Source organism: Cellulosimicrobium sp. PMB13 (assembly GCF_051294865.1).
Lineage (GTDB): Bacteria > Actinomycetota > Actinomycetes > Actinomycetales > Cellulomonadaceae > Cellulosimicrobium.
The window spans coordinates 2,982,492-3,040,029 of record NZ_CP145910.1 but is presented as its reverse complement, the minus strand read 5'-3'; the positions used below and the strand labels follow the sequence as shown (position 1 = coordinate 3,040,029).

General features: G+C 74.1%; 52 protein-coding genes and 1 riboswitch (2 of these 53 only partly in view). Of the genes, 16 read left to right on the top strand and 36 right to left on the bottom strand.

The genetic code is table 11. The annotated features are described in order from the left end of the window. Positions 1-466: the 3' portion of a prepilin peptidase gene (locus V5D56_RS13670; RefSeq protein ID WP_435735848.1), read on the top strand. It extends 242 nt beyond the left edge of the window; 466 of the gene's 708 nt are visible here — the last part of the coding sequence; its start codon lies beyond the left edge, outside the window; it ends in the stop codon at positions 464-466. 50 nt (positions 467-516) lie between these two features. On the opposite strand, the gene V5D56_RS13665 is transcribed toward V5D56_RS13670, so the two are convergent. The 8 genes from V5D56_RS13665 to V5D56_RS13630 form a co-directional block, all read right to left on the bottom strand. After that, complete coding sequence (locus V5D56_RS13665) at positions 517-1,392, bottom strand: shikimate dehydrogenase (RefSeq protein ID WP_435735847.1); 876 nt, start codon at positions 1,390-1,392, stop codon at positions 517-519. After that, positions 1,389-2,543: an endolytic transglycosylase MltG gene (gene mltG / locus V5D56_RS13660; RefSeq protein WP_435735846.1), complete on the bottom strand. Its 1,155-nt coding sequence runs from the start codon at positions 2,541-2,543 to the stop codon at positions 1,389-1,391. Before mltG ends, V5D56_RS13665 begins: the two co-directional genes overlap by 4 nt. Continuing rightward, positions 2,540-3,067, bottom strand: coding sequence for a Holliday junction resolvase RuvX (ruvX, locus tag V5D56_RS13655; protein WP_435735845.1), 528 nt, complete (start codon positions 3,065-3,067; stop codon positions 2,540-2,542). Before ruvX ends, mltG begins: the two co-directional genes overlap by 4 nt. 2 nt (positions 3,068-3,069) lie before the next feature. After that, the gene (gene alaS, locus V5D56_RS13650) at positions 3,070-5,757 is read right to left on the bottom strand and encodes an alanine--tRNA ligase (protein ID WP_435735844.1); all 2,688 of its coding nucleotides are present in this window, start codon (positions 5,755-5,757) and stop codon (positions 3,070-3,072) included. Positions 5,758-5,824: 67 nt separating this feature from the next. After that, positions 5,825-6,172, bottom strand: coding sequence for a hypothetical protein (locus V5D56_RS13645; protein WP_435735843.1), 348 nt, complete (start codon positions 6,170-6,172; stop codon positions 5,825-5,827). Then, a complete protein-coding gene (locus V5D56_RS13640) occupies positions 6,172-6,567 on the bottom strand; it encodes a DUF948 domain-containing protein (protein ID WP_435735842.1) in 396 nt (131 codons plus the stop codon). Before V5D56_RS13640 ends, V5D56_RS13645 begins: the two co-directional genes overlap by 1 nt. 255 nt (positions 6,568-6,822) lie before the next feature. After that, on the bottom strand, positions 6,823-7,449 hold the full coding sequence (gene rpsD, locus V5D56_RS13635; protein WP_251150918.1) for a 30S ribosomal protein S4: 627 nt from the start codon (positions 7,447-7,449) through the stop codon (positions 6,823-6,825). A 170-nt stretch (positions 7,450-7,619) separates the two neighbouring features. After that, complete coding sequence (locus tag V5D56_RS13630) at positions 7,620-9,026, bottom strand: replication-associated recombination protein A (RefSeq protein ID WP_435735841.1); 1,407 nt, start codon at positions 9,024-9,026, stop codon at positions 7,620-7,622. Between the two features lie 107 nt (positions 9,027-9,133). Between V5D56_RS13630 and V5D56_RS13625 the strand changes: the two genes are divergently transcribed. Continuing rightward, complete coding sequence (locus tag V5D56_RS13625) at positions 9,134-11,392, top strand: MMPL family transporter (RefSeq protein WP_435735840.1); 2,259 nt, start codon at positions 9,134-9,136, stop codon at positions 11,390-11,392. Positions 11,393-11,490: 98 nt separating this feature from the next. On the opposite strand, the gene V5D56_RS13620 is transcribed toward V5D56_RS13625, so the two are convergent. Further along, positions 11,491-12,195, bottom strand: a complete 705-nt coding sequence (locus tag V5D56_RS13620; RefSeq protein ID WP_435735839.1) for a GNAT family N-acetyltransferase — start codon at positions 12,193-12,195, stop codon at positions 11,491-11,493. A 95-nt stretch (positions 12,196-12,290) separates the two neighbouring features. Beyond that, positions 12,291-14,114: an aspartate--tRNA ligase gene (aspS, locus tag V5D56_RS13615; RefSeq protein WP_435735838.1), complete on the bottom strand. Its 1,824-nt coding sequence runs from the start codon at positions 14,112-14,114 to the stop codon at positions 12,291-12,293. Between the two features lie 97 nt (positions 14,115-14,211). Here aspS and V5D56_RS13610 point away from each other — a divergent pair, with 97 nt between their 5' ends. Beyond that, a complete protein-coding gene (locus V5D56_RS13610) occupies positions 14,212-14,679 on the top strand; it encodes a PPOX class F420-dependent oxidoreductase (protein ID WP_435735837.1) in 468 nt (155 codons plus the stop codon). 33 nt (positions 14,680-14,712) lie between these two features. After that, entirely contained in the window at positions 14,713-15,018 is a 306-nt protein-coding gene (locus V5D56_RS13605) for a hypothetical protein (RefSeq protein ID WP_435735836.1), read from the top strand. A 7-nt stretch (positions 15,019-15,025) separates the two neighbouring features. Here V5D56_RS13605 and V5D56_RS13600 read toward each other — a convergent pair whose 3' ends face one another. Genes V5D56_RS13600 through V5D56_RS13590 form a run of 3 tightly spaced genes read right to left on the bottom strand, consistent with a single transcriptional unit; the run spans position 15,026 to position 18,466 of the window. Further along, positions 15,026-16,699 (bottom strand): Rv2578c family radical SAM protein, encoded by a 1,674-nt coding sequence (locus V5D56_RS13600; RefSeq protein WP_435735835.1) that lies wholly within the window; start codon positions 16,697-16,699, stop codon positions 15,026-15,028. A gap of 31 nt (positions 16,700-16,730) precedes the next feature. Next, positions 16,731-18,026: a hypothetical protein gene (locus V5D56_RS13595; protein ID WP_435735834.1), complete on the bottom strand. Its 1,296-nt coding sequence runs from the start codon at positions 18,024-18,026 to the stop codon at positions 16,731-16,733. After that, complete coding sequence (locus V5D56_RS13590) at positions 18,023-18,466, bottom strand: hypothetical protein (protein WP_435735833.1); 444 nt, start codon at positions 18,464-18,466, stop codon at positions 18,023-18,025. Before V5D56_RS13590 ends, V5D56_RS13595 begins: the two co-directional genes overlap by 4 nt. 219 nt (positions 18,467-18,685) lie before the next feature. Further along, positions 18,686-18,807, top strand: a riboswitch (TPP riboswitch). A gap of 117 nt (positions 18,808-18,924) precedes the next feature. Between V5D56_RS13590 and V5D56_RS13585 the strand changes: the two genes are divergently transcribed. From V5D56_RS13585 to V5D56_RS13575, 3 genes are read left to right on the top strand one after another with little or no spacing between them, the layout of a single operon-like run. Further along, positions 18,925-19,584 (top strand): ECF transporter S component, encoded by a 660-nt coding sequence (locus tag V5D56_RS13585; protein WP_435735832.1) that lies wholly within the window; start codon positions 18,925-18,927, stop codon positions 19,582-19,584. Then, positions 19,577-21,307: an ABC transporter ATP-binding protein gene (locus tag V5D56_RS13580; RefSeq protein ID WP_435735831.1), complete on the top strand. Its 1,731-nt coding sequence runs from the start codon at positions 19,577-19,579 to the stop codon at positions 21,305-21,307. Before V5D56_RS13585 ends, V5D56_RS13580 begins: the two co-directional genes overlap by 8 nt. Then, positions 21,304-22,077 (top strand): energy-coupling factor transporter transmembrane component T family protein, encoded by a 774-nt coding sequence (locus V5D56_RS13575; protein ID WP_435735830.1) that lies wholly within the window; start codon positions 21,304-21,306, stop codon positions 22,075-22,077. Before V5D56_RS13580 ends, V5D56_RS13575 begins: the two co-directional genes overlap by 4 nt. Before the next feature lie 37 nt (positions 22,078-22,114). Here V5D56_RS13575 and hisS read toward each other — a convergent pair whose 3' ends face one another. Both hisS and V5D56_RS13565 read right to left on the bottom strand, forming a co-directional pair. Next, the gene (gene hisS / locus V5D56_RS13570; protein ID WP_435735829.1) at positions 22,115-23,512 is read right to left on the bottom strand and encodes a histidine--tRNA ligase; all 1,398 of its coding nucleotides are present in this window, start codon (positions 23,510-23,512) and stop codon (positions 22,115-22,117) included. A gap of 21 nt (positions 23,513-23,533) precedes the next feature. Continuing rightward, the gene (locus V5D56_RS13565; RefSeq protein WP_435735828.1) at positions 23,534-24,340 is read right to left on the bottom strand and encodes an MBL fold metallo-hydrolase; all 807 of its coding nucleotides are present in this window, start codon (positions 24,338-24,340) and stop codon (positions 23,534-23,536) included. A gap of 188 nt (positions 24,341-24,528) precedes the next feature. On the opposite strand from V5D56_RS13565, the gene V5D56_RS13560 reads away from it, so the two are divergent. The 4 genes from V5D56_RS13560 (at position 24,529) to ligD (ending at position 29,020) form a co-directional block, all read left to right on the top strand. Then, a complete protein-coding gene (locus V5D56_RS13560; protein WP_435735827.1) occupies positions 24,529-25,287 on the top strand; it encodes a peptidylprolyl isomerase in 759 nt (252 codons plus the stop codon). Next, positions 25,284-27,176 (top strand): DUF349 domain-containing protein, encoded by a 1,893-nt coding sequence (locus V5D56_RS13555; RefSeq protein ID WP_435735826.1) that lies wholly within the window; start codon positions 25,284-25,286, stop codon positions 27,174-27,176. The genes V5D56_RS13560 and V5D56_RS13555 overlap by 4 nt, the downstream gene beginning before the upstream one ends. 91 nt (positions 27,177-27,267) lie before the next feature. Further along, positions 27,268-27,933 (top strand): hypothetical protein, encoded by a 666-nt coding sequence (locus tag V5D56_RS13550; protein ID WP_435735825.1) that lies wholly within the window; start codon positions 27,268-27,270, stop codon positions 27,931-27,933. Positions 27,934-27,943: 10 nt separating this feature from the next. Next, positions 27,944-29,020 carry a non-homologous end-joining DNA ligase gene (gene ligD / locus V5D56_RS13545; protein WP_435735824.1) on the top strand — a complete coding sequence of 359 codons (1,077 nt, stop codon included), beginning with the start codon at positions 27,944-27,946 and terminating at the stop codon, positions 29,018-29,020. Positions 29,021-29,051: 31 nt separating this feature from the next. On the opposite strand, the gene V5D56_RS13540 is transcribed toward ligD, so the two are convergent. The 10 genes from V5D56_RS13540 to pdxT form a co-directional block, all read right to left on the bottom strand. Further along, the gene (locus V5D56_RS13540) at positions 29,052-30,158 is read right to left on the bottom strand and encodes an ATP-dependent DNA ligase (RefSeq protein ID WP_435735823.1); all 1,107 of its coding nucleotides are present in this window, start codon (positions 30,156-30,158) and stop codon (positions 29,052-29,054) included. A gap of 73 nt (positions 30,159-30,231) precedes the next feature. After that, positions 30,232-32,574 (bottom strand): RelA/SpoT family protein, encoded by a 2,343-nt coding sequence (locus tag V5D56_RS13535; protein ID WP_435735822.1) that lies wholly within the window; start codon positions 32,572-32,574, stop codon positions 30,232-30,234. A gap of 77 nt (positions 32,575-32,651) precedes the next feature. Beyond that, positions 32,652-33,257 (bottom strand): adenine phosphoribosyltransferase, encoded by a 606-nt coding sequence (locus tag V5D56_RS13530; protein ID WP_435735821.1) that lies wholly within the window; start codon positions 33,255-33,257, stop codon positions 32,652-32,654. Beyond that, complete coding sequence (secD, locus tag V5D56_RS13525; RefSeq protein WP_435735820.1) at positions 33,254-36,361, bottom strand: protein translocase subunit SecD; 3,108 nt, start codon at positions 36,359-36,361, stop codon at positions 33,254-33,256. The genes V5D56_RS13530 and secD overlap by 4 nt, the downstream gene beginning before the upstream one ends. Before the next feature lie 81 nt (positions 36,362-36,442). After that, entirely contained in the window at positions 36,443-36,898 is a 456-nt protein-coding gene (gene yajC, locus V5D56_RS13520; protein ID WP_435735819.1) for a preprotein translocase subunit YajC, read from the bottom strand. Between the two features lie 204 nt (positions 36,899-37,102). Then, positions 37,103-38,176 carry a Holliday junction branch migration DNA helicase RuvB gene (gene ruvB, locus V5D56_RS13515; RefSeq protein WP_435735818.1) on the bottom strand — a complete coding sequence of 358 codons (1,074 nt, stop codon included), beginning with the start codon at positions 38,174-38,176 and terminating at the stop codon, positions 37,103-37,105. Positions 38,177-38,178: 2 nt separating this feature from the next. After that, positions 38,179-38,811: a Holliday junction branch migration protein RuvA gene (ruvA, locus tag V5D56_RS13510; protein WP_435735817.1), complete on the bottom strand. Its 633-nt coding sequence runs from the start codon at positions 38,809-38,811 to the stop codon at positions 38,179-38,181. Between the two features lie 133 nt (positions 38,812-38,944). Continuing rightward, entirely contained in the window at positions 38,945-39,508 is a 564-nt protein-coding gene (gene ruvC / locus V5D56_RS13505; protein WP_435735816.1) for a crossover junction endodeoxyribonuclease RuvC, read from the bottom strand. Positions 39,509-39,707: 199 nt separating this feature from the next. Next, complete coding sequence (locus V5D56_RS13500; protein ID WP_435735815.1) at positions 39,708-40,469, bottom strand: YebC/PmpR family DNA-binding transcriptional regulator; 762 nt, start codon at positions 40,467-40,469, stop codon at positions 39,708-39,710. Between the two features lie 6 nt (positions 40,470-40,475). After that, positions 40,476-41,099, bottom strand: coding sequence for a pyridoxal 5'-phosphate synthase glutaminase subunit PdxT (gene pdxT / locus V5D56_RS13495; protein WP_435735814.1), 624 nt, complete (start codon positions 41,097-41,099; stop codon positions 40,476-40,478). 37 nt (positions 41,100-41,136) lie between these two features. On the opposite strand from pdxT, the gene V5D56_RS13490 reads away from it, so the two are divergent. Further along, positions 41,137-41,811 (top strand): hypothetical protein, encoded by a 675-nt coding sequence (locus tag V5D56_RS13490; RefSeq protein ID WP_435735813.1) that lies wholly within the window; start codon positions 41,137-41,139, stop codon positions 41,809-41,811. An 82-nt stretch (positions 41,812-41,893) separates the two neighbouring features. On the opposite strand, the gene V5D56_RS13485 is transcribed toward V5D56_RS13490, so the two are convergent. The 11 genes from V5D56_RS13485 to V5D56_RS13435 all read right to left on the bottom strand — a co-directional run bounded on the left by V5D56_RS13485 (position 41,894) and on the right by V5D56_RS13435 (position 53,336). After that, positions 41,894-42,460, bottom strand: a complete 567-nt coding sequence (locus tag V5D56_RS13485; protein WP_435735812.1) for an NUDIX hydrolase — start codon at positions 42,458-42,460, stop codon at positions 41,894-41,896. Between the two features lie 52 nt (positions 42,461-42,512). Continuing rightward, a complete protein-coding gene (pdxS, locus tag V5D56_RS13480) occupies positions 42,513-43,388 on the bottom strand; it encodes a pyridoxal 5'-phosphate synthase lyase subunit PdxS (protein ID WP_435739039.1) in 876 nt (291 codons plus the stop codon). A gap of 260 nt (positions 43,389-43,648) precedes the next feature. After that, the gene (locus tag V5D56_RS13475) at positions 43,649-44,299 is read right to left on the bottom strand and encodes a hypothetical protein (RefSeq protein WP_435735811.1); all 651 of its coding nucleotides are present in this window, start codon (positions 44,297-44,299) and stop codon (positions 43,649-43,651) included. After that, a complete protein-coding gene (locus V5D56_RS13470) occupies positions 44,296-45,507 on the bottom strand; it encodes a glycosyltransferase family 4 protein (protein WP_435739038.1) in 1,212 nt (403 codons plus the stop codon). Before V5D56_RS13470 ends, V5D56_RS13475 begins: the two co-directional genes overlap by 4 nt. Before the next feature lie 2 nt (positions 45,508-45,509). Continuing rightward, a complete protein-coding gene (locus tag V5D56_RS13465; RefSeq protein ID WP_435735810.1) occupies positions 45,510-46,526 on the bottom strand; it encodes a phosphatidylinositol mannoside acyltransferase in 1,017 nt (338 codons plus the stop codon). Positions 46,527-46,528: 2 nt separating this feature from the next. Continuing rightward, positions 46,529-47,200, bottom strand: a complete 672-nt coding sequence (gene pgsA, locus V5D56_RS13460; protein ID WP_435735809.1) for a phosphatidylinositol phosphate synthase — start codon at positions 47,198-47,200, stop codon at positions 46,529-46,531. Continuing rightward, positions 47,200-47,799, bottom strand: coding sequence for an HIT family protein (locus V5D56_RS13455; protein WP_435735808.1), 600 nt, complete (start codon positions 47,797-47,799; stop codon positions 47,200-47,202). Before V5D56_RS13455 ends, pgsA begins: the two co-directional genes overlap by 1 nt. A 37-nt stretch (positions 47,800-47,836) precedes the next feature. Then, positions 47,837-49,807, bottom strand: a complete 1,971-nt coding sequence (thrS, locus tag V5D56_RS13450) for a threonine--tRNA ligase (protein ID WP_435739037.1) — start codon at positions 49,805-49,807, stop codon at positions 47,837-47,839. A gap of 233 nt (positions 49,808-50,040) precedes the next feature. Continuing rightward, entirely contained in the window at positions 50,041-50,268 is a 228-nt protein-coding gene (locus V5D56_RS13445) for a hypothetical protein (RefSeq protein WP_435735807.1), read from the bottom strand. 123 nt (positions 50,269-50,391) lie between these two features. Then, complete coding sequence (locus tag V5D56_RS13440) at positions 50,392-52,038, bottom strand: CHAD domain-containing protein (RefSeq protein WP_435735806.1); 1,647 nt, start codon at positions 52,036-52,038, stop codon at positions 50,392-50,394. A gap of 125 nt (positions 52,039-52,163) precedes the next feature. Next, positions 52,164-53,336 carry an alpha-D-ribose 1-methylphosphonate 5-triphosphate diphosphatase gene (locus tag V5D56_RS13435; RefSeq protein ID WP_435735805.1) on the bottom strand — a complete coding sequence of 391 codons (1,173 nt, stop codon included), beginning with the start codon at positions 53,334-53,336 and terminating at the stop codon, positions 52,164-52,166. A 253-nt stretch (positions 53,337-53,589) separates the two neighbouring features. On the opposite strand from V5D56_RS13435, the gene V5D56_RS13430 reads away from it, so the two are divergent. The 4 genes in view from V5D56_RS13430 to V5D56_RS13415 are tightly spaced (at most 53 nt apart) and all read left to right on the top strand, a layout consistent with a single transcriptional unit that may run on beyond the window. Then, positions 53,590-54,585: a phosphate/phosphite/phosphonate ABC transporter substrate-binding protein gene (locus V5D56_RS13430; protein ID WP_435735804.1), complete on the top strand. Its 996-nt coding sequence runs from the start codon at positions 53,590-53,592 to the stop codon at positions 54,583-54,585. 53 nt (positions 54,586-54,638) lie between these two features. Beyond that, complete coding sequence (phnC, locus tag V5D56_RS13425) at positions 54,639-55,415, top strand: phosphonate ABC transporter ATP-binding protein (protein ID WP_435735803.1); 777 nt, start codon at positions 54,639-54,641, stop codon at positions 55,413-55,415. Then, a complete protein-coding gene (gene phnE / locus V5D56_RS13420) occupies positions 55,412-57,061 on the top strand; it encodes a phosphonate ABC transporter, permease protein PhnE (protein WP_435735802.1) in 1,650 nt (549 codons plus the stop codon). Before phnC ends, phnE begins: the two co-directional genes overlap by 4 nt. After that, positions 57,037-57,538, top strand: the start of a protein-coding gene (locus V5D56_RS13415) for a zinc-binding dehydrogenase (protein WP_435735801.1). It continues 554 nt past the right edge of the window; 502 of the gene's 1,056 nt are visible here — the first part of the coding sequence; its start codon is at positions 57,037-57,039; its stop codon lies beyond the right edge, outside the window. The genes phnE and V5D56_RS13415 overlap by 25 nt, the downstream gene beginning before the upstream one ends.

The following is a 57,538-nucleotide window of genomic DNA, read 5'->3' as shown; positions in this document are numbered from 1 at the left end:
GGTCCTGGTCGCCGCGGGGTGCGCGCTGCTGGCCGTCGTCGACGCACGGACCCACCGCCTGCCCGACGCCGTGCTGCTGCCGGTGTGGGCCGTGGCCACGGTCCTCCTCGCCCTGGCAGCGCTCCTGACGGGCGACGGTCCCGCGCTCGTGCGCGCGCTCTGCGGAGCGCTGTTCGGCTTCGGCGCCTTCGCCGCGCTGCGGCTCGTGCACCCACCCGGGCTCGGGTTCGGCGACGTCAAGCTCGCCGGCCTGCTCGGGACCGCGCTCGCCTGGCTCGGCTGGGCGGAGCTCGTCGTCGGTCTCGTCGCGCCGTTCGTCCTCGGGGGCGTGTGGGCGGTCGCGCTGCTCGCGCTGCGTCGCGCGACGCGCTCGACCGCCGTGCCGTTCGGGCCGTTCATGGTGCTCGGTGCCGGCCTGGCCGCAGTCGGCGGCGACGCTGTCGTCCGGGCGTACGGCCTGGCCTGAGGCCCCGCGGTGCACCTCGTCGCACCGGCGCGAGCGGTCGGCCAGTGCGGTCAGGCCGCGACGAGCGCCGACTCGAGGGCCGCGTCCATCGCCGCCAACGGGGCGGGACGACCCGTCATGAGACGGACCTGCTCGGCCGCCTGGTGCAGGAGCATGCGCTCGCCGCCGACGACGGTCCCTCCCGCCGCGGCCCACGCTACGGAGAGTGCCGTCGGCCGGGGGTCGTAGACCACGTCGAGGAGGACTCCCCCGGGCGTGCTCCCGGACGTCGCGAGCGCGTCCGCCACCGGGTCCGCGGCGCGCGACGGCAGCGTCGCGACGACGACGTCGGCCCCGGCGAGGCGATCGTGCACCGCCGCTCCCGACGGGTCGAGGACCTCGAACCGCGGCTCGACGCCCATGCGGTGCGCGGCGCGCTGGAGCCCGCCGGTGCGACCGAGCGAGCGGACCAGCACCGTCGGGGACGTGCAGCCGAGCTCGGCGAGGGAGGCGAGGGCGGATGCCGCGGTCGCGCCCGCGCCGAGCACGACGGCAGACCTCACGGAGCGTTCCGCCAGCCCTTCGCGGAGCGCGGCGACGAGGCCGTGGACGTCCGTGTTCGTCCCGACGAACGTCGGGCGCCGACCGCCCGTCGGCTGCACCACGAGCGTGTTCACCGCACCCACCACGTTCGCCAGCGGGTCGACGTGGTCGAGCAGCGGGATCACGGCGTGCTTGAGCGGCATCGTCAGGCTCAGCCCGGCCCACGACGCGTCGAGCGACGACACGAACGCGGGGAGCTGCTCCTCGGTCGTGTCGATCGCCTCGTACCGCCAGCCGTCGAGCCCGAGCGCGTCGTAGGCGGCCCGGTGCAGGACCGGGGACAGCGAGTGCGCGACCGGGTGCCCGAGGACCGCCGCCCGCCGCGGCGCGGACGACCCGCTCACCCGGCGTTCTCCTCGAGCCACTGCTTGAGCTGCTGCTCGTACACCTGGTGCTCCGCGTAGGTCTCCGTGAAGATCGTCTCGCCGGTGTCGAGGTTCACGGTGACCCAGAACATCCAGTCCCCCGGCTCGGGGTTCAGCACGGCTTCGACGGACGCCTTGCCAGGCGAGGCGATCGGCCCCGGCGGCAGCCCGGTCAGCGCGCGCAGGTTGTACGGGTTGCTCGTGTCGGCCAGGTCGTCCCGCGTGAGGTCCTCCCCGGACTTCCCAGCGCCGTACGCGACGGCCGCATCGATCCCGAGCCGCTCGCCGACCGCGAGCCGGTTCTCGATGACGCGCGCCATCTTCGGGCGGTCCTCGTCGTGCTTCGCCTCGCGCTCGATGAGGGATGCCTTGGTGAGGACGGTCTGTCGGTCGGCCGCGGGGACGCCGAGACCGTCGAGCTCGAGAACCGTCTGGCTGACCATGCGCTGGATCACTCCGAGGGCCGTCGTCTCGTCCGGTTCCAGGACGTACGTCGTCGGGTAGAGCCACCCCTCGTAGTTCCCGTTCGCCTCGGCGGGCAGGCCGGTCGCCGCGGTGTCTGCCATCGCCGCCTGGAGCTCCTCGACGGGGATACCGGTCACGGAGGACGTCTGCGCGAGCACCCGTTCGACCGTCCATCCCTCCGGGATGGTGATCTTCGTCTCGACCCGGCTGTCGTTCGCGACCAGGCGCGCGACGGCGTACTCCGCGCTCATGCCCTTGAGCAGCGTGTGCGTCCCGGGCTGGATCGTGCCGGCGCTCGGGTTGGCCTCGAACGCCTCGACGAACGCCGCGGTGCTTGCGACCACGCCCGCGTCGACGAGCGCCGCCCCCATGTCGCGTCCCGTCGAGCCCGGCTCGATCACGACGTCGACGGGGTCGGTGCCCGGACCCTCGAAGTCCTTCGCCTCGAGCGGGTTGTCGAACCCGAACAGGCTCGTGACGTTCTGCGAGATGACGTAGCCGGCTCCGCCCACGACGAGCAGCGAGACGAGCACCACGATCGCGGCGCGGCGACGACGCCGCGCCTTGCGCTTCTTCGCCGCGCGGCGCGCACGCTCCGCCGAGCGCGAGGAGCGCGCCGGCTGCTGGTCCCCCTGGACGGTGGGACGTTCGAACAGGTCGGTCACTGTCGGTGGTCTCCTGTCGGGTCTACCGGTTCTCCGGCGCGCGCCCCCGCGCCCCGCTCGGCGTCGAGAGCGGTCTGCAGGATGATAACGGCCGCCGCCTGGTCGACGACCGCGCGGTGCTTGCGGCCCGAGCGGCCTGCGGCGTGCAGCGCCTGGTGGGCGCTGACCGTCGTCATCCGCTCGTCGACGAGGTGGACCGGGACGGGTGCGACGGCGCGGGCCACCGACTCAGCGTACGCCCGGGCGTCCTGGGCAGCGGCGCCCTCGGCGCCGGAGAGGTGTCGCGGCAGGCCGACGTACACGACGGCCGCGCCCCGCTCCTCGACCTCCGCCGTGATGCGGGCGACGCACCGCGGGACGCCCTGACCTGCGGCGGCGTCCCGGGCCAGCGTCTCGACCGGCGTCGCGACGAGGCCGTCGGGATCGCTCGCGGCCAGGCCGACACGCACGCTGCCGACGTCGACGCCCAGGCGCGCCCCCCGTGGGAGGGCGCGCCCGGCGTCGGGCAGGGGAACGGCGGGCACCGTCACGCGGCCGCGGAGGCGCCGTCGCGCACGCCCTGGAGAGCGGCGGGCAGCGCCGAGACGTCGGTGCCGCCGCCCTGGGCCATGTCGTCCTTGCCGCCGCCTCCGCCGCCGAGCGTCTGGGCCGCGGTCTTCGCGAGCGCGCCCGCACGCAGCCCGGCCGCGCGCGCGGCCGCGTTCGTCACGACGACCACCTGCGGGCGGCCCTTCGCGACACCGCCGACGGCGACGACGCTCGGCTCGGACTCCCCGAGGCGACCGCCCACGTCGAGGGCGAGCGCCCGCAGGTCGTCCGCCGAGGCGACCTCCCCGGCGTCGTGCACGACGACGCGCACGTCGCCCGCGCGCTCCGCGCCTGCGGCGAGGCCGCTCGCCGCGGCGAGCAGCTGCGCCTGCCGCAGCTGGGCGAGCTCCTTCTCGGCGTCGCGCAGCCGCGACACGAGCGAGCCCACCCGGTCGGGCAGCTCGTCGCTGCGCACGTTGAGCAGGCCGGTGAGCTGGCCGACGAGCGCGTGCTCCTTGGCCTGGAAGCCGTACGCGCCGTCACCCACCAGAGCGTCGACGCGGCGCACGCCGGACCCGATCGACGACTCGCCGAGCAGCGTGACGAGACCGAGCTGGCCCGTGCGCTGCACGTGCGTGCCCGCGCACAGCTCGCGCGACCAGTCCCCGCCGATCGACACGACGCGCACGGTGTCGCCGTACTTCTCGCCGAACAGCGCCATCGCGCCCATCGCGCGCGCCTCGGCGATCGGCATGAGCTGGTCCGTCACGTCGAGGTTCTCGGCGAGCTGGGTGTTGACCCGCTCCTCGATCTCCGACAGCGCCCCGCCCGGCACCGCCGACGAGCGGCGGAAGTCGAAGCGGATGCGGCTCGGCGCGTTCTCCGACCCGGCCTGCGTCGCGTCCTTGCCGAGCGACTCCTGCAGCGCCTTGTGGATCATGTGGGTCGCCGAGTGGGCGCGGCTGATCGCCTTGCGCCGCGCCGTGTCGATCGTCGCCGTGCCCGGATCGCCCAGCGCCGCGGTGCCCTCGACGAGTCGACCGCGGTGCACCGACAAGCCCTTGATCGGGCGCTGCACGTCGTCGACCTCGATGGTCGCGCCGCCGTCGAGCACGATCGTGCCGTGGTCCGCGAGCTGGCCGCCGGCCTCCGCGTAGAACGGCGTGCGGTCGAGCACGACCTCGACGTCCGCCGGAGCGGTCGCCGCGGGAGCGGGCACGCCGTCGACGAGCAGCCCGGCCACCTTCACGGCCGCGGTCGACTCGGTGTAGCCGAGGAACTCGACGGGCGCGGACAGCTCGGTGGCGAGCGACTCGTACGCAGCGGTGTCGACGCCGCCGGAGCGCTTCGCGAGCGCGTCGGCGCGGGCGCGCGTGCGCTGCTCGGCCATGAGGGAGCGGAACGCCTTCTCGTCCACCTGGACGCCCTGCTCGGCCGCCATCTCGAGCGTGAGGTCGATCGGGAACCCGTAGGTGTCGTGCAGCGCGAACGCCTGGTCCCCGCCGAGCACGGGCGTGCCGCTCGCGCCGGCGGAGGCCTTGGCCTTCGCGACGGCCGTGTCGAGGATGGTCGTCCCCGAGGTCAGGGTGCGCCGGAACGCGTCCTCCTCGGCGTACGCGATCGAGGAGATGCGCTCGAAGTCCGTCGCGACCTCCGGGTAGGAGGCGGCCATGGCGTCGCGGCTCACGGGGAACAGCGCCGGCAGCGCCTGGTCGTCCACGCCCAGCAGCCGCATTGCACGCACCGAGCGGCGCAGCAGGCGGCGCAGGACGTAGCCGCGGCCCTCGTTCGAGGGGCGCACGCCGTCGCTGATGATCATGAGCGCGGAGCGCACGTGGTCGGCGACGACGCGCATGCGCACGTCGTCGTCACGGTTCGCCCCGTAGCGCTTGCCCGAGAGCTCCTGCGCGGCCGAGATGACGGGGAAGACCTCGTCGATCTCGTAGAGGTTGTCCTTGCCCTGGAGCAGGTATGCGACACGCTCGAGGCCCATGCCCGTGTCGATGTTCTTGCGCGCGAGCTCGGAGACGATGCGGAACTCCTCCTTGGAGCGCACGTCGTCGATCGCGTACTGCATGAACACGAGGTTCCAGATCTCGAGGTAGCGGTCCTCGTCGACGACGGGCCCGCCCTCCTTGCCGTACGCGGGACCGCGGTCGACGTAGATCTCCGAGCACGGGCCGGCCGGGCCGGGCTGGCCCGTCGTCCAGTAGTTGTCCGCCTTGCCCCGCGCCTGGATGCGCTCGTCCGGCAGCCCGGCGATGCGCTTCCACAGCTGACGCGCCTCGTCGTCGTCGTGGTAGACGGTGACCCAGATGGTCTCGGGGTCGAAGCCGTAGCCACCCTCGGCCTGCGGCCTCGTGATGAGGTCCCAGGCGTAGGTGATCGCGCCTTCCTTGAAGTAGTCCCCGAACGAGAAGTTGCCGTTCATCTGGAAGAACGTGCCGTGCCGCGTCGTCTTGCCGACCTCGTCGATGTCGAGCGTGCGCACGCACTTCTGCACGCTCGTCGCGCGGTCCCACGGCGGCGTCTGCTCACCCGTCATGTACGGGATGAACGGGACCATGCCGGCGATGGTGAACAGCGTCGACGGGTCGGGCGAGACGAGGGACGCCGAGGGGACCACGGTGTGATCGCGGTCGGCGAAGTAGTCGAGCCAGCGCTTGCGGATCTCGGCGGTGCGCATGATGTCCTTCGGTCTTCGTGGAGGGCGGGCCCGTCAGGGCCACAGGGTTCGGGCAGGCGTTCGGGCGTCAGAAGGAGTAGCCGAGGAGGTCCTCGTCGTCGTCGCCGTCTGCGCGCGCGTCCGGTCTCGTGTGCCGGCCGGCGGTGGCGCGACGCGCGCGGACCGCGTCGGGGTCCTCCTGCCCCTCGGCGAGCAGGGCCGCCAGGAGCTCGCGCTCGCGCGCGTCGCGCGCCGTGGTGAACTCCGTGCGGAAGTCGCGCACGAGGTGCACGGCCCTCTCACCGAGGCCGTTGACGCGGTCTGTGGCCTGGTCGACGAGCGACGCGGGCGCATAGCGCGCGAGGACCTGTCGGCCCTTGACGACCACGACGACGGTGATCGCGACGCCCACCCCGACCCAGAAGACGCGGCGCATCAGCGCGAGCCCTTCTCGCCGGACGAGGCTCCGCCACCGGACGACCGGCCGAACGAGCGGGCGAACGCCTGCCGCACGCCGTAGGTGAACGCCGCGACCTTGACGAGCGGCGCACCGAACGTCGCCGCGTACAGGCCGGTGAGCGCGGAGACGTTCTCGCTCACCTGGGCGGCCGACGTGGTGATGGTGTCCACCTTGACGAGCTGGCTGTTGGTGGTCGCCACCGTCGTCGCCGCCTCGTCGAGGATCGGGACGGAGTGGTCCGTGACCTCCTTGATGCTCGCGCGCGCCTCGTCGAGCACGCGGCCGAGCTTGAGGAGGGGCACCGCGAGCAGGCCCACGAGCAGCACGAAGGCGATCGCCGCGATGAGGCCGGCCACATCTCCCAGGGACATTCTTCCTCCTGTGCCTGATCCACGTTGTCTGGTCACGGTCCCGCAGGCCTGCGCCCGACGGGCCACGACGCCGCTCGCCGCCTGGTCATGCTGGTCACGCCGCACGCACGGGCTGCGCGAAACACTACCCGCCCCGCGCCGTCGACGGCCCGCAGGGGTCCCGACCCGGCCGTCGGACGTGCCGACAGAACCTGCCCGGACGCACGAACGCCTCGCTCGCCGACGAAGCGGTGAGCGAGGCGTCCGGAGCGGGACTCAGCGAGCGTAGTACTCGACGACGAGCTGGACCTCGCAGGTCACGGGGACCTCGGCACGCTTCGGGCGACGCACGAGGATCGCGCTGAGCTTCTCGAGCTGGACGTCGAGGTAGGCCGGGACGGCCGGCAGCACGTCGCGGTGCGCGCCCGCGGCCGCGACCTGGAACGGCGTGGTCGCCTGGCTCTTCGGCTTGACCTGGAGGGTCTGGCCGGGCTTCACGCGGAACGACGGGCGGTCCACGATCTTGCCGTCCACGAGGATGTGGCGGTGCGTCACGTGCTGGCGCGCCTGCAGGATCGTGCGGGCGAAGCCGGCACGCAGGACGAGCGCGTCGAGACGGGTCTCGAGGTTCTCGACGAGCGCCTCACCGGTCAGGCCCTTGTCCTTGCGGGCGTCCTCGTACGCGCGGGCGAGCTGCTTCTCGCGCAGCATGTACTGCGCGCGCAGACGCTGCTTCTCGCGCAGACGGACCGCGTAGTCCGACTCGGTACGACGGCGCGCACGGCCGTGCTCGCCCGGGGGGTACGGGCGCTTCTCGAAGTGCTTGACGGCCTTCGGGGTGAGGGCGATGCCCAGGGCGCGGCTCAGGCGGACCTGGCGGCGCGAGCGCTTGACAGACGTCACAGCGGTATCTCATTCCTGTCGTGTGGGTACTGACGTCACACCCGTCCTCATCGACGAGACGCCGAGAGCCGGGTGCGGGACCAGCCGATGGACCACGAGGCTCTCCTGGAGGAGAGACGACGGGTCGGGGCCGAGGTCCCAGGTGGTCGCCGGAAGGCAACCTGAGAAGTCTACCGCACGCGCTGGTCGAGGATCTCCCGCACGCGCGCCAGCCGCTCGGCGACCTGACGCTCGTAGCCGCGGTCGCTCGGCGTGTAGTACCGCGCGCCGTCGAGCGAGTCGGGCAGGTACTGCTGCGGGGCGACGGCGTGCGGGGCGTCGTGCGCGTACCGGTACCCCGCGCCGTGGCCCAGCTGCTTCGCGCCCGGGTAGTGCGCGTCGCGCAGGTGCGGCGGCACCGAGCCCGCCCGACCGGCGCGCACGTCGGCCAGGGCCGCGTCGATCCCGAGGTACGCCGCGTTCGACTTCGGGGCCGTCGCGAGGTGCACGACCGCCTCGGCGAGGACGATGCGCCCCTCCGGCATGCCGATGAGCTGCACGGCCTGCGCGGCGGCGACGGCGGTCTGGAGCGCCGACGGGTCCGCCATGCCGACGTCCTCGGCGGCCGCGATGACGATGCGGCGCGCGATGAACCGCGGGTCCTCCCCCGCCGCGATCATGCGCGCGAGATAGTGCAGCGACGCGTCCACGTCGGAGCCGCGCATCGACTTGATGAACGCGGACACCACGTCGTAGTGCTGGTCGCCGTCCCGGTCGTACCGCACGGCCGCGACGTCGACGGCGCGCTCGACCGTGTCGAGGTCGACGACGGCGGGAGCGCCGCCCGGCGCGTCCGAGAGCGCGGCACCGGCCGCGGCCTCAAGCACCGTGAGCGCCTTGCGGGCGTCGCCGCCGGCGAGCCGGACGAGGTGGCCCTCCGCCTCGTCCGTGAGCTCGACGAGACCGTCCAGGCCGCGCGCGTCGGCGACGGCGCGCCGCACGAGGGCGCGCACGTCGTCGTCGTCCAGCGGCTGCAGGGTGAGCAGGAGGGACCGGGAGAGCAGCGGCGAGTTCACCGAGAAGCTGGGGTTCTCCGTGGTCGCCGCGACGAGCGTGACCCAGCGGTTCTCCACGCTCGGCAGCAGCGCGTCCTGCTGGGACTTGGAGAAGCGGTGGACCTCGTCGATGAACAGGACGGTCTCCTCGCCCCCGGTCGCGAGGCGGCGACGCGCGTCCTCGACGACGGTGCGCACGTCCTTCACGCCGGCCGTCACGGCGGACAGCTCGACGAACCGGCGACCGGACGCCGTCGCGATGAGGTACGCGAGCGTCGTCTTGCCCGTGCCCGGCGGGCCCCACAGGATCACCGATCCCGGGGCCGCGCGTGACGCGCCCGGCTCCCCGGCCTCGATGAGCCGGCGCAGGGGCGACCCCGGCACGAGCAGGTGGGACTGACCGGCGACCTCGTCCAGGGTCGCCGGACGCATGCGGACGGCGAGGGGCGCGCCGGGGCCGGGACGGGGTGTCCCCTGGGTGCCGGAGGTCGCGGCACCGAACAGGTCGCCGCCGAACAGGTCGCCGGTGGGCGGGGTGGGCATGCGGACGAGCCTACGCACCGCCACCGACGCCGCAGACCGCTGGGGAGGTCGGGTGAAGGTCGTCCCCAGGGCACGGCGCGATCTGACAGGCCACCAGCACGGGTGGGATGCTGACGCTCGTGTTCTCCAGCCTCGGTCGACGTATCGCCCGTCATCCCCGCCTCACGGTCCTCGTCTGGGTCGTGCTCACGGCGGTGGGTTTCGCGCTCGCGCTGTTCGGTGTCCAGGGCGAAGGGCTGTTCGACCGTGTGACGACCGGGGCACCGTCGGTGCCCGGCTCCCCGAGCGCCCGGGCGGACGAGATCCTCGCCGAGAACGACGACAGCGGACCCGAGGTCACGCTCCTGGTCCGCGGCGTCGACCCGGCGGACACCGCGGTCGCCGACGCCATGACGGACGTCAACGCGGGTCTCGTCGCGATCGAGGGCGTCGAGACCGTCATCAACCCGTACGTCCTGCCCGGCGGCGTCGAGGACGAGGCGGCACGGCCGCTCGTCGCGGAGAACGGCGACGGCTTCCTCACGGTGGTCACCCTCCGCACCGACCTCGAACCCGAGCGGTCCGACGCCGTGACTGCCCGCGTCATCCAGGACTTCGAGGCGGTGCCCAGCGAGCTCGCCACCGCCGCCCCCGACGCGGCGGGCGACGCGACGGGGCTCGTCGCGTCGAACGGCCTCATCATCGACGCCATCACGACGCAGGTGCAGGAGGACCTGACGACGGGCGAGAAGGTCGCGCTCCCGGTCGCGCTGCTCATCATGGTGCTCGTCTTCGGGGGGTTCCTCGCCGCCGCGATGCCCATGGCCGGAGCCATCGCGTCGATCGGCAGCGGCCTCGGCGCGCTGTTCGGCCTGACATACCTCCTCGACGTCGACGCGTCGGTCGTCAACGTCGTCACCGTGCTCGGGCTCGGGCTGTCGATCGACTACGGCCTCCTCGTCGTCTCGCGGTTCCGCGAGGAGCTGCACCGGCTGATCGACGCCGGTGACGACCCGGCCTTGCGGCGACGGCGCGGCGACGGGGTCGCGCACGAGGCGCTCGTGCGGACGATGGCGACGGCCGGGCGCACGGTCGCGTTCTCGGCCCTCACGGTCGCGATCTCGATCGGCGGCCTCATGGTCTTCCGCCCCGACATCCTGCGCTCTGTGGGCGCGGGCGGGCTCGCCGTCGTGCTGATCGCCGTCGCCACCGCGCTCACGCTCGTGCCGGCGCTGCTCGCCTTCACCGGTCGACGGCTCGCCCGCCCGGGGCTCCTCGGGAGGATCCCGGGGCTCCGTCGCGTCCTCGAGCGCACCGCCGACGTGCAGTCCGACGAGGGCGTCTTCTCCCGTCTCGCCGGGCGCGTCCAGCGCCACCCGCTGTGGGTGCTGATCGGGACCGTCGTCGTGCTCGTCGTCCTGGCGCTGCCCGTGCTCGGGATCCACGTCCGCAACTCGGGGATCGAGCTGCTGCCCGCGAGCTCGCCCCAGCGCGAGTTCGTCGACGAGCTGGCCGCGCAGTACCCGTCGAGCGCGGGACCGCAGGTCCTCGCCGTGGTCGAGGGTGGCGTCGAGGACGCGCAGGCCTGGGCGGACGAGGTCGAGGGCGTCGACGGCGTCGCACGCGTGGACCCGGCGGCGGCGCTCGACGGCTACGCGGTCGTCGGCATCCACGTCGAGGGCGGCGACGCCGGGAGCCCCGAGGCCGTCTCGGTCGTGCGGGACGTGCGCGCGCTCGACGCCGGCACGGAGGTGTGGGTCACGGGACAGGCCGCCGGCCAGGTGGACTTCCTCGACGCGCTCGGAGAACGCGTGTGGTGGGCGGTGGGGATCGTCGTGGGCGCGACCATGATCCTGCTGTTCCTCATGACCGGGTCCGTCGTCATCCCCGTCAAGGCCCTGCTCACGAACGTGCTCTCGCTCGCGGCGTCGCTCGGCGTGCTCGTGTGGGTGTTCCAGGACGGACACCTCGAAGGGCTCCTCGGGTTCTCGTCGGTCGGCGGGATCGAGACGTACGTCGTGGCTCTGGTCGTCGCGTTCGCGTTCGGGCTGGCGATGGACTACGAGGTGTTCCTCCTCGCGCGCGTCAAGGAGCTCTACGACGCCGGGCACCCGAACGACGAGGCGGTCCGGCTCGGGCTCCAGCGGTCCGGGCGGATCATCACGTCGGCCGCCGCGATCATCGTCGTCGTGTTCACGGGCTTCGTGTTCGGCGAGCTCCTCGTCATCAAGGAGGTGGGCTTCGCGCTCGCGGTCGCGGTGCTCATCGACGCCACGATCGTCCGCCTGCTCCTCGTGCCGGCCACCATGACGCTGCTCGGCCGGTTCAACTGGTGGGCGCCGGGCCCCCTGGGCCGGGTGCAGCGGAGGCTCTCGCTCTCGCACTGACGGCGGGCGGGACGGCAGGCACGGCTCCCCCGGCAGAGCGGCAGCCCACGGCAGAAGGTGCCCGGGCGACGGGGAGCGAGCGTCCGGGCGACGTCGGGTCAGCGGCGGGACTCGAACTCCTGCGTGACGGCGTACCCGAGCCGCTCGTAGACACGTCGCGCGGCGCCGTTGTCCGCGTACATCCCGAGGACGACGATCTCGTCGTGCCGGAGCGCGGCGCGCGTGGCGACCGCCGTGACCGCCCGCGCGACGCCACGGCCCCGCACCGCCGGGTCCGTGGCGACGCCACCGATCGTCCAGGGCATGCCTGGTCCGTGGCACCGCGCGCCGGCGACCCCGCGCACCACGCCGCCGTCGTCGCGCCAGCCCCACCACCGCGTACCGAGATCGTGGGGGTCCAGCTCCGCGCGCGGGTTCGCGAGGTCGAGCGTCGCCCGCGCCGCCGCCCGTCCGTCGGGCCCGTCCAGCGCGACGACGCGTTCCTCCCCCGGCTGCGCGGGCGGCTCGGTCGTCGCGGTGAACCAGTCCCAGCGGGAGACGGGCGCGGTGCGCAGGTGCATCGGCAGGCGCTCGACGGCGCCCCCGAGGAGAGCGGACGCCGCGGCCGTCGTCCCGTGCGGGAGGGACGAGCGCACCACGTCGGCCGCGAGGCGCGGCTCGTCCAGGAGGAGGTGCGCGACGCCGTCGGGCGTCCCCAGCCCCCACAGCCCGACCCCGCCGTCGTCGAGCGGCCGGCGCACGACGAGCGCGTCGTCCCGCGCTCCGGCGTCCAGCAGGTCCCAGGCGTGCCCCTCCGCGCGCACGACGGGATGGTCGGCCCACGCCGCACGCACACGCGAGGGCGCGCCGTCCCGGTCGTCCCGGGGCGGCGCGCCCTCGTGGCGAGACGTGCTGGTCGTCACTCCGCCGCGGCCGCCGGGAGGTTCCCGGGCTCCCCCTTCGCCGCGGGCTTGGCGTCGACGCCAGCCTCCTTGCGCTGCTCCGGCGTGATCGGTGCGGGCGCCTGGGTGAGCGGGTCGTAGCCGCCGCCGGACTTGGGGAACGCGATGACGTCGCGGATCGAGTCCGACTGCGTGAGCAGCGCGACGATGCGGTCCCAGCCGAACGCGATGCCGCCGTGCGGCGGGGCGCCGAACTTGAAGGCGTCGAGCAGGAAGCCGAACTTCTCCTGCGCCTCCTCGGGCCCGATGCCCATGACGTCGAACACGCGCTCCTGCACGTCGCGGCGGTGGATACGGATCGAGCCGCCGCCGATCTCGTTGCCGTTGCACACGATGTCGTACGCGTACGCGAGCGCGTCGCCCGGGGAGGACTCGAACGTGTCGACCCACTCGGGCGTCGGGGACGTGAACGCGTGGTGCACAGCCGTCCAGGCGGAGCTACCGAGCGTGACGTCGCCCTCGGCGGCAGCCTCCCCGGTCGGCTTGAACAGGGGCGCGTCGACGACCCAGACGAACGCCCACGCGTCAGCCGACTCAGCACTGTCGATCGCTCCCGTTCGCCGTGCGATCTCCTGGCGCGCGGCGCCGAGCAGCGCACGCGAGTCGTTCGTCTTGCCCGCGGCGAAGAACACCGCGTCGCCCGGCTGCGCGCCCGTCGCGGCCTGCAGGCCCTCGCGCTCGGCGTCGGACAGGTTCTTGGCGACCGGGCCCGCGAGCGTGCCGTCCTCCTGGAACGTCACGTAGGCGAGGCCGCGAGCGCCGCGCTGCTTGGCCCACTCCTGCCACGCGTCGAACTGGCGGCGCGGCTGCGAGGCGCCGCCGGCCATGACGACGGCGCCCACGTACTCGGCCTGGAACACACGGAACGGCGTGTCCTTGAAGTAGTCCGTGAGCTCGACGAGCGGGTTGCCGAAGCGCAGGTCCGGCTTGTCGCTGCCGTACAGGCGCATCGCGTCGTGGAACGTCATGCGGGGGATCGGCGTCGGGATCGTGTACCCGACGAGCTCCCACAGCGCGACGAGGATCTTCTCGGCGAGCGCGATGACGTCGTCCTGCTCGACGAAGCTCATCTCGACGTCGAGCTGCGTGAACTCGGGCTGGCGGTCGGCGCGGAAGTCCTCGTCGCGGTAGCAGCGCGCGATCTGGTAGTAGCGCTCCATGCCCGCGACCATGAGCAGCTGCTTGAACAGCTGAGGCGACTGCGGCAGCGCGTACCAGGAGCCGGGCGACAGGCGCGCGGGCACGAGGAAGTCGCGCGCGCCCTCGGGCGTGGACCGCGTGAGGGTCGGCGTCTCGATCTCGACGAAGTCCTCGGCGTCGAGCACGCGGCGGGCGGCCTGGTTGACCTTGGAGCGCAGGCGCAGGGCGTGCGCGGGCGCCGGGCGACGCAGGTCGAGGTAACGGTGCTTGAGGCGCGCCTCCTCGCCGATGGTCTCCGTGTCCGCGAGCGCCGTCGACACCTGGAACGGCAGCGCCTCGGACGTGTTGAGCACGACGACGTCGCTCGCGAGGACCTCGATCTGGCCCGTCGGCAGGTTCGGGTTCTCGTTGCCGTCGGGGCGCCGCGAGACCTCGCCGGTGACCTGGAGCACGAACTCGTTGCGGAGCGGGTGGGCGACGGACTCGTCGCGGATGACGACCTGGGCGATGCCGGACGCGTCGCGCAGGTCGATGAAGGCCACTCCCCCGTGATCGCGCCGACGGTCGACCCAGCCCGTGAGGGTGACGGTCTGACCGGTGTGCTCGGCCCGCAGTGAGCCGGCCGTGTGGGTGCGGAGCACGGAGTTCGTCCTTCCATGAAAGTGCTGGGGGTCGGGGCGCGCGAGCGCCCGTGCGAGTCTAGTCGGTGACGCACCCGAGCCCACCAGGAGAATCCGTATGCCCCGCACCATCGCCACCGCCCGCCGGGTCGAGCGTGACGAGCTCGTCGAGCTGCTCCGCTCGCGTCACGACGGCGTGCTCGTCACGACGCGCTCCGACGGCTCGCCGCAGCTCAGCCCGGTGACGTACGGGGTCGACGGCGAGGGCAGGGTCGTGGTGTCGACGTACCCGGAGCGCGCGAAGGCCGTCAACCTGCGTCGCCGGTCGCAGGCGTCGCTCCTGTCGCTCGGTCCGGGATTCTCCGACCCGTGGGTCCAGGTGGACGGGACCGCCGAGGTGATCGAGCTGCCCGACGCGGTCGAGCCGCTCGTCGACTACTACCGTGCGATCTCGGGCGAGCACCCGGACTGGGACGAGTACCGCGCGGCGATGGTCGCGCAGGGAAAGTGCCTCGTGCGCGTGACGATCACCCGCTGGGGCCCGGTCGCGACGGGCGGGTTCCCCCCGCGGCTCGCGGACGGGTGACGCGTCCCGCCTGCCGGGCGTAGCCTGCCGACCGTGCCGATCACGCTGTGCGTCCTGCTGTGGCCGACCGACGACGCCGAATCGTTGGCCAGGTACGAGGACGAGGTCCTCGCGCTCGTGCCCGTTCACGGCGGTCGCGTGGTGCAGCGCGTGCGCGCGCTGCCCGGCCAGGACCCGACCGCGCCCTGCGAGGTGCAGGTCATCGAGATGCCCGACGACGCGGCGCTCGCCGAGTACATGGTGGACCCGGCGCGTGTCGCGCTGGCCGAGGTGCGCGACCGGGTCGTGGCACGGACGGACGTCGTGCGCGTCGCCCCGGTGCCGAGTGGTCCCGCCTGAGCGGGCCTCAGAACAGCACCTGCTCCACGCCGCCGCCCGCGAGGTCGAGCGCTCCGCCGTCGACCGGCATGCCGGCGAGCGCTCCTCCGGCCGCCGACGGGTCGGCCGGGCGGGCGAGGCTGCCGCGGGGGTACGCACCGTCGACGGGCGGCTCGGCGGCACCGAGCCCGCCGAGCTCGCCGCGCCGGTAGCGACCCTCGACGCCCGACGGGCCACGGTGGCCCGAGACGGCGAAGCCCCGCGTCTCGAGCATGGGGCGCACACGGTCCCACAGCCAGGACCGGTAGGCCTTGGACGCGTACGTGCCACGGTCGTAGACCCGTTCGTACCCGGGGACGAGGCGCGGGTGCTCGCGCGCGAGCCAGGCCATGAACCACTCGCGCGTCCCCGGCTTGAGATGCAGCGGGAGCACGGTGACGCCGGTGGCACCCGCGTCCTTGACCGCGTCGAGGAGGTCGGTGAGCGCGCGCGTGGAGTCCGTGAGCCACGGGAGCACGGGGGCGACCATGACCCCGCACGGCAGCCCGGCCTCGCGGATCGCGCGGATCAGGTCGAGGCGTGCCCGGGGGCTGGGCGTCCCGGGCTCGACGGACGCCTGGAGGTCGGGGTCGAGCAGCGCGAGCGACACCCCGATCCCGACCTCGACGCGTGACGCCGCGTCGACGAGCAGCGGCAGGTCGCGGCGCAGCAGCGTGCCCTTGGTGAGGATCGACAGCGGCGTGCCGGAGTCCGCGAGCGCCGAGACGATCCCCGGCATGAGCCGGTACCGGCCCTCCGCGCGCTGGTAGGGGTCGGTGTTCGTCCCGAGCGCGACGGGCTCGTGCGTCCACGTCCGCTTGGCCAGCTCGGCGCGCAGCACCTCGTCGACGTTGACCTTGACGACGACCTCGCGGTCGAAGTCGTCGCCCGCGTCGAGGTCGAGGTACTGGTGGGTGGGGCGCGCGAAGCAGTTGTGCGAGACGACTCCGGCCGCGACGAAGTCGCGCGTTCCCGTCGTGATGTCGACGAGCTCGACGAGGTCGTCCGCGCCGCCGAGCGCCTCGAGCGACTCGACGCGCAGGGCGTCGCCGCCGGTGACGTCCCGCCCGAGGAGGGGCGAGGCGCCGGGACCCTCGTCCGCCGCAGCCGTGGCGGCGAGGTCCCGCAACCCGCTCCGTCCCGGGCCGACGAGGACGTCCCCGAGCGCGAGGTGGGCGCGGTGGCCCGCGCCGGCGACCACGTGGCGCCAGCCCCGCTCGGTGAGGAAGCGGTGGTCGGCGCTCGCGACGAGCCGGGTACCGTCGGCGAGCGTCACCCGGTAGGCGCGCTTGCGCGTGGTCCAGCGGTCGAGCACGCGGGTGCGGACGTACCGCCGGTAGGCGCCGTGCGCCTGGGTGCCGACGATCTCGTCACCCACCTGGAGCTCGCCGGCGGGCCGCTGCGTCCCGTCGGCGAGGAGCACCGGTGTCTGCGGGCTCAGGCAGTACGAGCAGGCGTGGCTGCACCCGCGGTACGGGTTGACCGTCCAGCGGAACGGCATGCGCGACATCGCGGGCACCTTCGACAGCGCGCTCTTCGCCGTCACCTCGTGGAACGTGATCCCCGCGAACTCGGGCGTGCGCACGCTGCGCACGAGGCCCACGCGCTCCAGCCCCGGGAGCGCGCCGTCGTCCGCGCCGATCGCTTGTCCGTCCCACCTCACCCCCTGATTCGAACAGGTGTTCGAACTCGTGTCAAGGCGCCGGAGCGGACCCTCGGTCCCGCACGGGGGTCGGGCGCGGGTCGCGGCCCCCGAGCTCGGCCACGCGGTCCCAGACCCAGTCGGCCATCGACGGCGCGACGGCCTCTTCGGGGTACCCGGGGCGACGCCTGACCAGCGCTCCGAACGCGACGACCACGAGGTAGGCCCCGGCGTCGTCGGTCATCACCTGCTCCCCCGCCTCGTCCTCGGGCCAGTCCGGATGGGCCGCGGGGTCCGCCTCGATCTCCGTGCACAGGGCGACGACCTCCGCCGCCGACATCAGGCGGAACGGCTCGGCCTGACCCCACACAGCACCGGAGCCGGGCCGCTGACCGTCGTGCCAGGTCAGGAGCGCCTCGGCGGCCATCGCGCCGATGTGCTCGGTCTCCGCCTCGTCGCCGAACGACGCGCCGGGTCGCAGCGTCGCGCGCAGGTCCGCGGGCATCACCTGGTCCAGCGCGGCGAGAGCGGAGCGCAGGTCGGTGCCGAGCTCCTGGTCACGGAGCTCGCGCCACGCCGTCTCGAGCACCCCGGAGCGACGGATGTCCTCGAGGGTGTAACCCTCCGCGTCGGCGTTCTCGACGACTCCCTGCAGCGTCCGGGCGGTCCCCACCAGGTTCTGGAACAGGTCCTCGGTCGGGTTCTCCCGGAGGAGGCGCAGCCCGAGCCGCTCGGCGTCGTCGAAGCGGTACTGCAGGAGGTAGGCCCACCCCAGCATGAGCGCGACCCAGGGGCTCGCCGCCTCGGCCCGGATCGCCTCCTCGGCCGCGCGGACGAACCGGTCGACCGGCGCGTAGGTCCGCAGCAGGTGCACGGCGCGCTGCCCGAGCGCCCGGGGCAGCTCGTCCGGCGCCGTCCGCGCGCACCGCTCGACCGCGTCGTCGAGCTGGGACCAGCCGGACTCGTGCTCGCCGCCGAGCGCCAGTGCGGCCCCGAGCTCCATCCAGTCGTCCCACTGCTCGTGGTCCTCTCGCAGCACCGTGTTCGCCCACCGCAGCGCCTCGGGGTGGTCGTCCTCGGCGAACGCCAGGTGCCTCAGCGCGCGGGCCGCGTTGACGAACTGAGCGTCGCGACGCCCGGCGACGTCGAGGTAGAGGCGCCGGGCCGCGTCGGTCTCGCCACAGACCTCACGGTGGCTGCCGAGCAGCAGGGACACGCCGCTGCGCTCGGGCTGGGCGGCGAGCACCTGCAGCGCGAGCTCGGCGACCCGAGGATGCGTCGGCTGGGCCGCGAAGAGCTCCCAGGCGAGGTCCAGGCTCCGCTCGACCGCGTCGTCGACCTCGCTCACCGCGTCGCCTCGTCCGCCCACCCCTTGAGCACGGCGAGGTTCGCCAGCGGGACGTGGTGACCGATCCGCGGGTGGTCCAGCGTCACACCGACCACGCCGACGGCACCGAACGAGGCGAGATAGTCGATCGCCGCCGGCACCGGCACGCCGATCAGCGGCGCCTCGTCACCCTCCGCGCCGACCAGGCCCAGGGCACGAGCGGCCTCGCGCGCGCGAGCGGCGCTGCTGTAGAGACAGATCATCGGCCCCTGCGCCGACGCGACGCCGTAGGGACTGGGCCGGTCGGCGGAGCCTCGCGCGATGAAGAACCACGTCGTCAAGCGGGTCGTCTGCCGCCACAGCGCGATCTGCGCCGTCGTGTCGCCGGCGGGCGCTGCCCTGACCGCCTGGTCGAGGCGGTCCAGCTCGGCGACCAGCCCGGGGTCGTTGTCCTCGCTCATCGTGCTCCTTCGTCGTCGGAGATCTGGACCACCCCCGGCGTCCGGTCGCCCGGCCGGGGTCGTCCGCGACGCGCCCGCCCGAGCGCCGGTCGGTACCGACCGTCCCCGCGCGTCTCGCCGGTCGCACCCTCTCACACCGCTCGCCGAGGACCGGGCGACGCGTCCCGCACCGTGAGACGACGGGATTGTCCTCGCGAGGAGGAGGCCCTAGGGTCGGCCCGAACGCCCCCGGGGAGCGCACGAGCGCTGAGAGTGCCGGCCGGACATCCGTGTCCCACCGGCAGACCCGTGGAACCTGATCTGGTTCGTACCAGCGAAGGGAGCAGGGCCGACGTCACCGTCCCCTGCGCCCGCACGCGCCCGCACGGGTCCGCACGGCCGTGCAGCGGGGCACGTGCGCGCGCAGAGGGTCGGGACGCGCCGTCGTGCACCCGTCGCGGCCCGACGAAGGGACCCGCATGACCGAGCCCACCGCACGACCCACGACACGGCCCACCGCACGACCCACCGCACGACCCGTCACGCCCGGGCCAGGAGCGCCCCGACGGCGCCGCGGCCTGACGCTCCACGAGACCGTGCTCGTCGCGGTCCTCGGCGTCGTGTTCGGCTTCGTGTACTGGGCCTTCGTCCAGCTCTGGGCGCCGCTCCAGCTGGCGATGGGACCGCTCGCCGACCTCGCCGCGAACGTGCTCGCCGGCGCCTGGATCGTCGTCGGACCGCTCGCGACGTACATCGTGCGCAAGCCGGGCGTCGGGATCCTCACCGAGACGCTCGCCGCGCTCGTCGAGGTCGTGTTCCTCGCCTCGCCCGCCGGACCGCTCCTGCTGCTCGTCGGGCTCGTGCAGGGTGCGGGAGCCGAGCTGCCCTTCGCCCTCACGCGCTACCGCCGCTACGGGTGGTGGGTCTTCGTCGCGTCCGGCGTGAGCGCTGCTCTCGTCACGTACGCGTTCAACGCGGTCCGGTTCGGGTGGCTCGGGCAGGACTACGCGACGCTCCGGCTCGGCATCCAGGTCGTGTCGTGCGTGCTGCTGTGCGGGATCGCGGCGCGCCTGCTCGGCGACGCGCTCGCGCGCACCGGCGTCCTCGACGCGTTCGCGATCGAGTCGCGCCGTGGCTGAGACCGGCCGACGTCCAGCGGCACCGGGGACCGTGGCCGTACGGACGCGGAGCCTGTCCGTCGGCGTCGGTCACGACGGCGTCCCCGTCCTCGACGACGTGAGCGTGGACGTCGCCGAGGGGACCGGGCTGCTCGTCGTCGGACCGTCCGGGTGCGGCAAGTCGACGCTGCTGCGCGTGCTCACCGGCGTCGTCCCGCACACGCTGCCCGGCCACGTGACCGGCGACGTGGAGGTCGCGGGCCACGATCCGCGCGAGGTCGCCGTGGCGCGCCTGGCCGCGGACGTCGGTCTCGTGCAGCAGAGCCCCGGCGACCAGCTGTGCCTCGGCCGCGTCGAGGACGAGCTGCGCTTCGCTCTCGAGAACCGGGCCGCCGACCCCGCCACGATCGACGAGCGATCCGCGCACGCCCTCGCCGCGGTGGGGGCCACGCACCTGCGCGCACGGTCGACCCACGCGCTGTCCGGCGGCGAGGCGCAGCGCGTCGCGCTCGCCGCCGCGCTCGTCACCGATCCCGCGGTGCTCGTCCTGGACGAGCCCACCGCGCTCCTCGACCCCGCGGGCGCCCGCGAGGTCGGCGGCGTGGTCTCGCGGCTGGCCCACGGCTCCCTCCCCGCCGACGGCGCGGCGCGGCGCCGCACCGTCGTCGTGGTCGAGCACCGCCTCGACGAGCTCGGCGACCTGCCGGGCGCCACGCTCGTGCTCGACGACGCCGGACGCGTCGTCGCGCACGGCCCCACCCGCGTCGTGCTGCGCGAGCACGCGCAGCGGCTCGTGGAGCTCGGCTGCTGGCTCCCTCTCGACGTCGTGCTCGAGGCGGCCGGCGCACCCGGCCCCCTCGGCTCCGACGTCACCGACACCTGGCTCGTCGACCTCGCCGCCGCGTCGCCCACCGCCCCGTCGGCCGACGGCCCAGCACGCGTCGCGCTCCGTGCCCGCTCGTTCACGGTGACCCGGTCCGGGGCGCCGGTCGTGCACGACGTCGACCTCGACCTGCGCGCCGGTGAGGTGCTCGCCGTCGTCGGGCCCAACGGGAGCGGGAAGTCCACGCTGCTGCGCGGGCTCGCCGGGCTGGAACCGCGATCCGGCACGCTCACCGTGGCCGGACCGACGCCCGTCGCGATGGTCTTCCAGGACCCCGAGCACCAGCTCCTCGCGCGGACCGTCCGCGACGAGGTCGCCTGGTCACCGCGGCTCGCCGGCGTCCCGGACCTCGACGAGCGCGTCGCGCGGACGCTCGCGGCGTACGGGCTCGGCCACCTCGCCGACGCGAACCCGTTCCGCCTCTCCGGCGGCGAGCAGCGCCGGTTGTCCCTCGCGACCGCGACCGTGCTCGATCCCCCGGTCCTGCTCGCGGACGAGCCGACCTTCGGCCTCGACCGCGCCCAGGCCGACGCGTCCGGCCGCGTCCTGCGGGACCTCGCCGACCGCGGGGGCGCCGTCGCGCTCGTCACGCACGACCTGACCCTCGTCGCGCGGATCGCCGACCGCGTGGCCGTCGTCGTCGACGGCGAGGTCGTCGCGGACCGCGAGACGTCGGCCGTGCTCGCCGACGACGCGCTGTGCGCCGGTGGACGGCTCGCCCGGCCGCCGCTGCTCGAGTGGTGGGCGCGCACGGGACGCGGCCGGGGGGTCGGGCTGCGCGCGCTCGTCCGGGCGCTCGACGACGCCCTCGCCTCCGGCTCGCGGCCCGGCCGCGCCCGCGTCCCGGCGGTGCACGCATGAGCCCGCTCGCCCGGTGGAACCCGACCGTGAAGCTCGCGACGGTGCTCGCGCTGTCGACGGCGGCTCTGCTCGTGACGGACCCCGTGACGCCCGCGATCGGCTACGTCCTCGCCGTCGCCGCCCTCCTGGTGCTCGGGCGGGTGCCGCTGCGCGCGGTCGCCCTGGGCCACGTGCCGTTCCTGGCGTTCGCGGCGAGCCTGCTCGTGGTGAACGTCCTGACGCGCTCCGGCGGCGACGTGGTCGTCGTCGGCCCGGTCACCGTCGGCGCGACCGGCCTGACGATCGGCGCCTCGCTCGCGCTGCGCACGCTGTTCGTCGGCGTCCTGTCCCTGACGCTCGTGCTGACGACGGATCCCGTCCGCCTCATGACGAGCCTGCACCAGCACGCCCGGCTGCCCGCCACGTGGACCTTCGCCGTGCTCGCGGCGCACCGGCTGCTCGAGGAGCTTCCGGGCACGTGGCACACGATCCGGTGCGCGCAGGCGGTCCGGGACCCGCGCCGCGCCGCGGGCGACCTCCCGCGATCGCCCCGCGCGCTGGGCACGGCGGCCTTCGCGCTGCTCGTCGGCGCGATCCGCCGGTCCGAACGCCTCGCGATCGCCCTCGAGTCGCGCGGGCTCGGGGCAGGGCCGCGCACGACCTCCCGACCGGTCGCGCTCGGCACGGGCGACGTGCTCGCGGCCGCTGCGGTCCTCGCGGCGGCCGCGGGCGTCGTCGTGCTCGGCGCGCACGTCGGCTGGCTGACCGGTGTCGGTGCGCTCGCCGGATGACCGGCGAGCGCACCGGGCGCGCCGCGGTGCTGCGCTGTCAGGCCGCGGGCACGACGCGGGGCCAGAGGTCCTCGGCCGGCGGGGCCCACGACGCGGCGTCCGCGTCGACCTGCTCGCCCGACCGGATGTCCTTGACCTGGTCGGGACGCGGGTCGCCCGCGTCGTCGAGCTGCCCGGCGGCGGGGAACCACACGAACGGGATGCCACGGCGGTCGGCGTAGCGGATCTGCTTGCCGAACTTCGCGGCGCTCGGCGCGACCTCGACGGGGATACCGCGCGCGCGCAGCGCGGTAGCCACTGCGTCCGACGCCGGCCGCGACTCCTCGCTCGTCACGGCCACGACGACGGCGCTGGGCACCGAGCGCGTCGCGCGCACGAGGCCCGCCGACAGCAGGCGCGACACGAGGCGCGAGACGCCGATCGACAGCCCGACGCCCGGGTACGTCGTCGCACCGTCGGACGCGAGGGTGTCGTAGCGGCCGCCGGAGCAGATCGAGCCGAGCTGCTCGTGCCCCACGAGCACGGTCTCGTACACGGAGCCCGTGTAGTAGTCCAGGCCGCGCGCGATCTTGAGGTCCGCGACGACGACCCCGGGAGCGCGCACGCTCGCCGCCTCGATGATCGCGGCGAGCTCGGCCAGCCCCGTCTCCATGAGCTCGCTCGTCACGCCGCGCTCGGCCGCGAGCGCCCGCACGCGGTCGACCACGGTCGTGTCCGTGCCGCTGATCGCGGCGAGCGCCAGGCACGCGTCCGCCTGCTCGGGCGTCGCGCCGGCCTCCGCGACGAGGAGGCCGGCGACCTTCTCCGGGCCGATCTTGTCGAGCTTGTCGATCTGACGCAGCACGTCGTCGACGGCGTCGAGACCGAGGCCGCGGTAGAAGCCCTCGGCGACGCGCCGGTTGTTGACGAGCACGCGGACCTCGGGGACGCCGATCTCGCGCAGCGCGCCGAGCGCCTCGGCCATGACGAGCGGGAGCTCGACCTCGAAGTGGTAGGGCAGCTCGCCGGCACCGACGACGTCGATGTCCGCCTGCGTGAACTCGCGGAACCGCCCGTCCTGGGGACGCTCCCCCCGCCAGACCTTCTGGATCTGGTACCGCTTGAACGGGAACGCCAGGTGCCCCGCGTTCTCGAGCACGTAGCGGGCGAACGGGACGGTGAGGTCGAAGTGGAGGCCGAGCTGCTTCTCGGGCCGGCCCGTGCGGGCCTCGTCGCCCTCCCCCGGCTCCTCCTGGAGCCGGCGCAGGACGTACACCTCCTTGGACGTCTCGCCCTTGCGCAGCAGCTGGTCGAGCGGCTCCACCGCGCGCGTCTCGATCCCCGCGAAGCCGTGCAGCTCGAACGTGCGGCGCAGCGCGTCGAGGACGTGCTGCTCGACGATCCGTCCGTCGGGCAGCCATTCGGGGAATCCGGAGAGGGGTGTGGGCCTGGCCATGGGACCTGATCCTTCCAGACGTCAGCCCTGGGCGAGGAACGGGTTGGTCGCGAGCTCTCGGGCGACGGTCGTCGCGGGGCCGTGGCCCGGGAGCACGTCCCAGCGCGGGTCCAGGCGCCCGACGACGTCCCGGAGCGTGCGCGCCATCGTCGCCCCGTCACCCCCGGGCAGGTCGGTGCGGCCGACCGACCCCGCGAACAGGACGTCGCCGCTGAGCACGAGACCCGACCCCGGCCCGCCGAGCAGGTAGAGCGTCGAGCCCTCGGTGTGCCCGGGCGCGCCCACGGCGCTCAGGTGGAGCTCGCCCAGGTGCAGCGCGCGCGCCTCGCCGGCATCGGCCTCGAACGTCTGCACGTCGGCCGGCGCCCGGTAGTCGCCCGGCCGCGCCCCGGCGGCGCGCAGCGCCTCGCCGAGCGGCCCCGAGACCACCGCCGCCCCGGTCCCGCCCGGCCCGGAGGCCCCAGGTCGTCGCTCGAGCGTGCCGAACGGGTCCGCCAGCCGGTACGCGTCCGCCGCGTGGAGCACGAGGGGCACGCCGAAGCGCTCGCACAACCGGGCGGCGTCCCAGGTGTGGTCGACGTGGCCGTGGGTCGCGAGGACCGCGCGCGGGACGAGACCGCGGCGCTCGACCGCTGCCGTCACCGCGTCCGCGACGCCCGCACCCGCGTCGACGACGACGCAGTCCCCGCCGGGGGAACTGACGATCGCGCAGTTCGTGCCGAAGACCGGCGCGACGACCACGGCGACGTCGACCCGTCCACGGGGGGCTTCGCCGTCGGGCCTGCCGTCGTCCGCCGTCGTGCTCTCGTGTCCCGTCCGTCCGTCCACGGCCCGAGGTTAGCTTCCCGACGTGCCGCGGTCCGGACCCGGGGCGGCAGGTCGATACCGGACCGTGACCTGGGGCGCGGGAAACCACGGGGCTCCGGCGCGCACGATGCCTAGACTGTCCCGTACCGACCGCGGGTGCACTGTGGTCGACCGCGCGCGCCGTCACGGCGGACGACGAAGGAGCTGGGGTGTCGACGAAGAGCAGGGAGCGCGAGCAGGCGCGCCGCCGCCAGGAGAAGTGGGAGCGGCGTCAGGCGCAGCTGCGGGCACGACGCCAGCGCCGGTGGTCGATCGTCGGCGTCGCCCTCGCCCTGGTCGTCATCGGGGTCGTCGTCTGGTGGGCGCTGTCCGCCGCGCAGGGTTCCGGGACGGACCCCGCGGCGCAGCCCGACGACGCGTCGTCGGGCAGCACCGGAGAGCACACGCTGCCCCCGGCGACGGCGGCCGAAGGACGGGAGTGGACGTCGACCCTCGCGACCAGCGTCGGCGACATCACCCTCACGCTCGACGGCGCCGAGGCACCGCAGGCCGTGGCGAGCTTCGTCGCGCTCGCCGACTCGGGGTACTTCGACGACACGTCGTGCCACCGGCTGACCACCTCGGGGATCTTCGTCCTGCAGTGCGGAGACCCGACCGGCACCGGGACCGGCGACCCGGGGTACAAGTTCGGCCCGATCGAGAACGCGCCGACCGACGACGTGTACCCCGCGGGCACAGTCGCCATGGCCCGACAGGGCGGGGACGGCGAGTCGATGGGCTCCCAGTTCTTCCTCGTCTACGAGGACTCGACCATCCCGGCCGACGCCGCGGGTGGGTACACCGTGTTCGGCACCATCACATCCGGTCTGGACGTCGTCCAGGCAGTCGCTGACGCGGGGACCGCGGACGGGGCCGGCGACGGCTCCCCCGCGACCCCGGTCACCATCGAAGGAGTTGAGACCCAGTGAGCGATCCCGCGAACAACGAGGCGAGCACGCCGGTGACGGAGCCCGCAGAGGCGGACGCGACCGGACGGGTCGAGGCGACCGAGACGGAGGCGACGCAGGCGGAGACGACCCCGACCGAGGCGACCGAGGTCACCCCGTCCGAGGCTCCCGCGGACGCACCGGCGAGCACGGAGTCGCCCGAGCCCTCCTCCGCGGCCGCAGAGCAGCCGGAGCCCGCGGCAGACGACGCCGCCGAGGAGTCCGGGGCCCCGGCAGACCAGCAGGCCGGGGACGTTGCCGAGCAAGCCGACTCCCCCGCCGAGCAGGCCGAGGACGTTGCCGAGCAGGCCGACGCCCCCGCGGAGGTCGCGGAGCAGCCGGAAGCGCCTGCGGCCACGGCCGAGGCGGCCGAGACCGACCAGGACCAGACCGCCGCTGCGGACGCTGACCCGACCCCCGTCGAGCCGAGCCCCGCTGGACGACCGGCGCCCCGCCCGGCGCCGCGCCCCAAGCCGTCCGCCGTCCCGCACCCGCCGCGCCGGCCCGCTCCGTCGGGCGTCGCCGCGGCCGCGCCCTCGGCAGCCGACGTCCCCGCAACGCCGACCGTCCCGGCCGTGCCGGCCGTGCCGGCCCTCGCCGACGACTCCCCCGCCGCGAAGGCCGCCCGCGAGTTCGGACGCGTGGACGACGACGGCACCGTGCACGTGCGCGAGCAGGCCGGCGAGCGCGTCGTCGGGCAGTTCCCCGGCGTCGACACGGACGAGGCGCTCACCCTCTACGTCCGCCGCTACCTCGACCTCCAGGCGAAGGTCGCGCTCTTCGAGGCGCGCCTCACCGGCACGGACCTGTCCGTGAAGGAGATCGACCAGACGCTCGCGCGGCTCTCCGAGGAGACGGCGGAGCCGTCGGCCGTCGGCGACCTCGACGCGCTGCGCGCCCGGGTCGACGCCCTGCGGTCGATCGCGAGCGAGCGCCGCAAGCAGCTCGAGGCCGAGCGTGCCGCCGCGAAGTCGGCCGCCCTCGCGGCCCGGACGGAGATCATCGAGGCGGCCGAGAAGATCGCGGCGACCGATCCGAGCCGCATGCAGTGGCGTCCGGCGGGCGAGGAGCTCCGCGGCCTGCTCGACCGCTGGAAGGAGGCGCAGCGCTCCGGCCCCCGCATCGACCGGGCGAGCGAGGAGGCGCTGTGGAAGCGGTTCAGCCACGCGCGCACCGCGTTCGACCGCGAGCGTCGCCACTACTTCGCCGAGCTCGAGCAGCGCAACACCTCCGCCAAGGCGGAGAAGGAGAAGCTGGTCGAAGAGGCCGAGGCGCTCGCGACGAGCACCGACTGGGGCCCGACGGCGGGTGCATACCGCGACCTCATGGCCCGCTGGAAGGCCGCCGGGCGCGCCAGCAGGCGGGACGACGACGCGCTGTGGGCACGCTTCCGGTCGGCGCAGGACACGTTCTTCCAGGCGCGTGACGCGGCCAGCTCCGCCACCGACGCCGAGTACGCGGCGAACCTCGAGGTGAAGGAGGCCATCCTCACCGAGGCCGAGGCTCTCGTCCCCGTGCGGGACCTCGCCGCCGCGAAGACGGCGCTGCGCGACATCCAGGAACGGTGGGAGCAGGCCGGTCGCGTGCCGCGCGGTGACCTCCAGCGCGTCGAAGGGCGCCTGCGCGCCGTCGAGAACGCGGTCCGCGACGCGGAGCAGGCGCAGTGGACGCGCACGAACCCAGAGACGAGGGCTCGTGCGGAGGGCGCCGCCGCGCAGCTCGAGTCCGCGATCGAGGGCCTGGAGGCCGACCTCGCCGCGGCGCAGGAGCGCGGCGACAAGCGCGCGGTCGCCGACCTCGAGACCGCGCTCACCGCACGCCGCGCCTGGCTCGAGCAGGTCGTCCGGGCGGCCGAGGACTCGCGCGGCTGAACCGACCTCGGGCACGATCGCGGGCCGGCACTCGTCCACAGGCGGGTGCCGGCCCCTTTCGTCTCTCCTCGCCGTCGGGCACGGTGTACGGATGAGCACCGTCGCGCACCGTCACCCCGTCCCCGACCATCAGGTCGACGAACCCACCCGGACGGCCGACGCGACGTATCCTCCTCTCGCTCGCCTGCTCGCGCCGCGCGCCGTCGACGTCGGGCTGCTCGTGCGGCCGTCCGAGGTGGGCGGCCGGGTGGCGTACGGCGACCTCGTGCGACGGGGAGCGCTCGTCGAGGTGTGGGACGGCGTCGCGGCACCGGCGCGCGTCCCGCACACCCCGACCCTGCGAGCGCTGGCCGTCCGTGACCTCGTGCCGACGAGGACCGTCCTCGCGGGTGCCGGTGCCGCGTGGGTGCTGTGCGGCGGTCGACGCCCCGACCGGCTCGACGTCCTCTACCCGCCGGGCAGCCACCGACCGGCACCGCTGCCGGGCCGCGTCCCCCGGCAGGCCACGGTGCTGCGCTCGGAGACCGAGCTCGTGGCCGGCGTCCTGGTGACCGCCCCCCGACGCACGGCGCTCGACGTCGCGACCCGCTGCGACCGTGCCACCGCGCTCGAGATCCTGCGGCTGCTGCGGTCGACCCGCGCGCTCGACGTCGCCGGCGCCCTGCGCTCCCTCGAGCTGAGGTTCCGCTGGCCCGGGCGCGAGAGGGCGCGCGAGGTCCTCGACCTCCTGCTCGCCGAGGACGCCCCGCCGGGCTAGGTTGGGCGCCATGGCCGCAGCGACGACGCCACCGGTGGAGCTCGACGTCCGAGGACGCACGGTGCGCGTGACGAGCCCTGACCGGGTCGTGTTCCCCCGCCGGGACATCACCAAGCTCGACGTCGTGGAGTACTTCCTCGCCGTCGGCGACGGCATCCTCGGGGCGCTGCTCGACCGGCCGACCACGCTCGAACGGTGGCCGAAGGGCGTGTTCGAGGGCGCTCGGATGAGCACGCGCACGGACAACAGCGGCGACGCCTTCTACCAGAAGCGCGTGCCCAAGGGCGCACCCGACTACGTGCAGACGGCCCGCATCGCGTTCCCGAGCGGGCGCACGGCCGACGAGGTGTGCCCTACCGAGCTCGCCGTCGTGGCGTGGGCCGCGAACCTCGGCACGTTGACGTTCCACCCGTGGCCGGTGCGCGGCGAGGACGTCGAGGCGGTCGACCAGCTCAGGATCGACCTCGACCCGCAGCCGGGGACCGACTTCGACGACGCCGTGCGTGTCGCACCCCACCTGCGCGAGGTGCTCGACGAGCTCGGCCTGACGGGCTACCCGAAGACGTCGGGCGGTCGCGGCATCCACGTGTTCGTGCAGGTCGCCCCCGAGTGGGACTTCGTCGCCGCGCGCCGGGCGACGATCGCGATCGGGCGCGAGCTGGAGCGGCGGCTCCCCGACCAGGTGACGACGAAGTGGTGGAAGGAGGAGCGCGGCGCCAAGATCTTCGTCGACTACAACCAGATGGCTCGCGACCGCACCATCGCCTCGGCGTACTCCATCCGGTCGAACCATCGCGCGACCGTCTCCGCCCCGGTCCGGTGGGACGAGCTCGGCGACGTCCACCCCGACGACTTCGACGTGCGGAGCATGCCCGCGCGGTTCGCGGAGGTCGGCGACCTCTTCGCGCCGCTCCGGGCCGACCGCGACGACCCCGGGGCATCACTGGAGGCGGCGCTCGAGCTCTCCCGCCGCGACGAGGCCGAGCACGGACTGGGCGACCTCCCCTATCCCCCGGAGTACCCCAAGATGCCGGGAGAGCCGAAGCGGGTGCAGCCGAGCAAGGATCGCGACCGGCCCGGCGCGTGAGGGCTCGGGCGACCTCTCGGCGGCCACCAGGTCAGGCGACCCCCGGCGCTCCCGGGAGGATGCCCGTCAGGTCGTAGTGCACGGGCTCCTCGAGCTGGTCGTAGGTGCACGACGACGACTCGCGGTCGTCCCGCCACCGCCGGAACTGCGCGGTGTGGCGGAAGCGCGTGCCCTCCATGTGGTCGTACGCGACCTCGAGCACCCGCTCGGGACGCAGGGGCGTGAACGACAGGTCCTTGCCCGAGCTCCACCGCGACACCGCGCCCGGCATGCGTTCCCCCGCCGGGTTCTCCCAGCCGGACCACGGGTGCGCGTCCGCGTCGGGGGTGCCCGGCTCCACGACGAGCGGCGCGAGCTCGGCCACGAGAGCCGCACGGCGCGCCGTCGGGAAGGACGCCGCGACGCCCACGAACTGCAGCTGCCCCGCGTCGTCGTACAGGCCGAGCAGGAGCGAGCCGAGCAGCGGCTCGGCGGGCGTCGAGGTCTTGTGGAGCCGGTAGCCGGCGAGCACGACGTCGGCCTCACGACCGTGCTTGACCTTGAGCATCGCGCGTTTGTTCGGCTGGTAGGTGCCGTCGAGAGGCTTCGCCACGATCCCGTCCAGGCCCGCGCCCTCGAACGTGTCGAACCACTCGCGGGCGACGGCGACGTCGCGCGTGCGGGGGGTGGCGTGCACCTGCGGCCCGTCGAGCGCGAGCGTGTCGAGCGCCTCCTGGCGACGAGCGAGCGGTGCGCCGGTAAGGTCCTCGTCGCCCAGCGCGAGGACGTCGAACACGACCAGGCTGGCGGGCGTCTGCTCGGCGAGGAGGCGCACGCGCGAGTCTGCGGGGTGGATGCGCTGCTGGAGCACCTCGAACTCGAGCCGACCGCCCTGGGCCAGGACGATCTCGCCGTCGACGACGCAGCGCTCCGGCAGCGCAGCCCGCACCGCGTCCACGACCTCCGGGAAGTACCGCTCCATGGGCCGGGCGTTGCGGCTGTCGAGCCGCACCTCGTCCCCGTCGCGGTACACGATCGCGCGGAAGCCGTCCCACTTCGGCTCGTAGACGTATCCCCCGGGGACGGACTCCGGCTCGGGCACGTCGGGCACCGACTTGGCGAGCATCGGCAGGACGGGCGGCATCACGGGCAGGTCCATGCGCCCGATGCTGCCACCGGCCCACGGGCCGCGCCCGACGGGCGCGCCGTGCCGCGCCCCACCGGACGTGACGTCAGGCGGGCAGCGGCGGCGCCGGCTCGGCGCGCGATCCCGTCATGCGGTAGACGTCGAAGACGCCGTCGACCTTGCGCACCGCGCTGAGCACCTGCGCGAGGTGCGCCGGCTCGGCCATCTCGAACACGAAACGCGACATCGCGACGCGGTCGTTCGACGTCGAGACGGTCGCCGAGAGGATGTTCACGTGATGGTCCGACAGGACGCGGGTCACGTCCGACAGCAGGCGTGCACGGTCGAGCGCCTCCACCTGGATCTGGACGAGGAACATCGCGTTGCTGCCTGTCGTCCACGAGACGTCGACGATGCGCTCGGGCTGGTTGCGCAGCCCCACGACGTTCGCGCAGTCCGCGCGGTGCACGCTCACGCCCTGCCCGCGAGTGATGAACCCGATGATCTCGTCGCCGGGCACCGGCGTGCAGCACTTGGCGAGCTTGACCCAGATGTCGTCGACACCCTTGACCATGACGCCGGGGTCGCCCGTGCGGACGCGCCGCGCCGTCTGGCCGGGACGAGCCGTCTCGGCGACGTCCTCGACCGTCCCCTCGTCCCCGCCCATCGACTGGACGAGCTTCGACACGACGTTGGCCGCGGAGACCTGGGCCTCTCCGATCGCGGCGTACAGCGCCGTGACGTCGGCGAAACGCATCTCGTTCGCGAGCGCGACGAGCGTCTCGTGGGACAGCAGGCGCTGGATCGGGAGGTTCTGCTTGCGCATCGCCTTGGCGAGCGCGTCCTTGCCGTGCTCGACGGCCTCCTCGCGGCGCTCCTTCGAGAACCACTGGCGGATCTTGTTGCGGGCCCGCGGGCTCTTGACGAAGGCGAGCCAGTCGCGGCTGGGGCCGGCGTTCTCCGACTTGGACGTCAGGACGTCGACCGCGTCGCCGTTCTCCAGGGTCGAGTCGAGCGGGACGAGGCGTCCGTTGACCCGAGCACCCATCGTGCGGTGCCCGACCTCGGTGTGGACCGCGTACGCGAAGTCGACCGGCGTCGAGCCCGCCGGCAGCGCCAGGACGTCGCCCTTCGGCGTGAAGACGTAGACCTCGGCACCGCCGATCTCGAACCGCAAGGAGTCGAGGAACTCCGCCGGGTCGGCCGTCTCGCGCTGCCAGTCGACGAGCTGGCGCAGCCACCGCATGTCGCTGGCCGCGGAGTCGCTCTTGTCGGTCCGCCCCGCCGTCTTGGCGGTCTCCTTGTACTTCCAGTGCGCGGCGACGCCGTACTCCGCGCGCCGGTGCATCTCGTGCGTGCGGATCTGGATCTCGACGGGCTTGCCGCCCGGACCGATGACGGTCGTGTGCAGCGACTGGTACATGTTGAACTTCGGCATCGCGATGTAGTCCTTGAACCGCCCCGGCACGGGGTTCCACCGCGCGTGCAGCGCGCCGAGCGCCGCGTAGCAGTCCCGGACGCTGTCCACGAGGACGCGCGCACCGACGAGGTCGTAGATCTCCGCGAAGTCGTGGCCGCGCACGATCATCTTCTGGTAGATCGAGTAGTAGTGCTTCGGCCGGCCGGTGACGGTCGCGCGGATCTTGGCGCTGCGCAGGTCGGCCGTGACCTGCTCGCGCACGACGGCGAGGTACTCCTCGCGCGCGGGCGCACGCTCGGCGACGAGGTGGACGATCTCGTCGTACACCTTGGGGTACAGGGCCTGGAACGACAGGTCCTCGAGCTCCCACTTGATGGTGTTCATGCCGAGCCGGTGCGCGAGGGGCGCGTAGATCTCGAGCGTCTCGCGCGCCTTGCGCTCCGCGGACGACGACGAGACGTACTTCCACGTGCGCGCGTTGTGCAGCCGGTCGGCGAGCTTGATGACGAGCACGCGGATGTCGCGCGCCATGGCCACGACCATCTTGCGCACGGTCTCCGCCTGCGCGGCGTCGCCGTAGGTCACCTTGTCGAGCTTCGTCACGCCGTCGACGAGCATCGCGATCTCGTCGCCGTACTCGCCCCGGAGCTGGTCGAGGGAGTACTCGGTGTCCTCGACGGTGTCGTGCAGGAGCGCCGCGGCGAGCGTCGAGCCGTCGAAACCGAGGTCGGCGAGGATCGTCGCGACGGCGACCGGGTGCGTGATGTACGGGTCGCCGCTCTTGCGCAGCTGGCCCCGGTGGGCCCGCTCGGCGGTCCCGTAGGCACGCTCGATGACGGAGAGGTCAGACTTCGGGTGGTTCGTGCGGACCGCCTGGAGCAGCGGCTCGAGCGCCGGGCTGCCCCCGCCGGTCCTGGTCCCGAACCGCACGAGACGAGACCGCACACCGCGCCCCCCGCTGGCACCACCACCCTGGGCTGCAGGAGGCTGGCCGGCGGGCGCGGACGACGTCCGGGTGTCCTCGCTCATGTGCGCCTCCCTCCGTGTGCGGCCGACGTGCGCCGACGTGCGTGCGACGACCTGCCGCACCGACCGGAGTGGCAATCCTACGACTCCACGTGCAGGAGCGTGGTCACCCCGCGTCCCGCGAGGCGGTCGCGCCCACCCAGACCGTCGAGCTCCATGAGGAACGCCAGGCCGACGACGACGCCTCCGGCCCGCTCGACCAGCTCGGCTCCTGCGGCGGCCGTACCGCCCGTGGCGAGCACGTCGTCCACCACCAGAACGCGTGCACCGGGTCGCAGTGTTCCCGCGCGCAGCTCGATCGTCGCGGTGCCGTACTCGAGGTCGTACGTCACGGCGTCGGTCGGCGGCGGGAGCTTGCCGGCCTTCCGCAGCGGCAGGAAGCCGACCCCGAGGTGCGTCGCGAGCGGAGCGCCGAGGAGGAATCCGCGCGCCTCCAGGCCGGCGACGAGGTCGATCCCCCCGTCGACGGCGTCGACCACGTGCCCGAGCGCCTCGATCACGTGGCCGAACGCGGCCCCGTCGGCGAGAAGGCCCGTGATGTCGCGGAACGTGATCCCTGGCTCCGGATAGTCCGGGACAGACCGCACCAGGTCGAGCACCCGTGCCGACCGCTCGGCCCCGAGCCCGCCGAGGCCGACGGCCCGCAGGCCGTCGACCCCGGCGGCCGAGGTGTTCTCGGCGGTCATCGGGCCGTGCGGCGCTTGCGCGGCTGGGCCCTGTTCCCCTGGTGCGCTCCGGGCTGGAGCTGACGGGTGCCGTCGACACCGGCCGCGGCGAGCACCGCGTCCTGCGCGCCCTCGTCGCCCAGCTCCGCGGCCCGGTCCGCGCGCAGGTCCAGGACCTTGCGCGTGTGCTCGGCGATCGCCGTCTCGCGCTCGCGGAACGCGACCTCGAGGGGCGTCGCGAGGAAGATCGACGAGTACGCCCCGACCGCCATGCCGACGAACAGCGCGAGCGCGATGTCGCGCAGCGTGCCGGCCCCGAGGAGGAACGCCCCGATGAAGAGGATCGCGGCGACCGGCAGGAGCGCGACGACCGACGTGTTGATCGACCGGACCATCGTCTGGTTGATCGCGAGGTTCGCGCGCTCGGCGTACGTGCTGCGGGTCTGGTTGAGGATGCCCGTGGTGTTCTCGCGCACCTTGTCGAAGACCACGACCGTGTCGTAGATCGAGTACGCGAGGATCGTCAGCAGACCGATGACCGTCGCCGGCGTGATCTCCCAGCCGATGAGCGCGTAGATGCCGACCGTGAGGATCAGGTCGTGGAAGAGGGCGATCACCGCGGCGAGCGCCATGCGCCAGTTCCGGAAGTAGATCGTCATGACCAGGCTCACGAGCAGGAGGAAGACCAGGAGGCCGAGGAGGGCCTTCTGCGAGACGTCCTGCCCCCACGTGGGGCCGATGAACGCGCTGGTGACGTCCCCGACCTCGACCTCGTAGGCGTCGGCGAGCGCCGCCCGGACGTCCTCGACCTCCTCGTTGCTCAGCTGCGCCGTCTGGACGCGCACGCTGTTCGCGCCGACCGTCGAGATCCGGGGGACCTCGTCGGGCGCCACGGACTGCACGGCCTCGATCGCGGGCTGCTGCGAGGTGTCCGCTGCCTGGGACACCGTGAACTCGGAGCCTCCGCGGAACTCGATGCCGAGGTTGAGGCCGCCACCGGCCATCCGGACGCCGATGACCGCGAGCGAGAGCACGACCGCGACGATCGCCGCGACGAAGTACCGCTTGCGCCGCGCGACGATGGCGTAGGACCGGCGACCGGTGTAGAGGTCGTTGCCCCACTGGGCGAATCCGCTGGCCATCAGTGCTTCTCCTCGTTCTCGCCGACCGACGCGTCGGTGTCGGACGGGCTGGTCCTCGGTCGTTCCCGCAGCGGCGGCGCGTCGCTGCGCGGCACGCCGCTCCGCGATCGTCAGGCGCGGCCCGTCACCGCCGCCGACGCCGGCCGCGACGGTCTCGCGAGCGGGCACCTCGGTGCGGGTGCGCGCCGGGGCGACGTCCTCCTCCTCGGACGACGGCGCGTCCTCGACGGCGCTGCTCGACCCGGGCGTGGTGACGACCCGGCCACGGCCGGCGTACCGGACGCTGCGCGCCCCGAGGCGGCGCGGGTCGAGCCCGGACCACGGGTGCCCGGTCGCGAAGAACTTCGTCCGCGCGAGGAGCTGCATCAGCGGGTGGGTGAAGAGGAAGACCACGACGATGTCGATGAGGGTCGTCAGACCGAGGGTGAAGGCGAAGCCTCGCACGCCGCCCACGGCGAGGAAGTACAGCACGATCGCGGCCACGAAGTTCACCGCGTCGGAGGCGAGGATCGTGCGCCGTGCGCGCTCCCAGCCCTTCTCGACGGCGGAGTTGAGCGTGCGGCCGTCGCGCAGCTCGTCGCGGATGCGCTCGAAGTAGACGATGAACGAGTCGGCGGTGATACCGATCGCGACGATGAGGCCCGCCACGCCCGCGAGCGAGAGGCGGTAGCCGATCGTCCACGACAGGAGCGTGATGATCCCGTAGGCGAGAAGGCCAGCGACGGTGAGCGACGCGACCGTGACCAGACCGAGCACGCGGTACTGGAAGAGCGAGTAGATCACCACGAGCAGCATGCCGATCGCGCCCGCGAGCAGGCCCTTCTGGAGCTGCTCGGAACCGAGCGTCGCGGAGATCTGCTGCTGGCTCTGGACCTCGAAGGTCAGGGGCAGCGAGCCGAAGTTCAGCTGGTTCGCGAGGGTCGCGGCGCTGTCGCGCGTGAAGCTCCCGGAGATCTCCGCCTTGCCGTCCGGGATGGGGACCTGCGAGACGGGCGCCGAGATCACGAGGCCGTCGAGGACCATCGCGAACTGGTTCTGCGGTGCGGGCAGCGAGGTCAGCCGTGTCGTCACCTCGCGGAACTGGGTGGTGCCCGCGCCGTCGAACTCGAGGTTGACGACCCACTCGTTCGTCACCGCGCCGGTCTGGCCGACGCGCAGCCCGGAGCTCGCGTTCGCGATGTCCGTGCCCTCGACCTCGACCGGGCCGAGGATGTACTTGGCGAGGCCGTCCTCGGAGCACGCGACGAACGCGCTGTCGGTGGGGCCGCTGTCACCGCCGACGAGGTTCTCGGGAACCGTGCAGTCGAGCGCGTCGAACTGCTCCTGGATCTCCGGCGTGATCTGCGCCAGGTCGCTCGGGTTCTCCGGGCGCACGGTCTCCGTGTCGTCCGTGCCCGGCGTGGAACCTTCCGTGGCCTCGTCGGCGGGTGCCTCGGTCGCGCCGTCGGTCGCCCCCTCGGCGGGGGCGTCGGCCGACTCGGTCGCCTCGGGAGCGGCGCCGTCCGTGGCCGCACCGTCCTCGGTCGCGCCGTCGGCGGGCGCCTCCTCCGCAGGGGTGGCGGTCGGCGCGCCGACCGTGAGCACGGGACGGAAGCGCATCTGGGCCGACTGGCTGACGAGGTCGATCGTCTCCTGGCTCGGCTCGCCGGGGATGCCGACGACGATGTTGCCCGAGCCCTGCCGGGTGATCTCCGACTCCGACACGCCCTGCGCGTCGATGCGCTGGCGGATGACGTTGATCGCCTCGTTGATCGCCTCGGGCGTCACCTCGGAACCGTCGGTGGTGACCGGTTCGAGGATGATCTGCGTGCCGCCTTCGAGGTCCAGCGCGAGCCCCGGGGTGAGGCTCGCGCCGCCCGGGTCGTCGGCGGTCTGCGGGTCGAGCTTCGTCCCCGCGAAGAGGCTCCCGAAGAGGGCGACCACGAGGACGCCCAGGAAGACGAGGGTCCGTACGGGCCTCGCTCGTGTGCTGCTGGTGGCCAACTGTCCGTCTCTTCTCGTGCGAGTGCGATGGGCCCGGAGGCCCATCGCGTCAGTCCGGCCGCGCGTGCGGCCGGCGGGTGGTCACTTGCTGTCCGTGCCCTCGTCGCGACGGTCGCGGTCCTTGTCCGCCTGCTCGTCGGTGAGGCCGGACAGGTCGTCGGGGACGACGAGGTCGTCGGCGTCGTCCTTCGACGAGCCGGAGGAGATGCTAGCCGCACTGCCGTAGGCGGCGGCCGGCTCCTCGCCGTCGGCGAGCTCCTCGGTCTCCTCCTCGACGGGCGTGTCGACCCGCTTGGCGATCGCCGCGCGCAGCCAACGCGTCTGCGCGCCGGGCGTGGACTCGATGGTGATGATGTCCGCCTCGTCGTCGACGTCGACGATCGTGCCGAACATCCCCGAACCCGTCATGACCTCCTGGCCCGGAGCGAGCTCGGAGCGGAAGTTCTGGGCCTCGCGCTGCTGCTTGCGGGTGCGGCTGGTCATGAGGAACATCGCACCGGCCGCGAGGGCGAGGATGAGGATGAAGCTGATATCCATGACGGGGTCTCACGTGTCCTGTTCGTCGGCGGGGGTCTGCGCGGCAGTCTAGGCGCGCGCGCACGGTTCCCCAACGAGCCGTTCGACCGTGGAGTTCCCCGCAGGTCCGTCCAGTCTAGGCCCTCCACGGGCCGCCCTGTGACGGCCGTCACGGGCGCTCCGGGCGGTGCGGGCAGCGGGACGCCGTGCGAACCCGGTCGGCCGTCAGGTGTCGAAGAGCGTCCCGCTGTCGCGGGGAGGGGTCAGCCCGAGGTGCGCCCACGCCGCGGGCGTCGCGACGCGACCTCGTGGCGTCCGTCCGATCAGTCCCTCGCGGACGAGGTACGGCTCGGCGACGGTCTCGACCGTCTCGGCCTCCTCACCGACCGTGACGGCGAGCGTCGTCAGGCCGACCGGGCCGCCGTTGAACCGGGTGCACAGCGCCGTGAGCACCGCGCGGTCGAGCCGGTCGAGCCCGATGGGGTCCACCTCGTAGACCTCGAGCGCGGCGCGCGCCGCGCGCAGGTCGAGGCTGCCGTCGCCCCGGACCTGCGCCCAGTCGCGCACACGACGCAGGAGGCGGTTGGCGATGCGGGGGGTCCCGCGGGAACGGCCGGCGATCTCGTGGGCCGCGTCGGGGTGGAGCGCGACGCCGAGCAGTCCGGCGGACCGCGTCAGCACACGCTCGAGCTCCTCGCCCGAGTAGAAGTCGAGGTGACCGGTGAAGCCGAACCGGTCGCGCAGCGGGGCGGGCAGCAGGCCCGCGCGCGTCGTCGCGCCCACGGCCGTGAACGGCGGCAGGCTCAGCGGGATCGCGCTCGCGCCCGCTCCCTTCCCGACCACCACGTCGACGCGGAAGTCCTCCATCGCCATGTAGAGCAGCTCCTCCGCGGGCCGCGCGAGGCGGTGGATCTCGTCGATGAACAGGACCTCGCCCTCCTCCAGCGACGACAGCACCGCGGCGAGGTCGCCCGCGTGCTGGATCGCCGGCCCCGAGGTCACGCGCAGGGATGCGCCGAGCTCGGCGGCGATGATCATCGCCAGGGTCGTCTTGCCGAGCCCCGGAGGGCCGGAGAGGAGCACGTGGTCGGGCGCGCTGCCGCGCGCGAGCGCGGCCTGGAGCACGAGCGAGAGCTGGTCGCGCACGACCCGCTGCCCGACGAACTCCTCGAGCCGTCGTGGGCGCAGCGCCGCCTCGGCCGCGCGCTCGAGGTCGTCGGCCCCCGCCGCGACGATGCGCTCGGAGACGAAGCCGTCCTCGGGGTAGCTGCCGGGACCGACCCGGTCGAAGTCCGCCATCGTCAGCCTCGCTGTCCGCCGAGCACGCGCAGCGCCGCGCGCAGGGCGCCCGCCACGTCTGCCGTCTCGACGACGTCGACCCCGGCATGGGCGAGGACCGTCGCGACGGCGTCGTCGGCCGCCTTGACGTTCCAGCCGAGCCCGACGAGAGCCTCGACGACCTGGTCCCGGCGGTCGTCGACGGTGGCCGACGCACCGGTCCCGGATCCCGTGGCGGGCGCGTCGGCCCCCGTCGGCGCGCCCAGCTTGTCGCCGAGCTCGAGCGCGATGCGCTGGGCGCCCTTGTTCCCGATGCCGGGGACGCGGACGAGCGCGGCGATGTCCGCGCCCGCGACGGCACGCCGCAGCGCGTCGGGCGTGTGCACGGCGAGCATCGCGAGCGCGAGACGCGGGCCGACCCCGCTGACGGTCTGCACGGTCTCGAAGACGGAGCGCTCGTCGTCGTCCGCGAAGCCGAAGAGCGTGAACGAGTCCTCGCGCACGACGAGGCTCGTGGCGAGCCGCGCGGTCTCCCCCACGCGCAGCGTGGCCAGCGTCGCGGGCGTGGCGTGCACGAGGTAGCCCACTCCCCCGACCTCGAGCACCGCCCGGTCGAGCTGCACGCTCGCCACCGTCCCGCTCAGCGACGCGATCACGCAGGGTCCTCCGATCGACGGCCACCGGGCCCGTGGGGCACGGCGGACGGGCGTGCCCGCGCGGAACGAGTCACGGCACGAGCGGTACGAACAGGTGTACGACGGGTCACTCTAGCCCGGGGGTCCGACGCGGCTACGCACGTCCGCGGCGCGCCGTGCGCTCCGCGGCCGCCCACGCGCGCTGGGCGGGGGTGAGCTCGTGCCGCTCGCCGCCCTGCAGCGCGCCGGAGGGCCGCCACAGGTGGCAGATCGCGAGCGCGAGCGCGTCGGCGGCGTCGGCCGGCTTCGGCAGCTCCGCCAGCCCGAGGATGCTCGCGACCATGCGCTGCACCTGCTCCTTGCCGGCCCGCCCGCTCCCCGTGACGGCGGCCTTGACCTCCGACGGCGTGTGCAGCGCGACCGGCACCCGACGGCGCGCCGCCGCGACCATCGCGAGCCCGGCGACCTGCGCGGTCCCCATCACGGTGCCGACGTTGTTCTGCGCGAACACGCGCTCGACCGCGACGACGTCGGGCACGTGCTCGTCGAGCCACGCGTCGAGCCGCTCCGAGATCCGCAGCAACCGCAGGTCCACACTGATCTCCGGGTCCGACCGCAGCACCCCGACGGCCACCATCTCGGCCTTGCGCCCGGGCAGCGAGTCGACGACCCCCACGCCGCACCGGGTCAGTCCAGGGTCCACTCCGAGCACGCGCACCCCGTCACCCTTTCACGAGAGAGCGACACTTCCGGCGCACGACGCGGCCGGCGAGCCGACAGCAGCGTGGCGGGGTGGGGTGCGCGCGGTCGTGGCGGGCCTGGCGGGAGCGGCGCGAGGGACGAGCGACGCGGATGGTAGACCGCGCGCACCCCACCCCGTCACGCACCCAGGGTGAGCGAGGCGGGAAGGCCTGCGCTCAGTCGTCGTTCTCGAGCTCCGCCATGACCTCGTCCGACGCGTCGAAGTTCGCGTAGACGTTCTGCACGTCGTCGCTGTCCTCGAGCGCGTCGATGAGGCGCAGGATCTTGCGCGCGCCCTCGGCGTCGACCTCGACCTCCATGGACGGGTGCCACACGGAGTCGGCGGAGTCGTACTCGAGGCCCGCGTCCTGGACGGCGGTGCGCACGGCGACGAGGTCGCTCGCCTCGCACAGCACCTCGATGACCTCGCCGGAGTCGGTGACGTCCTCGGCGCCCGCGTCGAGCGCGGCGAGCATCACGTCGTCCTCGGTGACGCCGTCTGCCTTGGGCACGACGACGAGGCCCTTGCGCGAGAACAGGTAGGAGACCGAGCCCGGGTCGGCGAGGCTGCCGCCGTTGCGGGAGAACGCGGTCCGCACCTCTGCGGCGGCGCGGTTCTTGTTGTCGGTGAGGCACTCGACGAGGACGGCGATGCCGTTGGGACCGTAGCCCTCGTACATGATCGTCTGGTAGTCGACGGCGTCGGCGCCCTCGCCGGACCCGCGCTTCACGGCGCGGTCGATGTTGTCGTTCGGGACGGACGACTTCTTCGCCTTCTGGACGGCGTCGAAGAGCGTCGGGTTGCCGGCCAGGTCACCGCCGCCGGTGCGCGCCGCGACCTCGATGTTCTTGATGAGCTTCGCGAAGAGCTTGCCGCGCTTGGCGTCGATGGCCGCCTTCTTGTGCTTGGTGGTGGCCCACTTGGAGTGCCCTGACATGCGTTCCTACCCCTTCGCGATCTGGACGAACCGCTCGTGCACGCGCGCGTCGCCGGAGATCTCCGGGTGGAACGACGTGGCGAGCAGCGGTCCCTGCTGTACTGCGACGATCCTACCGGCGGCTGCGTGGGGGATCCCCGGCGTGCTCGCGTCCGGGATGCGGGCCAGGACCTCGACGCCCGGTCCGACGTCCTCGACCCAGGGTGCGCGGATGAACACCGCGTGGACCGGGCGTTCGTCCCCGGGCAGCCCGGCGACGGCGAGGTCGGTCTCGAACGAGTCCACCTGGCGACCGAACGCGTTGCGTCGCACGGTCACGTCCAGGCCCCCGATCGTGCGCTGGTCGGCGGTGCCGCCGAGGATGCGGTCGGCGAGCAGGATCATGCCGGCGCACGAGCCGTAGACCGGCAGGCCCTCGGCGATGCGCGCCCGCAGGGGCTCGTCGAGCTCGAAGATCCGCAGGAGCTTGTCGATGGTCGTCGACTCGCCGCCCGGGAGCACGAGCCCGTCGACCTGCGCGAGCTCCTCGGGTCGGCGCACGCCGACGGTGCGGGCGCCCGCGGACTCGAGCGCGGTGCGGTGCTCGCGCACGTCGCCCTGGAGGGCGAGGACCCCGATCGTGATCGTCACGAGGGGTGATGATACGTCGGCCGATAGGGTCGTCGGCGTGACGTACCCCTCTGCTGCGCAGCCCGGTCCCCCGTACGGCGCCCCCGCGCCCGCGTGGGGCGGCCCGCCCCCGGCGTCGTCGACGCCGCGTCGCCCGCCTCGCGGGGCGACGGTGCTCATCGTCGCGGGTGTCGTCGTGCTCGTGGGCGCGCTCGTCGCCGGGGTGCTCGGCGTGACCCTGTTCCTGCGCGCGATCCCGACCGGCGTCGTCGAGAGCGGGGGTTCGCCGGGGTCGGCGGCGATCGCGTCCGGCGCGGTGCCGGGCGAGGCGGACGTCGCCGTCACCGACGGGGAGCCCTACACCGTCTGGGCGGTCGGCGGCCCCGGGGACACGGCCTTCGCCGCGGGCGACGTCACGGTGACGTGCGACGGCACCTCCCTGCTCGTCGACGCGCCGGCCGTGACCGGTTCGTCGGGTGCGGGCACGACGTCGGCCGAGACCGTCGCGGAGTTCACGGCGACCGGCGACGGCACGTGCACGGTGTCGGTCACGACCACCGACGGCACGGGTGCCGAGTCCTTCGTCGTCACGGAGGGCTGGCGCTTCGGCGAGTTCTTCGCGACCGTGGGTGGCACGGTGCTGCTGTGGATCGTCGCGATCGGGGGCGGGCTGCTCGGGCTCGGCCTGCTGCTGGGTGGCATCGTGTGGCGCGTCGTGGCGCGCCGCGCCTGAACCCGGCGGCCCCGCTCTGCCCTACCCGGCCCTGCCCGGCCCTGCCCGGCACTGCTCCGGGGCGCGCGGCACCGCGCGGGAGTCAGTGCTCGCGCGCGAGCCCGAGGTGCCGGGTCACTCCGTCCCAGCCGCGGAGCAGGGGCCGCACGAGGTCGACGAGCCCTTCGGGGAAGACCTCGATGTCGACGCGCGCGAGCTCGTCGAGGTCCCACCACCGCATCTCGTCGACGACGTCGAGCTCGACGTCCGTCCATCCGTCGCGGCTGAGCTCCTCGCCCGCGAGGACCTCGCCGTGCAGCCGCGCGAGGTAGATGACCTCGTCCTGGCGGCAGTGCTGCCGGTAGAAGTCGAAGACCGCGCTGCGCGTGTAGACCGGCCCGACGAGCGCCGTGGGGTCGAGCGCGATCCCGGTCTCCTCGCGCACCTCGCGCAGGGCAGCCGCGGCGTCGTCCTCGCCGTCGTCGATGCCGCCGCCGACGGTGAACCACCACGACCGCTCGGGCTGGTCGACGTCGTGCCCCCGGACGAGGAGCACGCGGTCGGCGTCGTCGAGCAGCACGACGCGCGCGCCGCGCCGGAAGTAGAGGCCGTCGTCCCCGAGCACCCAGTCGGGGCCCAGGGACGACGGCGCGTCCGTCCGGTCCGTCACCGCGACGCCCGGCGGCCCGGTCCCGGCGGCGTCGGCACGTGCGCGAGCAGGGTCACCAGCCGCGCTCGGCGAGGCGGTGCGGCACGGGGATGTCGTCGACGTTGATGCCGACCATGGCCTCGCCGAGGCCGCGGGACACCTTGGCGATCACGTCCGGGTCGTCGTAGAACGTCGTCGCCTTGACGATCGCCGCGGCACGCTCCGCCGGGTTGCCCGACTTGAAGATGCCGGAGCCCACGAAGACGCCCTCGGCGCCGAGCTGCATCATCATCGCCGCGTCCGCCGGGGTCGCGATGCCCCCGGCGGTGAACGTGACGACCGGCAGCTTGCCGGTGGCGGCGACCTCCTTGACGAGCTCGTACGGCGCCTGCAGCTCCTTCGCGGCGACGAACAGCTCGTCCTCGGGCAGCGACGTGAGGCGACGGATCTCGCCGCGGATGGTCCGCATGTGGGTCGTCGCGTTCGACACGTCGCCGGTGCCGGCCTCGCCCTTGGAGCGGATCATCGCCGCGCCCTCGGTGATGCGTCGCAGCGCCTCACCCAGGTTCGTCGCGCCGCACACGAAGGGCACGGTGAACTGCCACTTGTCGATGTGGTTCGCGTAGTCCGCCGGGGTGAGGACCTCGGACTCGTCCACGTAGTCCACGCCCAGCGACTGGAGCACCTGCGCCTCGACGAAGTGCCCGATGCGCGCCTTCGCCATCACGGGGATCGAGACGGCCGCGATGATGCCGTCGATCATGTCGGGGTCCGACATGCGCGAGACGCCGCCCTGGGCGCGGATGTCGGCAGGGACGCGCTCGAGCGCCATGACCGCGACGGCGCCGGCGTCCTCGGCGATCTTCGCCTGCTCGGGGGTGACGACGTCCATGATGACGCCGCCCTTGAGCATCTCCGCCATGCCGCGCTTGACCTTCGCGGTACCCACGGCACCGCCCGCCGCGGCCGCGGCACCTGCGGGGACGTTCTCGGCGGGGACGTTCTGCTCGGACACGTTGGTCACCGGTACCTCACACGTTCGGTTCGAGGGAGCGCACGGCCGTCGCGAGGCGGACGGCCGGGCCTCCGCGGGTCGCGCCGCGGCCCCGACAGGAGGAGAGACGCCGGTGGGAGCGGTGCGTGCGCGGTGGCGGGCACATGCTCGCACACCACGACCATCCTACTGCGGCGCGTCCGGGCCCTCGATGCTCAGGAGGTGCCGGCCGCGGGCTCCAGAGGACGCCCGAGACCGGGCGGCCAGGCGTCGTCGAGCTCGACGGTCGCGGGCATCGGCGCATGGCCCGCGAGGCGGAACAGCCGGACCCACCACTTGCCCCGGACGCGCTGCGCCTGGGCGACCGCCTCGTTGTGGAAGCGGCGCGCGAGCTGGGCCCGGTACCAGGCCGCCGAGAGGTTGCGCAGGAGCTCGTCGCCGGCCGGGTCGTCGCGCAGCTCCGCGACGTCCTCCGCGTCCTCGAGGGCCGAGCGCAGCGTCGCCGACAGGTCGGACTCGGCGAGAGCGCGCGACGGCGCCATGCCGCCGAGCAGCCGCCTCGGGCGCGGCGCGTCCTGCGTCCCGAGCCCCGGGACGCTCTCGACGAGACGCCGCGCGTCCGCGTCGTCGTCCAGCACGGCGTGCGCGGCCTCGGCGAGGAGCACCGAGGTCACCGGGTCGAGCTCGGCAGACGCCGCGAGGTCGACGGCGGCGGACGCCCGCCGCACGAGCTGGGCGTCGAGCGCGAGCCGCGAGGCCATGACCTTGCGGTGCAGGCGGTCGAGCCGCGACGCGGCGACCCACAGGAGCCAGCCGACGAGCACCGCGACGGCCACGACGAGGATGGCGATCTCCGACCAGGTCACGCGCGTGCCTCCTCGTCCCGGTCGCCGCGCGCTCGTCCGAGCAGGCGGCCGCCGCGGCGCGACCGCGGGTCCTCGTGCACCGGGATGACCGCCTCGGACGCGGCGAGGACCATCTCGTACACGGCGAGCACCTCCGCGGTGACGGCGGACCAGTCGAAGCGCCGGACGAACTCCCGCGCCCGGTCGCGGAAGGCCTCGCGTCGTCCGGCGTCGGCGAGGACCTCGACGACCGTCGCCGCGAGCGCCGCCCCGTCCCCGACGGGGAACAGCGCTCCGGCCTCCCCGTCGTCGAGCACGCGGCGGAAGGCGCCGAGGTCGCTCGCGACGACGCACGCACCCGCGCTCATCGCCTCGACGAGCACGATGCCGAAGCTCTCCCCGCCGGTCTGGGGGGCGATGTACAGGTCGACGGAGGCGAGCATGCTCGCCTTGTCCTCGTCGCTCACGCCGCCGAGGAACTCGACCGACGACGCGTGCTCGCCGAGCGCCGCCACGGCCTCGTCGCGGCCGGCGTCGCCGCGGCCGGCGACGAGGAAGCGCGCGCCGGGCACCTCGGCGAGGATGCGCGGGATCGCGTCGGTGAGGACGGGCAGACCCTTGCGGGGCTCGTCGAGACGGCCGAGGAACCCGATGGTCGGCGCGTCCGGCGTCCCCTGCCAGCGGGGCTGCGGCGTGGCGTCCGCGAACGTGTCGACGTAGACTCCGTTGGGGATGACGACGGCGTCCCCGCCGAGGTGCTCGACGAGCGTGCGCCGCGCGTCCTCCGAGACCGCGATGCGGGCGTCGATCTTCTCGAGGCTCTGCCGCACGAGCGGGTAGGCGACCTGCAGCGCGCGCGAGCGCACGAGCGACGTGTGGAACGTGGCGACGATGGGTCCCTGCGCCGTCCAGAGCGCGCTCATCGACAGGGACGGGTTGACGGGCTCGTGCAGGTGCAGGACGTCGAACCGGCCGGCGTCGAGCCAGCGCCGCACGCGGCCGATCGTCCGCGGGCCGAACGTCACGCGTGCCACGGACCCGTTGTAGCGCACCGGGATGGCGCCGCCCACGGGGGTGAGGTACTCGGGGACCGGGGTGTCGTCGTCCGCGGGCGCGAGCACGGAGACCTCGTGGCCCTGGGCGATGAGCGCCTCGGCCAGGTCGCGCACGTGGAACTGCACGCCGCCCGGTGCGTCGAACGAGTACGGGCACACGATGCCGACGCGCAGGCTCATGCGGCGGGCTCCGGGTCGCCCTGTGCCGTGGCGGCGGGGTGCTCGTCCACGGTGGCGGGGCGCTCGCCCGCCGCCGCCTGCGTCCGGGCGTACCGCTCGGGGTCGAGGTCCTCGACGAAGACCTTCTGGAGCATGTGCCAGTCCTCGGGGCGCTCTCCGAGAGCCACGGAGAGGGCGTCGACCCAGCCCTGGGTCGCGGCGGCGACGCGCTCGGAGCGGGGGACGTCCGCGGGAACCTCGACGCTCGGGAAGAAGCGGATGACGATCCCCCACGGGGTCCCGGCCGCGCGGCGTCGGGCACCGCGCAGGCGCTCGTAGGAGATGCCCGCCGGGATCAGCGGCGCCCCGGTCGTGACCGCGAGGGCCGCCGGCCCGGCGGCCACCCGGGCCCGGCGCCCGAAGAGGTCGACCTCGACGCCCCGCGCGGTGAGGTCGCGGTCGGCGAGGAGCGGGATGATCCGCCCGGGGCGGCGTGCCCCGCGCACGAGCTCCCGGAAGACGTCGCCGTCGCCGAGCGCGAGGATCTCGAGACCGATCCCGGTCCGGAACGCGAGGAACTCCTGGAACACCTCCTCCGGCTCGAGCCGCTCGGCCACGGTGAGGACCGGTGCGAGGTGCCGCGTCGCCCACGCGCCCGCGAGGTCCCAGTTGCCCTGGTGGGAGAGCGCGAGCACAGGGCTGCGGTCGCCGTCGAGGTGCTCACGGAGGTTCTGCTCGCCGATCACGCGCACACGCGCCGCGACCTGCTCGGGCGTCCACGCGGGCAGCGTGAACGCCTCGCGGTAGTACCGCATGTAGGAGCGCATGCCGGCGCGCGACAGCCGTCGCAGCGCCCGGTCGCCCAGGCCCGGGCGCACGCGCGCGAGGTTCTTCTCGAGCTGGCGGACACCCCCGCCGCGCAGGAGCCACGTGACGTCCGCGACGGCGGTGAACACGCCGCGCAGGATCGGCTCGGGCACCTTGTGGGCGTTGCGCCACGCGAAGGTGAAGGCCTTGCCGGTGTCGATCCCCATCGTCAGCGGGCACCTTCCGTCTCGTCGGTCCGTCCGTCGTCGCCGGCGGCGAGCGCGAGCGCCTGGCGGCGTACCGTCGCCACGCGCTGCACGATCGTCACGGCGCTCGCGACGGCGAGCAGGCCGAGGACGACGACCAGCACGACGGGCGGCACACCCAGCCCGACGAGCCCCGCCGCCACGAGGGCCGCGACGAGCCGGTCGGCGCGCTCCGCGATCCCGACCTGCGCCGTCATGCCCACGCTCTCGGCCCGCGCGCGGGCGTACGGCACGACGGCGCCCAGCGCGAGGCACGCGAGCGCGACGCACGTCCCCCAGGCGGCGAGGTCGGGCGTGAGGCGCGCGTCGTCGGCCCGCACGAACCAGAGCAGGAGCCCCGCGAACAGGGCGGCGTCCGCGAGCCGGTCGAGGGTGGAGTCGAGGAACGCGCCCCACGGCCCGGACCGGCCGGCGCGGCGGGCCATGACGCCGTCGAGCACGTCGGAGAACGCGAAGACCATGACGACCATGGTCCCGGCGAACAGGTGGCCGGTCGGGAAGAGCCAGAGCGCCCCGACGACGACGCCGAGCGTCCCCGCGACGGTCACCGCGTCGGGGCTCACGCCGAGGCGCAGCAAGAGGGCGGCGAGCGGGGTGAACAGGCGGGTCGTGAGGGCGCGCAGGCGGCCGAACATCAGGCGTCCCCTCCCGTCGGCGTGCCGGCGGTCGGGTCGTCGTGACCGGCCGCGGGCCACGCCGCGGCGAGCTTCGCGCGCGTGTCGGCGAGCAGCTCGGGCACGGCCTTCGTGTGCGCGACGACGGGCAGGAAGTTCGCGTCGCCCGTCCACCGCGGCACGACGTGCTGGTGCAGGTGCGCGGCGATGCCCGCGCCGGCGACTGCCCCCTGGTTCATGCCCAGGTTGAAGCCGTCGGGCCCGGACACCGCGCGCACGACGCGCATCGCGGTCTGCGTGAGCCCCGCGACCTCGGCCGTCTCCGCCTCCGTGAGGTCGGTGTAGGCCGAGACGTGCCGGTAGGGCACGACCATGAGGTGGCCGGGGTTGTACGGGTAGAGGTTGAGCACGGCGTAGGCGGCCTCACCCCGCGCGACGATCAGCCCGTCCTCGTCGGAGCGGGACGGGATGCGGCAGAACGGGCACTGCCCCGCGGTGTCGTCGGTGGGCTTGTCCTGCCCACCGACGTACACCATGCGGTGCGGCGTCCAGAGCCGCTCGAGACCGTCGTCGAACCGCGGGTGGTCCCCCGGCGGCTCGACCGTCGCGTCGCCGTCCACTCCCGACCGTCCTCTCGCGTCGTCCCCCACCGCGGCGTCAGACCTGGACGCGGTCGCGCACCGCGGTCACGATGCGCTCGATCGCCTCGGCGACCGGCACGCCGTTGTCCTGGCGGCCGTCGCGGTAGCGGAACGACACGGCCCCCGCCTCGACGTCCTCGCCGCCGGCGATGAGCGTGAAGGGGACCTTCTGCGTGCTCGCGTTGCGGATCTTCTTGCCGAACCGGTCGTCGGAGTAGTCGACCTCCGCCCGGATGCCCTGCGCACGCAGCTGCGCGACGACGTCGGCCAGGTAGTCGTTGAACGGCTCCGCGACGGGGACCGCGACGACCTGGACCGGGGCGAGCCACGCCGGGAAGGCACCGGCGTAGTGCTCGAGCAGCACGGCGAAGAAGCGCTCGATCGACCCGAACAGCGCGCGGTGGATCATCACCGGGCGCTGGCGCGAGCCGTCCGGCGCGGTGTACTCGAGCTCGAACTTCTCCGGCAGGTTGAAGTCGAGCTGGATCGTCGACATCTGCCACGTGCGCCCGATCGCGTCCTTGGCCTGGACGGAGATCTTCGGCCCGTAGAACGCGGCGCCGCCCGGGTCGGGCACGAGGTCGAGGCCCGACGCCGTGGCGACCTCCTCGAGCGTGCGGGTCGCCTCCTCCCACGTCGCGTCGTCGCCGACCGACTTCTCGGGGTCGCGCGTCGAGAGCTCGAGGTAGAAGTCGTCGAGCCCGTAGTCCTTGAGGAGGTCGAGCACGAACGTGAGGAGCGAGGTGAGCTCGTCGCGCATCTGCTCGCGCGTGCAGTAGATGTGGGCGTCGTCCTGCGTGAAGCCGCGCGCACGGGTCAGGCCGTGCACGACGCCCGACTTCTCGTACCGGTACACCGTGCCGAACTCGAACAGACGCAGCGGGAGCTCGCGGTACGAGCGGCCGCGCGCGTCGAAGATGAGGTTGTGCATCGGGCAGTTCATCGGCTTGAGGTAGTAGTCCTGGCCGGCGCGGCGCACGGTGCCGTCGTCGTCCAGCTCCTCGTCGAGGTGCATGGGCGGGTACATGCCCTCGGCGTACCAGTCGAGGTGGCCCGACACCTGGAACAGCTTCGCCTTGGTGATGTGCGGGCTGTTGACGAACGAGTAGCCCGCCTCGACGTGCCGCTTGCGCGAGTACTCCTCCATCTCGGAGCGGATGATGCCGCCCTTGGGGTGGAAGACCGCGAGGCCGGAGCCGATCTCGTCCGGGAAGGAGAAGAGGTCCATCTCGCTGCCGAGGCGGCGGTGGTCGCGGCGCTCGGCCTCGGCGAGCCGCTCGAGGTACGCCTTGAGCTCGTCCTTGGTGGGCCACGCCGTGCCGTAGATCCGCTGGAGCTGCGGGTTCTTCTCGCTGCCGCGCCAGTACGCGGCGGCCGAGCGCATGAGCTGGAACCCGTTGCCGATGAGCTTCGTCGACGGCAGGTGCGGCCCGCGGCACAGGTCCTTCCAGACCACGGTCTCGCTCTCGCGTCCGGCACCGCGCACGTTGTCGTAGATCGTCAGCTCGCCGCCGCCGACCTCGACGCTCGCACCCTCGGTGTCCTCCGCCGCGCCGCCCTTGAGCCCGATGAGCTCGAGCTTGTACGGCTCACCGGCGAGCTCGGCCCGCGCCTCGTCCTCGGTCACGACGCGGCGGCGGAACGTCTGGCCCTCGCGCACGATGCGCGCCATGGCCTTGTCGAGCGCCTTGAGGTCCTCGGGCGTGAAGGGCGTCTCGACGTCGAAGTCGTAGTAGAAGCCGTCGGTGATGGGCGGCCCGATGCCGAGCTTCGCGTCCGGGTTCACCTGCTGGACCGCCTGGGCGAGGACGTGCGCCGCGGAGTGGCGCAGCACGGACAGCCCGTCGGGCGAGTCGATCGTGACGCCCTCGACCTCGTCGCCCGGGGCGAGCGCGGTGTCGAGGTCCTTGAGCGCGCCGTTCACGCGCACGACGACGACGTCGCGGCGGTCGGCGAAGAGCTCCGTGCCCGTCGTCGCCGTCTCCACCGTGACGGTCCCGTGGTCGGGGGCGGTGGTGACTGGTGGCTGGACGACGTCCGACACGTGCTGCTCCTTGCAGGCGGGAGGACGCCGTGGCGTCCTCGGTGAGCGGTCATCGAGGCTCGCGGCCGGAGCCGGGCGCTCGAAGGGGCGCCGTCGTCGACGGCGCCCCTCGATCGTACCGACCCGCGCACGCGGGACGAACCGGATACCTCCGGGACCGCGCGCGGCGTCGGGCGTCAGCTCCCCTCGGCTCCCCTGCCCGGGACGTCGCGGCGGTCGGCGTCGTCCCCGTTCGCCTGCTTCGCCTTGTCGGCCAGCGTGTCGACGTGCTTGTCGACGGAGTCCGGCGCGACGCCCTTGATCGCTCCCGCGACCTGGTCGATGCGCTCGTCGGTGAGGAACTCCTTGGCCTGGCCCAGGAGGTCGCCCAGACCGCCTTCCTTCTTCGGGTCCTGCTCCGTCATGACAGCTCTCCCTGCTGTGCGCCACGTGTCGGCGCGGTGGACCCGCGCCCGTCAGCACGCTAGCCGCGTGCCGCACGGTGTGCCACGGCACGGCGCCGACGGCCGGCCTCTCGGCCTGGCGGGTCAGCCCCTCGTCCAGCGGCGGTGGCGCCTGCGACGTGCCCTCTCCCACGCGTCGTCGCCGTCCGCGAGCGCCCGGTCGGCGCGCTCGCGCTCGATCCCGACGAGCAGCCCGTAGCTGAACCCGTTCTCCCCCGAGAGGTTCGCGCGCATCCCCAGCTCGCGCAGCGTCCGCGCGAGCGCGACCGCGTCGTGGTGGTCGCCGAGCGCGTCCTGCACCGCCTCGAGGCGGCGGGCGAAGCGCGCGGCGTCCTTGCCGATCGCCGGCGCCATCGACTCCCCCGCGTACCGGGCGCGCTTCGCCGCCTTGCGCACGTCGTGCAGCAGCTCCTCGCGGCGCTCCCCGTCCGCCGCTGCCGCGGCCCTGGCCCGACGGCGCGTGCGCTTCCAGGCCGTGCGGGCGAGCGCGGGCAGGACGTCCCCGGCGGGGTCGGCGGCCCGGTCGGTGAGGGGCGGGTCGTCGGCGAGGTCCTCGAGAGCCGTCAGCAGGTCGAGGTAGCGGTCCTCGCCCATCTGCGCGACGGCCGTGCGCAGCGCCTCCCGGTAGCGGGCGTCGAGCTCGTCGACGACGCGCGCCCGCACCGGCCCGACCACGAGCTCGTCCGGCAGCCGGTCGAGCACCTCGCGGATCCGGTCCCGGGCGACCTCGGCGTCGCGCGCCTCGCCCAGCGCGCGTCCCCACCAGCGCAGCTCGTCCCGCACGGGCTCGGTGGCCTCGCGGTCGAGGAGCGGCCGGAACGTCGCCAGCGCGCTGCGCAGCCGCCGGGCCGCGACGCGGGCCTTGTGCACCGCGTCCGGCGCGTCGCGGCGCACGTCGGGGTCGCGGTCCAGGAGCGCGTCGACCTGCTCGCGCAGGTAGCGCACGACGACGGCGCCCGCCGAGCCGTCCCGGTCGCGGTCGGTCGTGCGCGCCTCGCGCGCGGCGAGCACCGCGTCGCCGAGCGCGCGGGAGAGCTTCGGTCCGCTCGGCTCCGTCCGGGCGCCGGAGTCGACGAGCGCGCCGACGACCGTGTCGAGCAGCGACCGCGGGTCGTCGGTCTCGTGCCCGGCGGGCAGGACCTCGACCTCGACCTCGCGCCACGCGTCGGTGCGGTGTCCTCGGTGCCCAGGGCCCGGCGCGGCGTTCGTCCCCGGCGCGGCGTCGGCGTCCTCCTCGGGCGCCGACGACGGGCCGGGGACGAGCCGTTCCGTGGCGACCCGGTCGTCGGCGACCTCGACGAGCCCCGCGCCCTGCGCGTCACGCAGCACCACGACGCGTCGTTCGGTCCGCAGGCGACCGACCGGCACGAGCGGTGCGCGACGCGTCAGGCCGGCGACGAGGGAGACGAGGTCGTCCGGTGGTCGCGGGGCGTCGTCAGGCCCCGCGAGCTGCTCGGGCAGCTCGCCGCCGCCGTTCCCGAGGGGTCGGCGCTCCTCGTCGCGCGCGTCACCGGGTGCCGGCAGCTTGAGGTGCCACCCGGCGTCGTCACCACCCGTGCGACGTCGCAGGGTCACCCCGCGGGCGAGCAGCCGCAGGTCCGGCGTGTCGTAGTAGAGGGCGTCGAGGTGCACGGTCCTGGCGCGTGAGACGGTCGTGCCGCCGAGCTCCAGGTCGGGCACGGTCCAGTCGTCCGGTGCGCTCAGGGTGCGCTCCTGCTCGCGGTAGGCCATCCGTCCTCCGTCCGTCGGCGCGGTCGGGCCGGTCGTCTCCCGACCCTAGGAGCGCTCCGGCCTCGTCGCACGCAGGCCGCCGGCGATGGCGCGCGGACGGACGGGCCCGGCACCCACGCACCGTCTCAGGCCCGGGAGCGCAGCGTCGCCGCGACCGAGAGCCACCCACCGCGCGGTCGCGCCAGGACCAGGTCCGCCCGGGCGCCCGGCACGAGCGAGCCGCGGTCGTCGAGGCCCGCGGCCCGGGCCGGGCCCGACGTCACGAGCGCGACGGCGCGCGGCAGCGTCGCGAGCCCCTCGCGCACGAGGACGTCCACCGCTGCGAGCATCGTCGCCGGGACGTAGTCCGACGCGAGCGCGTCGACCAGACCGAGCGCGACGAGCTCACGGGCCGACACGTTCGCGGTGTGGGACGCCCCGCGCACGACGTTCGGCGCGCCCGCGACGACCGACAACCCCGCCGCGTGCGCCGCGCGGGCGGCGACGAGCGTCGTCGGGAACTCCGCGACGGCGCCCCCGCGTGCCGCGAGCGCCTCGACGTCCTCGGCCGTCTCGGGGTCGTGCCCGGCGAGACGGACCCGACCCGCGCGGGCGAGGGAGCCGAGCCAGTCGAGCGTCGACGCCGCGACCTCGGACCGTTCCTCCCGGTCGGAGCGCCACCGCGCGACGTGCTCGTGCGCACCGGCCGCAGACATCCCCGCGCGCTCGACGAGCCAGCGCTCCATGGTCTCGGGACGCGCGTACTGCCCGATGCCGGGCGTGTGGTCCTCGTGGGACACGAACGGCGGGACCCCGGGCGCGCCGTCCGCCGGCCGATCTCCCAGGGCGGCACGCAGCTCCGCCACCGCGGACGGGCACCGGATGTCGACCCGGTGCAGCACGCGAGCACCGTCGTCGTGCGCGCCGTCGACCGCGAGCGCCGCGAGCACCTCCGCGGGCTCGGGCTCGCCCGCGGGCAGCCCGACGGGTGTGCGCTCTCCGTAGGCGACGCCGTGGAACGCCGTGAGGACTCCGGCGGTCGCGAGGCGGTCGGTCGCGGTGCGGACCGCCAGGTCGAGCGGGAGCCGGGCACCCGGACGGGGCCGCGCCTCGTGCCCGAGCACGTCGGTGTGCACGTCGACGAGCCCGGGCAGGCACAGCGCGCCACCGCCGCGGAGCTCCGCCCGGCTCCCCGGCGGAGCCACGCCCACGTCCACGACCCGGCCGTCCCGCACGACGACCCGCGCGTCCTCGACGACCCTGTCGGGCAGCACCGCGACGATGTCGTCGAGCGTGAAGTCGCGGGGCGCGCGGCTCACGTCGCGGATCTCCCTCCGGGGCTCGTCGTGGGGCTCGTCGCGGGGCTCGTCGCGGGGCTCGCTGGAGGCTCCTGCCGCTCGGGTCGGGGCGGTGGCAGCGATCGGTGGGGGCATGGCGGCATGTTGTCCGGACGACCTGGCGAGACGGTGAACGACCGTTCATGCCCCGTTCACCGTCCCAGGGCCGGCGGTTCTCCCGGCTCTCCCAGACTCCTCGACGGCGCCCACCCCCGGGACGCCCCTCGAAGACGTCATGACCGGAGACGACGACATGAAGACGACCACCACCACCTTCGCCGCCGTGGCGCTCGCCGGCGTCACGGCGCTCACGCTCTCCGCGTGCGGCGGGACGAGCGCCGCGTCGGACACGTCCGACACCACCACCGCCGCGGGCTTCCCCGAGGTGCTGCGCCTCGGTGCGATCCCCGCCGAGAACTCGACCGACCTCGCCGCCGGCTACGAGCCGATCATCGCGATGCTCGAGGAGGAGACCGGCGCCACGGTCGAGGTGAGCCAGGCGTCCGACTATGCGGGCGTCATCGAGGGCCTCATCGCGGACAAGGTCGACATCGCGTTCCTCGGCTCGTTCGCCTACGTCATCGCGACGCACAACGACGCGGCGATCACGCCGCTCGGCGCGGTGATCGAGGAGAAGGGCGCCGAGCCGGGCTACTACTCGCTCGGCATCACGCAGGGCGACAACGCCGACATCGACGGCCTGGAGGACTTCGAGGGCCGCAGCGTGTGCTTCGTCGACCCCGGCTCGACGTCCGGGTTCCTCTACCCGAGCTCGGGCCTGATCGACGCGGGCGTCATCGAGTCGGGCACGGAGAAGGACCTCGCCGCGGGCGTGCAGCCCGTCTTCGCGGGCGGCCACGACGCGTCGGCGCTCGCCGTCGCCGCCGGCGACTGCGAGGCGGGCTTCGCGATGCAGTCGATGGTCGAGGAGACGCTGCCCGCCGCGGGCGACCTCGCCGAGGGCGACCTCAAGGAGGTCTGGAAGTCCCCGAAGATCTCCGGGTCGCTGTTCGTCGGCAACGACGCGCTCGGCGAGGAGAACATCGCCACGCTGACCGAGCTCATCACGGAGAAGGCCAACTCGGAGTACCTGCTGTCGCAGGGCTTCTGCGACGGCGAGTGCCTGCTCACGGACGAGGACGCGTGGGGTTTCGCTCCCGCGGCCGACGCCGACTACGACGGCACGCGCGAGGTCTGCACGCTCACCAAGTCCGACAAGTGCGAGGGCTGACGGTGCCTCCCGCCCTCGGTTCCCCCGCACGTCCGACGGCGGGCGAGCCTCTCGTGAGCGTCCGTGGTCTCGTCAAGGAGTTCGACGGGACCACGGCCCTCGCGGGGGTCGACCTCGACGTCGCGCGCGGCGAGCTGCTCGTCCTGCTCGGGCTCTCGGGCTCGGGCAAGTCGACGCTCCTGCGCTGCCTGAACGGCCTGCACCGCCCGACGTCGGGCGAGGTGCAGGTGGCCGGCACGCGTGTCGACCGGGCCTCGTCGCGCGAGCTGCGCCGCCTGCGCACCGAGGTGGGCTTCGTGTTCCAGCAGTTCAACCTCGTCGGCCGGCTCACGTGCCTCGAGAACGTGCTCGTCGGCGGCCTGGGTCGCGTGCGCGGCCCGCGGTACGGCATCTCGACGTACCCGCGCCGGATGCGCGCGGAGGCGCTGGCCCACATCGAGCGCGTCGGCCTCGCCGACCAGGCGTACCAGCGCGCCGACACGCTCTCCGGCGGGCAGCAGCAGCGCGTCGCCATCGCGCGCACGCTCATGCAGCGCCCACAGCTCGTCCTCGCGGACGAGCCCGTCGCGTCGCTCGACCCCGAGAACGCCGGCGCCGTGATGGACCTGTTCGTCCGCGTGTGCGCCGAGGAGGGGCTGACCGTGGTGTGCACGCTGCACCAGGTCGACCTGGCGCTCGGCTGGGCGGACCGCCTCGTCGGTCTGCGGCACGGAGAGAAGGTGCTCGACCGCCCTGCGGCCGGGCTCACCAAGGACGAGGCGATGGCGATCTACCGGCGCGTCGCGCCGGGGACGCCGGCCGAGCCCGTGGCCGTCGGGGCGAGCGCGTGACGGCCCCGGCACCGGCGCCCGACCGTCCGCTGCGGGCACCGGCGTGGTCCGCCTCGTCGCCCCCGGACGGCCGACCCGGCGGCGCGCTCCCCGCACGGCCCCGGCGGACCCGGCAGCAGCGCACGCTGCGCTGGCTCGCCGGCGGGTCGGTGCTGCTCACCCTCGTCGCCGCGTCGTCGATCGGCCTCGACCTCCCGACGCTCGTCGCGGGCGGCGAGGACGTGGCGAACCTCGTCGAGCGGATGATGCCGCCGCGGCTGGACGACCCGGCCCGCGTCGCGACGCTCGCGCTCGACACCGTCCTCATGGCGTTCCTCGGCACCGTGCTCGCCACGGTCCTGTCCGTGCCGCTCGCGTTCCTCGCCGCGCGCACGACGACGCCGCACCCCCTGGTGGCGACGGTCGCCCGCGGAGTCATCACGTTCTGCCGCGCGGTGCCGGACCTCGTGTTCGCCGTGCTCTTCGTCCGGGCGTTGGGCCTCGGCATCCTGCCGGGCGTCCTCGCGCTCGCGCTGCACTCCGTCGGGATGCTCGGCAAGCTCTTCGCCGACGCGATCGAGGACGCCGACCCCGGGCCGCGCGAGGCGGTCCGCAGCGTGGGCGTCGGCCGGCTGCGCGAGCTGCTCAACGGCGTCGTGCCCCAGGTGGTGCCGTCGTGGATCTCCGCGTTCGTCTACCGCGTCGACATCAACCTCCGCACGTCCGTCGTGCTCGGGTTCGTCGGGGCCGGCGGCATCGGGTTCGCGCTCCAGGACGCGCTGCGCGGTCTCGTGTACCCCAAGGCGCTCGGGATCGTCGCCGTGATCCTCGCGCTCGTGGCCGCCATGGAGCTGGTGTCCATGGCCCTCCGGCGCTCGCTGCTCGCGCCGCGGCGGCCGCGCTACCACCGCGACCGGGCAGTGCGCCTCGCGTCGGGCGCCGCGGCGCTCGCGCTCACGGTCTTCTCGTTCGTCCGGCTCGACATCGACCCGCGCGAGCTCGTCACGTCGATACCCGACCTGTTCGCCGTCGCCGGGCGGATGGTCCCGCCCGACCTCACGTCGCTCGGCCCGGCCCTGTGGGAGGCGATGCTGCAGACGCTCGCCATCGGGCTCGTCGCCACCGGCATCGGCGTCGTCCTGTCGCTCCCGCTCGGCCTCCTGGCCGCGCGGACGGTGGCACCGCACCCCGTGGTCCACGCGGCGGCCCGCACGACGATCCTCGTCGTCCGGGCGATCCCCGAGCTCATCCTCGCGGTCGTGTTCGTCGCGGCGGTCGGGCTCGGCCCCGTCGCGGGGGCGATGGCGCTCGGCATCGGGTCGATCGGCTTCCTCGGCAAGCTCGTCGCCGACGCCGTCGAGGAGATCCCGACCGACGCCGCCGAGGCCGTGCGGTCCGTGGGCGGCGGGTGGTGGAAGGTCCTGTTCTCCGCCGTCCTCCCCCAGGGCATGCCGTCGATCGTCGGCTCGTCGCTGTACCTCCTGGACGTCAACATCCGCACGTCCACGATCCTCGGGATCGTCGGCGCGGGCGGGGTCGGCTTCCTGCTCTTCGAGGCGATCCGGACCCTCCACTTCGAGGTGGCCGGCGGGATCGTCCTGCTCGTGTTCGTCGTCGTCCTGCTCATCGAGAGGCTCTCCGGATGGATCCGCGCACAGCTGACCTGACCACCGTCGCGCTCTGGGAGGGCGGCGACGTGGTCCGTCTGACCGAGGTCCCGCTGCCCGAGCTCAAGCCGCGCGAGGTCCTCGTCCGCGTCCGCCTCACGACCGTGTGCGGCAGCGACCGGCACACGGTGTCGGGGCGCCGGTCGGCGCCCGCCCCGTCGGTCCTCGGGCACGAGGCCGTGGGCGAGGTCGTCCGGCTCGGGCCGGACGCACCGCTCGGCGACGACGGCGCACCGCTGACCGTGGGCGACCGCGTCGTGTGGGGCGTGACCGTGGCGTGCGGCGTGTGCGACCGCTGCCTCGCGGGCCGCAGCGCGAAGTGCCGTGCGGTCCGCAAGGTGGGGCACGAGGCGTTCGCGTCCGAGTGGCCCCTCAGCGGCACCTACGCACGCCACGTCGTCCTGCCCGACGGCGCGACGCTCGCCCGGGTGCCCGACGGCCTGCCCGACACGGTCGCCGCCCCCGCGGGCTGCGCGA

Coding starts and splice junctions, on each gene's coding strand:
- alaS (WP_435735844.1), bottom strand. CDS start 5,757: ATGCGCACCGCCGAGATCCGCAAGCGCTGGCTCGACTACTTCGCCGAC.
- V5D56_RS13645 (WP_435735843.1), bottom strand. CDS start 6,172: ATGCGCCGCGTCTTCTGGGTCGGGGTGGGCGTCGCGATCACCGTCGTC.
- V5D56_RS13640 (WP_435735842.1), bottom strand. CDS start 6,567: ATGTCCCTGGGAGATGTGGCCGGCCTCATCGCGGCGATCGCCTTCGTG.
- V5D56_RS13630 (WP_435735841.1), bottom strand. CDS start 9,026: ATGCCCACCCCGCCCACCGGCGACCTGTTCGGCGGCGACCTGTTCGGT.
- V5D56_RS13625 (WP_435735840.1), top strand. CDS start 9,134: ATGCTGACGCTCGTGTTCTCCAGCCTCGGTCGACGTATCGCCCGTCAT.
- V5D56_RS13610 (WP_435735837.1), top strand. CDS start 14,212: ATGCCCCGCACCATCGCCACCGCCCGCCGGGTCGAGCGTGACGAGCTC.
- V5D56_RS13590 (WP_435735833.1), bottom strand. CDS start 18,466: ATGAGCGAGGACAACGACCCCGGGCTGGTCGCCGAGCTGGACCGCCTC.
- V5D56_RS13585 (WP_435735832.1), top strand. CDS start 18,925: ATGACCGAGCCCACCGCACGACCCACGACACGGCCCACCGCACGACCC.
- V5D56_RS13575 (WP_435735830.1), top strand. CDS start 21,304: ATGAGCCCGCTCGCCCGGTGGAACCCGACCGTGAAGCTCGCGACGGTG.
- hisS (WP_435735829.1), bottom strand. CDS start 23,512: ATGGCCAGGCCCACACCCCTCTCCGGATTCCCCGAATGGCTGCCCGAC.
- V5D56_RS13550 (WP_435735825.1), top strand. CDS start 27,268: ATGAGCACCGTCGCGCACCGTCACCCCGTCCCCGACCATCAGGTCGAC.
- ligD (WP_435735824.1), top strand. CDS start 27,944: ATGGCCGCAGCGACGACGCCACCGGTGGAGCTCGACGTCCGAGGACGC.
- V5D56_RS13540 (WP_435735823.1), bottom strand. CDS start 30,158: ATGGACCTGCCCGTGATGCCGCCCGTCCTGCCGATGCTCGCCAAGTCG.
- V5D56_RS13535 (WP_435735822.1), bottom strand. CDS start 32,574: ATGAGCGAGGACACCCGGACGTCGTCCGCGCCCGCCGGCCAGCCTCCT.
- V5D56_RS13530 (WP_435735821.1), bottom strand. CDS start 33,257: ATGACCGCCGAGAACACCTCGGCCGCCGGGGTCGACGGCCTGCGGGCC.
- yajC (WP_435735819.1), bottom strand. CDS start 36,898: ATGGATATCAGCTTCATCCTCATCCTCGCCCTCGCGGCCGGTGCGATG.
- ruvB (WP_435735818.1), bottom strand. CDS start 38,176: ATGGCGGACTTCGACCGGGTCGGTCCCGGCAGCTACCCCGAGGACGGC.
- V5D56_RS13500 (WP_435735815.1), bottom strand. CDS start 40,469: ATGTCAGGGCACTCCAAGTGGGCCACCACCAAGCACAAGAAGGCGGCC.
- V5D56_RS13465 (WP_435735810.1), bottom strand. CDS start 46,526: ATGGGGATCGACACCGGCAAGGCCTTCACCTTCGCGTGGCGCAACGCC.
- pgsA (WP_435735809.1), bottom strand. CDS start 47,200: ATGTTCGGCCGCCTGCGCGCCCTCACGACCCGCCTGTTCACCCCGCTC.
- V5D56_RS13445 (WP_435735807.1), bottom strand. CDS start 50,268: ATGACGGAGCAGGACCCGAAGAAGGAAGGCGGTCTGGGCGACCTCCTG.
- V5D56_RS13440 (WP_435735806.1), bottom strand. CDS start 52,038: ATGGCCTACCGCGAGCAGGAGCGCACCCTGAGCGCACCGGACGACTGG.
- V5D56_RS13430 (WP_435735804.1), top strand. CDS start 53,590: ATGACCGGAGACGACGACATGAAGACGACCACCACCACCTTCGCCGCC.